Source organism: Pararhodobacter aggregans (assembly GCF_003075525.1).
GTDB lineage: Bacteria > Pseudomonadota > Alphaproteobacteria > Rhodobacterales > Rhodobacteraceae > Pararhodobacter > Pararhodobacter aggregans.
Genome location: NZ_QDDR01000009.1, coordinates 167,466 through 221,558, shown reverse-complemented (window position 1 = coordinate 221,558; position 54,093 = coordinate 167,466). Strand labels below are relative to the sequence as shown.

The following is a 54,093-nucleotide window of genomic DNA, read 5'->3' as shown; positions in this document are numbered from 1 at the left end:
TGATGTTCGAGAGTGGCGCCCGCGCGGTGGGCGCCGCCGTCCTGCCCGCGGGCACCGGCCAGACCGAATTGCAGCTGCGCGCGGCCGTGGACATCGGCACCACCGCCTATGCCGGGACGCCCGATTACCTGAAGATCATCCTCGACAAGGCCGAGGAGATGGGCGAGCGGCTGGCCATCACCAAGGCGGTGGTGGGCGGCGGCGCCCTCTTCCCGTCGCTGCGTGCCTTCTATGCCGAGCGCGGGATCACCTGCCGCCAATGCTATGCCACCGCCGATCTGGGCAACGTGGCCTACGAGACGGACGCGATGGAGGGCATGGTCATCGACGAGGGGGTGATCGTCGAAATCGTCCGCCCCGGCACCGGCGATCCCGTGCCGCATGGCGAGGTGGGCGAGGTCGTGGTGACCACGCTGAACATGGATTACCCGCTGGTGCGCTTCGCCACCGGGGACCTGTCGGCGATCATGGAGGGCGTCAGCCCCTGCGGCCGCACCAACTTGCGCATCAAGGGCTGGATGGGCCGCGCCGACCAGACGACCAAGATCAAGGGCATGTTCGTGCGCCCCGAACAGGTCGCGGCCTTCGTCGCCCGGCACGAGGAGGTGGGCCGCGCCCGCGTCATCGCCACCCGGGAGGGGGAAATGGACATGATGACGGTCCGCATCGAAACCCGGGCGTCCAATCCGGCGTTGTATGAAACCACGCTGCTCGATACGCTGAAATTGCGGGGCAAGGTTGAACTCGTGCCGCCCGGCACCCTGCCCAATGACGGCAAGGTGATCGAGGATCTGCGCAGCTACGAGTAACCTTCAGGCCTCCGCAGGAAGGGAGGCCTTGATGAAGTTCCGTCTGACCGCCGCGATGCTGCTGACCGCCGTCGCCTTGCCCGCGATGGCCGATACCGGCGCCGTGCTGATCGTCGCCAACGAGGATTACCAGTCGATCCGCGATGCCCGCGGCGCCCGGGCCATGGTGCAGGCCGAAGGGGTCCTGCAACAGGCGGGCTTCGATGTGGATATCGCCACCGATGTCTCGGCCAACGCGCTGCGCGCCGCGCTCTCGGGCCTGTCCGAGACGCTCCGGACCGGCGACGACGAGCGGGTGATCTTCGTCTATGCGGGCTATACGGTCAGCGCCGATCACGGCATCTGGCTGATGGGGACCGAGGCCCGCAGCCCCGATTTCGCCACCGTCGAAAGCTACGGCGTGCGGCTTGAAACGGTGCTGGCGCTGGCCGGTCAGCGGCAGGGCGGGGCCATCGTCGCGCTGGCCGATTTCGGCTTTCCAGAGAATGCGGCAGGCGGGTTCCGCGGCGGGTTGCCGCCGCAGATCACCGTGCCGCAGGGCGTGACGCTGGTGCGCGGCCCCGCCGCCGGGATCGCTGTCTTCCTGCGCGACATCGCCCGCCCCGGCGTCAATGTGGCGCAGGCCGTCGCCCGCCGTTCGGACCTGCGGATCGAGGGGTTCACGCCGCCCCATCTGACCTTCCTGCCCGAGGGGCACCAGCCCCCGCCCTCCGCCGACCGCAACGCCGAGGATCGCCTCGCCTGGCAGGTCGCGGCCAATGCCGACACGCTGGCGGCCTATGAATCCTACCTTGCGAACTGGCCCAACGGCATCTTCGCCGAGCAGGCCCGCAACGCCCGCCAGCGGCTGATGAACACGCCCGAGAGAATCGAGCAGGCGCTGAACCTGACCCGCGACGAGCGCCGGGCGATCCAGCGCGACCTGACCATCCTTGGCTTCGATCCGCGCGGCATCGACGGCATCTTCGGCGGCGGCACCCGCGCCGCCGTGGGCGCCTGGCAGGGAGCGAACCGGCTGACCCAGACCGGGTTCCTCAACCGCGACCAGATCTTCGAACTGGCCCAGCAGGGCGCCCGCCGCGCCGCCCAGCTGGAAGAAGAGGCCCGCGCCCGCGCCGCCGAGCAGGAGCGCGCCGACCGCCAGTTCTGGCGCGATACCGGCGCCGGGCAGGACGAGGCCGGGATGCGCGCCTATCTGCAGCGCTTCCCCGACGGGATCTTCTCGGCCGTGGCCCAGCAACGCCTCGACCAGATCGAGGCCGACCGCCGCGCCGCCGCCCAGGCCCGCGACCGCGCCGCCTGGGACCAGGCCGCCCAGACCGACACGATCGCCGCTTATGACGGCTATATCCGCGCCTTCCCGCAGGGCGCCTTCGCCGATCAGGCCCGCACCCGCATCCAGCAGCTTTCCCGCCCGCAGGAGCCCGAGGTCGATGAGGGCGCCGCCCGGGCCGAGGAAGACCTCATGCAACTTCCGCAATTCACCCGGGTCATCATCGAGCAGCGGCTGGCCATGCTGGGGCTGGAGCCGGGCACTCCGGACGGCACCTTCGACCGCGACACCCGCCGCGCCATCCGCCGGTATCAGCGCCGCGCCGACCTGCCGGTGACCGGCTACCTGACCCAACCCATCGTCGCGCGGCTTTTGACCGAGGGGGTGCTGAACCTGCTGCGCTGAGGCGGGTTCCAGGCGTGGGGCATCGGCCGGGGTGAGCGATTCCAGGGGCTTGTCAGCGCGCGTTCCCTTCTGGCTGGCGTGTCCCGGGGCGCCCGAGGCCCGGATGGGGGCTGGTCACGAACAATTTGACTCGAACCTTCAGTTTACGGGTTGAAACCTTCGGTCAGGCTTTCCGGTTGGTGAAAATGAGGGTCGCGGATGTGACGCACCCTCGTCACCACACGGGAGAAGAACGATGAAGATCACCAAACCCATGGTCGTCGCGTTGACCCTCGTCGGCGCGGGCCTCCCCCTTCCGGCTCTCAGCCAGAGCGGCGCAGGTATCTGCGACCAACCCGCCAGCAATCTGACGCCGTCCGAATTGCGACAGGTGCTCGCGGGGCATTGCCAGCAAGTGGTATCCCGCGATCAGGCCGGCACTGAACCCGGCCAACCGGGGACCGGCACCAATCCGAACCCCGGCACCAATCCCGGCGGCGGCAGCAACGGCGGCGGCGTTGCCGTGGAGATCGGCGGCGGCGGTGTCGGGATCGGCGTCGGTGACAACGCCGCCTCCGGCAACACCGGCGGCATCAACGCGGGCGTCGGAACCAGTGCCGCCTCGGGCAATGCCGGCGGCGCCAATGTCGGTCTCGGCGACACCGCCGCCTCCGGCAACGATGGCGGTCTGAATGTCGGGATCGGCGACAATGCGGCGTCGAGCAATCAGGGCGGTATCAACGTCGATATCGGCGGCGGCGGTACGGGGGCTGGCAGCAACAACGCCGGCGGCATCAACGCCGGCATCGGCGGCGAGCACGGTCTGGGTGTCTCCTTGGACGGCAACGGCCTCGGGGTTTCCCTCGGGCGCTGACAGACCGGGTGGGGCTCCGGCCCCGCCTATCCCGACGCCTCGCGTGACGAAGCCTCGCGTGACGGTGCGCGGTTCGGGTGACCACCGGGCCGCCACAGGCGAGGGGCGCCTCCGAAGACAAGGGGATCGCCGATCCCGCCGGGGCGACAGCCGAGGTGCCGGGCGCATGCCCCGGAATCGCCCCGGCGGCCTTCGCGACGGCGCGAGGCCCCGGTCGCAGACCTCGCTGCATCGTCCGCAGGCCCGCCACCCGAGGGACCAGCCCAGAGGGCTGGCGCGGGCCCACCGTCTTTCGCACGACTCCGAGGTCAGCCCCTCGGCGATCCTCGCAACCCGCCCTGCGCTCTCAGGCGTTCGGCGGGGCAGCTCCGCCCGATGGGTCGCCCCACCCCAACCCCTTCCGGTTGACGACGATCATGCCCGTCAATGCGCGCCGGCTGCGGGCCCTCGGGACGGTTTTCTCACCATGCCGCCTCAGGCCGGAACATGACCGGACGGAAGGCGGTCGCGCCGGCTCGATCAAGGGGCAACCGCAGATCCCCGCTCCCGAATCGCCCCATCTTTGTTCCCCAAATATCCACGGGGTTTCCAAAGGGGGGCGTGCCCCCCTTTGGGCAGGGGGTGCGGGGGGCGGCAGCCCCCCGCCCTGGTCGCCCGAAACGCCCGCGACAGCGGGGGCCGAGGGCGAAACCCCTCCCGCCCCGGTCACATGCGACGGGTCACATGCGAAAGGCCGCACCCGGGGGTGCGGCCTTCACTGTCCCTCGAATTCGAGGCTCAGCCCTGGCGGGCCTTGTATTTCTTTTGGGTCTTGTTGATCACATAGATCCGGCCCTTGCGGCGCACGATCTGGCAATCGCGATGGCGCTGCTTCAGCGAGCGCAGCGAATTCCTGACCTTCATCGGTCTTCTCCTCTTCGCGGCGCCGTGCGCCTTGAAACTGTTACGCCCCGTGGGCCAAAGCCCGTGGGACGCGATGATCACCTGCCTCCCGACAGAGGCAATGGTGGGCACGACAAGGTTCGAACTTGTGACCCCTACGATGTCAACGTAGTGCTCTACCACTGAGCTACGCGCCCGTACAGCCGGCCCATCCGCGAGGGGGGCCGCGTCCGTGGAGGGGTCTATAAAAGGACTCGCCGGGACGCGCAAGGGCTTTCCGCAGCCCGATTTCGGCCTTTATACTCCGCCGAAAGGAGGCCCGGGATGCCGCGTGCCGTCACCATCCATGCGCCCGACCGGATCACCTCGGCGGTGATCTTCGCCTCGCCCCATTCCGGGCGGGTCTATCCGCCCGATTTGCTGGCCCGCGCGCAGGTGTCCGAGACGGTTCTGCGCTCGTCCGAGGACGCCTATGTCGATCTCCTGCTGACCGATGCGCCGCGCTTCGGGGCGCCGGTCATCACCACCGAGGTGCCGCGCGCCTATGTCGATTTCAACCGGGCCGCCGATGAATTCGACCCGGCGCTGATCGAGGGGGCATCGCGCGGCGGGCTCAATCCGCGGGTGGCGTCCGGTCTTGGCGTGCTGGCGCGGGTGGTGGCGAACGGGCGGGCGATCTATCGCGGCAAGCTGCCGATGGCCGAGGCCGAGCGGCGAATCGGCCGTTACTGGGCGCCCTATCACCGCGCGCTGGAAGAGCTGATCGCCACGCAGCACGCCCGATTCGGCTCGGTGCTGCTGTGCGACATGCATTCCATGCCGCATGAGGCCCTGGCCGGGCATCCCGGCCGCGGCCCGACCCGGCCCGATGTGATTCTCGGGGACCGCTGGGGCGCCTCGGCGGCGCCGGGCGTGGTCGCGGCGGTCGAGAAGGCCTTCACCGACCACGGCTTCGTGGTCGCCCGCAACGCGCCCTTCGCCGGGGCCTATGTGGCGCAGCGCTACGGCCAGCCCTCGCGCGGGATCCACGCGGTGCAGGTCGAGATCGACCGCGCGCTTTACCTCGATGAGAAGAGTATCGAGCCCCTGCCGCGATTCGACGCCTTCCGGGCGTTGATGCGGTCGGTGGTGGAGCGGCTGGCGGCGATCGACCCCGGACATGCCGCCGCGGGGGGCGGCCCGCTGGATCTGGCGGCCGAGTGACCGGCTATTCTTTCGATTCCGCGACAAGTGTTTCAGGCATGAACGGAAACCCGCGCGCGGGAAGTGGTGTAGGTTTGTGCAGTCTATGCGTTTTTTCGCCCGTTTCTTGGGCGCCTTGGGCCGTGACGGCACCGGCATTGCGGCGGATCGTTCCAACCGCGCCGGGTCCGCTAGAATGAGCCAGTCTTTGCAACAGGAGCCAGATCCCGTGACCCGTCCGCTTTTCCTTGCCAGCCTTCTCGGTGCGGTGCTTGCCACCCCCGTCTTCGCGCAGACCTCGGTCCCCTTCACGCTGGACTGGCGGTTCGAGGGTCCGGCCGCGCCCTATTTCCTGGCCATCGACAATGGCCATTTCGAGGCCGAGGGCCTCTCGGTCGAAATCTCGCCCGGCCAGGGCTCGCTCGATGCCATTCCGAAAGTGGCGACCGGCGCCTTCCCGATGGGCTTTGCCGATATGGCCAGCCTGATCAAGTTCCTCGACCAGAACCCGGACGCGCCGGTGACGGCGATCATGATGATGTACGACGTCCCGGCCTTCGCCGTGGTCGGCCGCCGCTCGCTGGGGGTGGAGACGCCGCAGGATCTGCTGGGCCGCCGTCTGGGCGCCCCGCCGCCCGATGGCGCCTGGGCGCAATTCCCGGTCTTCGCCGCCGAGCAGGGCCTCGACATGAGCCAGATCACCGTGGAGCCCGTCGGCTTCCCGACCCGCGAGCCGATGCTGGCGGCGGGCGAGGTCGATGCGGTGACGGGCTTCTCCTTCACCTCGTCGCTGTCGACCATGCGGCTGGGCGTTCCGGCCGAGGATATCGTCATCATGCTGATGGCCGATTACGGTGTTGAACTCTACGGCAACGCGATCATCGTCAACACCGACTGGGCCGAGGCCAATCCCGAGCTGGTGACCGGCTTCCTGCGCGCCGTTGCCGCCGGGGTCCGCGATGCCGCCGCCGATCCGGCCGCCGGTGTCGCCGCCATCGCCGCGCGCAACCCCGCGCTCGACAGCGAGCTGGAGGTGGAGCGTCTGAACATGGCGCTGCGCGACAACATCCTGACCCCCTGGGTCATGGAGCATGGTCTGGGCGGCATCGACGCCGAGCGTTTCGCCACCTCGCTGGAGCAGATCGGCATGGGCTATACCTTCACCAACCCGGTCGATGCTTCGCGCTATTTCACCGACGCCTATCTGCCGACCGACGGCAGCCTGATGATGCAATGAGCCATCGGGCGGCATGAGACCGAAAGGCCCGGCCCCCAGCGGCCGGGCCTTTTGCTGAAAAAGAACGGGGGACAGCGGTGGACAATCTGATCGACATCAAGGGCGTGACCCACGCCTACAAGACCAAGGCGGGGCCGTTTCCGGTTCTGAGGGATCTCAACATCTCGATCCCGCAGCATTCCTTCTGCGCGGTGGTCGGCCCCTCGGGCTGCGGGAAATCGACGCTGACGCGGCTCATCGCCGGGTTGATGTTCCCGGACCAAGGCGAGGTCTGGCTGCATGGCGAGCTTGTCAAAAGCCCGCGCAAGACCGTGGGCATGGCCTTTCAGAACCCGGTGCTGCTGGAATGGCGCACCATCCTGCAGAACGTGATCCTGCCCTTGGAGATCGTCGCGCCGATGATGCCCAAGGCGCAGAAGGAAGCCCGCGCGCGGGAATTGCTGGCCATGGTCGGGCTGGAGGGGTTCGAGGGCAAGCGCCCCTCCGAACTGTCCGGCGGGATGCGCCAGCGGGCGAGCCTGTGCCGGGCGCTGGTCCACAAGCCCGACATCATCATCCTCGACGAGCCCTTCGGCGCGCTCGATGCCTTCACGCGCGAGGATCTGTGGCAGACCATGCACCAGCTGCGCGCCAACGAGCCCTTCACCGCGCTGTTGATTACCCATGACCTGCGCGAAAGCGTCTATCTGGGCGATCAGGTGGTCGTGCTGTCCGGCCGCCCCGCCACCACGCAATACGTGATGAGCGTCGATATTCCCGGGCCGCGCCCCCTGGAGATGCTCTACGAGCCCGACACGGTCGAGCGGCTGGCGGTGTTGCGCCGGGAGATCCAGATCGCGCAGGGGAGGGCCGTGGCATGATCGACTGGAAAAAGATCCTCGTCCCCGTCGCTGCGGTGGTGGTCCTGCTGCTGCTCTGGGAATTGCTGGTCTGGGCCATGGGCTGGCCGGATTACAAGATGGCCTCGCCCAGCGACCTCTGGCCCGCTTTCCTGCGCTATCAGCACCTGTTCTGGCAATACGGCTGGCAGACCCTGTGGCGCACGGTGGTGGGCCTCGGCGTGGCGGTGGTGTTCGGCACGCTGCTGGGCATGGTCATGGGCCTGTCCAAGACCATGAACGACGCGCTTTACCCGCTGCTGGTGGGCTTCAACGCCATCCCCAAGGCGACGGTGGTGCCGGTCATCGCCCTGATGTTCGTGGGCCAGCACGATTTCAACACGATCCTGATGGCCTTCATGATCTCGTTCTTCCCGATCGCCGTGTCCGTGGCCATCGGCCTGTCGACGCTGGAGCCGGAATACCGCGACATCCTGCGGTCGCTTGGCGCCAGCCGGATGACGGTGTTCTGGAAGATCGCGTTGCCCAAGACCCTTCCCGAGTTCTTCGGTGCGCTGAAAGTGGCGGTGACGCTGGCCTTCATCGGCACCAACCTCGTGGAGATCATCACCCCGCATGGCCGGGGTCTGGGGCATCTGTTCCAGAGCGCCCAGACCAACAGCGACTTCCCGCTGATGTTCGCGGTGCTGATCGCCTTGGCCGCCTTGGGGATCATGCTCTATTACGCCATCGTCGCGCTGGAGCGGATCTTTGCCGGCTGGGCGGTGCGGCCCGGGCATTGACGGATCGGGTCCCCGCCTCTCGGGGCGGGGACCTGTCGTTCAGCGCGCGTCGTAAAGGCCGCGCAGCCGCGTGTAATGGCGCCAGAGCGAGGGCGGCTCGACCCCCTCGGCCAGCGCCCGCAGGATGTCGAGATGGCTGTGCCATCCGGCCGAGACGCTGAGCCGCATCGCGTCGGTGATCCCGGTATGGGTCAGGGTCAGCAGCACGCGACCCTCACGTTCCGTCAGCTCGATCCGCACCTCGCCCGCGCCCCAGCTGAAGGCGAGCAGGTGCATCGGTTCGACAGCGGTGACCTGCGACGCCATCGAATGCTCCTCGCCGAAATCGGCAGGGCGGGGGTCATCCCTGGCGCTGAGGTCGTCGTTGCGCCAGGTGAGCGTCAGGGGCGCACCGGGGCGCAGATCCATGTCGCCCGCCGCCAGCCATTTGGCGCGTTTGTCGCTGTCGGTGAGGAAGGCCCATAGCCGGGGCAGGGGGCCGGGCAGCCAGCGCTGGATCACCAGCGTATCGCCCGCAGGGTTCAGGGCGGCGAAGTCTTCGGTCGGGGTCTGGTCGTTCATTCCGTGTCTCCGGTGTTGGGTTTGGCGTCATCCTCGCGCAGCAGGCGTTCCAGCGTGTCGAGGCGGTCGGTCCAGAAGCGTTCGTAGAAGGCGAGTTCCTGCTGCGCGGCAGCGAGGGGTGCTGCGTTCAGCCGGCAGGTATGGGTGCGCCACTGGACCTGTCGGTCGATGAGCCCCGCCTTTTCCAGCACCTTGATGTGCTTGGAGGCGGCGGCGAGGGTCATGGCATGGGGTGCTGCCAATTCACCGATGGTGCGTTCACCCCCGGCAAGATCGCGCAGCATGGCGCGGCGGGTGGCGTCGCTGAGGGCGTGGAAGATCTGGTCCATGGGGGGTGATTCTCGTTCAACCATGTGGTAAATCTATGCTTGGCGTGGCTATCATTCAACCTATTAGTTGATCGACGGCCGCGCCCCCGTCCGGCCCCTTGCCAGCAAGGCTTGACCGCTGATCCGGCAGCCCCTATACCGCGCCCGTCCGGGGGCGGAATCGCCCGCCGGGCCGTTTTCGTTTGGGCCCCGCCTGCGCCGGTGGAGTCAGGCCCGCACGGAAGGTACAGAACGACGCGCGCATCTCTGGCGGACGGCCCTGTCGGGCGGGATCCGGTGGACGACCAGAGCAATGAGCCGGCACAGACCTTCACGGAGCAACCGTGAGCATCATAGGAGAGATCAGATGAACCTGATCGCGGAACTCGAAGCCGAGCAGATCGCTGCGCTCGGCAAGGAAATCCCGGATTTCAAGGCCGGCGACACCGTTCGCATCGGCTATAAAGTGACCGAAGGCACCCGGTCGCGCGTGCAGGCCTTCGAAGGCGTCTGCATCGGCCGCTCGGGCGGCAAGGGCATCGGCGCCTCGTTCACCGTGCGCAAGATCTCGTTCGGCGAAGGCGTCGAGCGGATGTTCCCGCTCTATTCGACCAACATCGACTCGATCACCGTGGTCCGCCGCGGCAAGGTCCGTCGCGCCAAGCTGTACTACCTGCGCGATCGCCGCGGCAAGTCGGCCCGTATCGCCGAGAAAACCAACTACCGCCCGATGGGCAGCGACGCGTAAGGAACCGGACGATGAAAGCCTCGATCCACCCCGATTACCACCTGATCAACGTCAAGCTTGTCGACGGCACCATCGTGCAGATGATGTCGACCTGGGGCAAGGAAGGCGACACCATGGCGCTGGACATCGACCCCTCGGTGCACCCGGCCTGGACCGGCGGCACCTCGCGCCTGATGGACACCGGCGGCCGCGTGTCGAAGTTCAAGAACAAGTACGCGGGCCTCGGCTTCTGAGCCGACCCTCGCCAAGATCCCGGAACGCCGCTACATCCGTAGCGGCGTTTCGCATTTCGGGGGGGCGATGATCCTGAACCTCGCCATTCTGGCCACCATTGCCGTCGTCCTGGCCCTGCTGTGGCTGCCGCGCCTGCGCCGGGCCGAGGTCTGGCGGGCCATGGTGACGCCCTTGGCCTCGATCATCGGCTCGGGCTTTCTGGTGCTGGGGCCGCTCTTGAACCACGCCTATGGCGGCTGGGCGCCGCTGGCGATGGCGCTGCTGTGCCTGGTGGCCTGGGCCTTCGGCAGGGCGATCCGCGACAACATCCGCGCCATCGAGACGCAGGGCGCCGCCGGTCCCGCCTGGGCCGAAAGCACGGCCTCGGCGCTGCTGGGCTTCGCCTATATGATCTCGGTCGCCTATTACCTGAACCTCCTGGGCAGTTTCGCCGTCTCGCTCACGCCCTTCGAGTCGCCGCTGGCGGCGCGGGCGGTGACCACCGCGGTCTATGCGGTGATCCTGATTGTCGGCTGGACCCGCGGCTTTGCCGTGCTGGAGCGGATGGAATACGCGAGCGTTGCGCTGAAACTCGCCATCATCGCCGGGCTGGTGCTGGCGCTGGCCGTCTTTACCGCTGGCAAGGCGGCCGGGGGCGGCCTGATCTTCGCCCCGGCCAGCGAGACGGGGCTGGCGGCGCTGACCCTCGGCTTCGGCATGATCGTCACCGTGCAGGGGTTCGAGACCTCGCGCTATCTGGGCCGCGACTACGGGGCCGAGGTGCGGATCCGCTCCATGCGCTGGGCGCAGATCGCCTCGACCCTGATCTATCTGGTCTATATCGCCCTGGTCACCTATGCCTTCGACCCCGCCGGCATCGCGCTGAGCGAGACGGCCATCGTGGACATGATGGGCGCCGTCGCCCCGGTCCTGCCCTTCGTGCTGGTCGCCGCGGCGCTGGCGGCGCAATTCTCGGCGGCGGTGGCGGATACCGGCGGCTCGGGCGGGCTGATCGAGGAACTGAGCCGCAAGCGCATCAGCACGCGGCAGGCCTATGCCTTGACCGCGGCGGTGGGGCTGGGGCTGACCTGGGCCGCGGATGTGTTCCAGATCATCGCCTATGCCTCGCGCGCCTTTGCCGCCTATTACGCGGCGCAATCGGCCATCGCAGCGGCGCGGTTCTGGCCGGAAAACAAGGCCAAGGCGGGGCTTTACGGGGCGCTGGCGCTGCTTGGCGCCGCCATCGCCCTCTTCGGTCAGTCCATCGAATAGGCGGGTTTCCGCTTTCCCCGCGCGGAGCCTCGGCATATGGTCCGCCGACGCCGCGAAGGGCGGGAAAAAGGCAGGAAGACACCGTGGCGCATATCATCGTCACCGGCAACGAGAAGGGCGGGTCGGGCAAGTCCACGACCGCCATGCATATTGCAACGGCTCTGGCGCGGATGGGGCACCGGGTGGGGGCGCTGGACCTCGATGTCCGGCAGCGGACCTTCGGCCGCTATGTCGAGAACCGCAACGCCTTCTGCGCGCGCGAGGGGATCACCCTGCCCAGCCCGGTCTACCGCGAGCTGCCCGCCATCGACCCGGCCAGCCTGCCCGCGGGCGAGAACATCAACGACCACCGCCTGTCCGAGGCGATGGCGGGCCTCGACGAGGCCAGCGATTTCATCGTCATCGACTGCCCCGGCAGCCATACACGGCTGAGCCAGGTGGCGCATTCGCTGGCCGATACGCTCATCACGCCGATGAACGACAGTTTCGTCGATTTCGACCTGCTGGCGCGGATCGACCCGAACACCAACGCGGTGCTGGGCCCCTCGATCTATGCCGAGATGGTCTGGCAGGCGCGGCAGCTGCGCGCCAAGGCCGGGCTGAAGCCGATTGACTGGATCGTGCTGCGCAACCGTCTGGGCGCGCAGCAGATGCACAACAAGCGCAAGGTCGGCGAGGCGCTGGACGCCCTGTCCAAGCGCATCGGCTTCCGCGTGGCGCCCGGGTTTTCCGAGCGCGTGATCTTCCGCGAACTGTTCCCGCGCGGGCTAACGCTGCTCGATCTGAAGGATACCGGCGTCGAGCAGATGAACATCTCGAACGTCGCCGCACGGCAGGAATTGCGCGATCTCTTGACCGCGCTGCGCCTGCCGGGCCTTCAGGTCAGCGTCTGACCCTCAATGCTTGAAGAACCGCTTTTCCGGCAGCGTGTCCGGCAGGTGGCGGTGCAGGTCGTCGAGGCGTTCGAAGACCCGCTGCTCGTCCTCGGCAAAGAGGTTGAGCGGCAGTTTCACGGCCTGGCCGAGGAAGTCGAGGGCGGCTTGCGAGAAGGTCATGGGCGGGGTCTCCGTGCGGTTTTGCTTCGTGGTTAATTGAGCGGTGCTTTCGGGCGAGATTGCGGCCCTCCGAGGGTGGTTTGCGGTTTCTTCCGGGGCGGTGATGCGGCGGGGTTGCAGAGCGGGGCGCGCAGGGGGTAAACCATGAACATCTGCTTCGCTGTTCGGTCCCCGCATGCTGTCTCTCGTCTGGTTCCGGCGCGACCTGAGGGTCGATGACCACCCCGCGCTGACCCGGGCCGCGGCCGAGGGGCCGGTGTTGCCGGTCTATGTGGCCGAGCCCGATCTCTGGGCGGGGGCAGATGCGTCCGGCCGACATTTCGCGTTTCTGGAGGAATCGCTGCGCTCGCTGCGCGAGGATCTGGCGCGGGCCGGCCAGCCGCTGATCCTGCGGGCGGGCGAGGCGGTCGAGGTTCTGGCGCGCCTGCAGGCCAAGCATCGCTTCACCCGCATCGTGACCCATCCCGAGACCGGCAACGCCCTTGCGCGGGCGCGATTCGCCCGGGTGCGCGACTGGGCCCGGGGCCGGGGGCTGGACTGGCTGGAACTGGCCGAGGGTCAGGGCGCCGTCCTGCCCGCGCCGGTCCTGCCGCCGGTGGCCGAGGGGACCGGCGCCTTGCCCGGCATGCGGGCGCTGGGGCTGGCCGAGGATCCCTGCCGCTTCCGCCAGCCGGGCGGGCGGGCGGCGGGGCTCGCGTTGTTGCAGGGCTGGCTGGAGGCGCGGGGCGAGGGTTATGCGCCGTCGCAGGCCACCGCGCTGATGGCGGAACGGACCGGATCACGGCTGTCGCCCTATCTGGCCTTCGGCCTGGTGTCGGCGCGTGAGGTGCGGGCGGCGGTGGCGGGCTCGGCCCGGGGCCGGGCGCTGGGCCTGCAACTGGGCAGGCGGGCAGCGGCGCTGGCGGCGGTGCCGGACGAACCCGAGGGGCTGGCGGATCGTGGACCCTGGGCGCGGGGCGAGACGGGCCTGCCCTATATCGACGCGGCGATGCGGGCGCTGGCGGCGGGCGGCTGGCTCGACGGGCCGTCGCGGGGGCTGCTGGCCGCGGTCGGGCTGCACCATCTGGGGCTGGACCCGGCCGCGGTCGGCCTGCATCTGGCGCGGCTCTCCACCGATCACGACCCGGCGATCCTGTGGCGCGAGATCGCCCGCGCGGGCGAGGGGCGGGTGCCCGATCCGGTGGCGCTGGGGCGCCGGCTCGACCCGGAGGGCGCCTTCCTCCGTCGCTGGTTGCCGGAACTCCAGCGGGTGCCCGCCGCGCATCTGCACGCCCCCTGGCTCTGGCCCCCGGCGCGGCGCCTGCTGGCCGGGCGCTATCCCGAGCCGGTGGTCGATCCCGCGAATGCCACGCGCGAGGCGCGGCTGATGCGGGCGCGACTGGCGCCGCCCCGGTCGCGCCCCGGCCTCGACCCGCTGATCGAGGGGCCGCAGCGCCCCGCGCGGCGGCGGGGGGACGGGACGCAGATGGCGCTGGACCTGTAGTCAGACGCCGAGGTGGCGGGCGAGTTTGTCGAGCGTCTGCAAGCCCAGCTCATAGGCGCCGAAGCCCTTGGCCTGATCGTGCTCGTCCTGCGTGCTGAAGGTCATGCAGAGCGAAACTTTGGTCTTGCCGCCCAGATCCTGAAACAGGGCCGAGGCATCGGCGTGTTTCGGCCCATCCTCGCCCCAATGCAGGGTATAGTCGATGCGTTCCAGCGCGTCGTGGCGGCTGATCTTGTGGTGGTTGGGAAACACCGTCCCGTCCGGCCCGATCATGTCGAAGACCCACTCGCCCCCGGCCCGCAGGTCGATGCGCTGCGTCCGGCAGGAAAACCCCTCGGGGCCCCACCAGAGCGGCAGCGCCTTGGGATCGGTCCAGGCCTCCCAGACCAGCGCGGGCGGCGCGGCGATGACGCGCTCCAGCACCATCGTCCGGTGGGCGACGGCGACGAGGTTGTCGAGCCCCGCGCCGAAGCCCTGCTGATAGCCCTGCTCCATATCCTCGGCCAGCGAACTCAGCTGCACGGTCAGCTTCAGCGCCGCGCCCTCGCCCTGGGACAGCAGGTCGGCGGTGACCAGCGCCGCCGACAGCATCACCCCGTCGCAGCCGATCACCTCGGTATTGACGCTGCGCCGGTTCGGTTCCAGCGCCAGCCAGCGGATGGCGCAGGCGATGTCGGGTTGCCCCTCGACCTTGCAGAGCGACAGCTCCTCGCCGCCGATACGGGGATCGGCCGAGAGGTATTCGACCGTCACCGCCTCATTCGGCGCCGACCACAGGGCGCGGGCCGCGGGGCTGATCCAGGCGTGCCACAGCGCCGAGGGCGGGGCCGCGACATGACGCTCGAAGACGAGGGTGGCGAAGCGGCTGGTCATTTCGCGGCCAGCCCCTGCGCGTATTCCTCAAGCTGCGTGGCGACTGTGCCCCAGCCGTCATAAAAGCCCATGTCGGCGTGCTGCTTGGCACTCTCGGGATTCCGGTGGCGGGCGATGGCGGTGTAGGTGGTCCTGCCCTCGCCCGCATCCTCGAAGGTGATGATGGCGGTCATGAAGGGCTCGGGGCTGGGTTTCCAGCCTTCGGTATAGGTGTCGGTGAAGACCAGCTTCTCGCCCGGGATCACCTCCAGATAGACGCCGTTGTTGGGCATTTCGGTGCCGTCCACTTCGAAAGTGGTGTTGCACTTGCCGCCGGGCCGGACATCCAGCTCGCAGGCCGTGACCTTGTGCGGCCGCGGGACGAACCAATGCACCAGATGCTCGGGCTTGGTCCAGCAATCCCAGAGCAGGGCGCGGGGGGCGTTGAGCGTGCGGGTGAGTTTCAGGTCGGTTTCAGGATCCAGAATCATCGCGTCTCTCCTTCATCAATTGCAGGACGTAGTCTTCCAGCCGGTCCAGCCGCCCCTCCCACAGGGCGCGTTGCTCATCCAGCCAGCCACGCACCGGGGCGAAGGCCTCGGGCACGATGGCGCAGGTGCGGACGCGGCCGTCCTTTTTCGTGTCGATCAGCCCCGCGTCCTCCAGCTTGCGCAGGTGGCCCATCAGCGAGGGCAGCGCCATGTCGAAGGGCTGCGCCAGATCGCTGACGCTGGCGGGGCCGAGCGCCAGTTGCGACAGGATGGCCCGCCGCGTCGGATCGGCAAGGGCCTGGAACAGGGCGTCGAGGCGCGGCTCGGCGCTCATCCGCGCATCAGGGTCAGGTGGGTGGCGTGCTCGGTGGGCAGGGTTTCCGTGACCTGGTAGCCCAGTGCGGGGAGGTCGAGGTCCTGCCACAGCGATTCCCCCCCGCCCAGCAGGACCGGCGAGACCGCGATATGGGCGCGGTCGATCAGGCCCCGGGTGAAGCCCTCGCGCAGCGTGGCGACCCCGCCGCCGAGGCGCACGTCCTGCCCCCGCGCCGCCGCTTTCGCCCGGGTCAGCGCGGTTTCCAGCCCCCCGGTCACGAAATGGAAGGTGGTATCGGCGACGCGCAGGTCGGGCCGGGCGTGGTGGGTCAGCACGAAGACCGGGCAATGGTAGGGTGGGGTTTCCCCCCACCATCCGCGCCAGTCCGAGTCCGACCAGGGCCCGCGTTCGTGGGTGAACATGTGCCGCCCCATGACCCAGGCGCCGATAGTCTCGAACCCCCGGCGGGCGATGCGGTCATCCGCGCCCTCCGAGCCGCCCTCCTGTCCGAACATCGCCCGGAAGGTGCGGGTCTGGAAGGCCCAGCCGTGCAACCCCTGCGCGTTCACGCCCATCGGTGCCTCAAGCGACTGGTCGCGCCCGGCGCCGTAACCATCGGCCGAGACGGTGAAACTTTCCACGCGGATCAGGGACATGTCAGGCGGCCGGGAAATAGGTCAGTTCCCAAACGTGGCCGTCCGGGTCGGTGAAGGGGCGGTAATACATGAAACCGTGGTCCATCGCCTCGCCATGCGCGGCGCCGCCATGGGCCAAGGCGGCCTCGACGATGCGGTCCACGTCGTCGCGGCTGTCCAGCGACAGGGCGATCAGCGCCTCGCGGTGGGTGGCGGTGTCGGCCGGTTCGCGCCGGGCAAAGCCGCGGAACTTGTCGTGGGTCAGCAGCATGGCGAAGATCGTGTCCGACAGCACCAGGCAGGCCGCCGTCTCGTCCGTGTAGTCGAGGTTGAAATCGAAGCCCAGCGCGCGCCAGAAAGACATGGATTTCGGCAGGTCGGCGACGGGCAGGTTGACGAAGATCATGCGGGGCATCGGGCTCTCCCATGTTGGTTAGTTATTTGACTAACTATTCGCCCCGAGTCGCGCAAGCAAAAAGTTAGGTCAGAGACTAACTAATTTTTCCGAAAACTCCTGTGGGGATTTCGCTGCTGCGGGGCAGCAATCGCGTGTTGCCTATCGGAAACCTTTGTTCGTATTGTCTACAACAGCATACAATCAGGCCGTGGGGCCGGTGGGACGGGAGTGGGCGATGGTGCGGCGCATCGACAAGGCGGGTCTTCAGGTGGATGCCCGCGTGGTGGCCTTCATCGAGGGAGAGGCGCTGCCGGGCACCGGCATCGGGGCCGATGCCTTCTGGGCGGGGCTGGCGGGGCTGGTGAACGGGCTGGGTCCGAAGAACCGCGCGCTCTTGGCGAAGCGCGAGGCGATGCAGGCGCAGATCGACGCCTGGCATGTCGCGCGCAAGGGGCAGGCGTTCGATGCCGCCGCCTATCGGGCGTTCCTGGCCGAGATCGGCTATCTGGTGCCGGAAGGGCCGGATTTCCGCATCGAGACCTCGGGCATCGACCCCGAGATCGCCACCACCCCCGGCCCGCAGCTGGTCGTGCCGGTGATGAACGCGCGCTATGCGCTGAACGCGGCGAATGCGCGCTGGGGCAGCCTCTATGACGCGCTCTATGGCACCGATGCGCTGGGCGACCTGCCTTCCGGCAAGGGTTACGACCCGGCGCGCGGCGCGCGGGTGGTGGCCTGGGCCAAGGCGCATCTGGACAAGGCGGCGCCCCTGAACGGCGCAAGCTGGGCCGAGGTGACGGGGCTTGCCGTCAAGGACAATGCGCTGGTCCTGACCACGGCGAAGGGCGAGACGGGGCTGGCCGATCCCGGGCAATTCCTCGCCTGGCTGGAGAACGACCTCTGCCCGCTGCAGGTCATCCTGCGGCGCAACGGGCTGATGATCGAAATCCTGGTCGATCCCTCGACCCCGGTGGGCAGCACCGATCCCGCCGGGATCTCGGATGTCTATCTGGAGAGCGCGATCAGCGCGATCATGGATTGCGAGGATTCGGTCGCGGCGGTCGATGGCGAGGACAAGGTTCTGGCCTGGGGCAACTGGCTGGGCCTGATGAAGGGCGACCTTTCGGAAGAGGTCTCGAAGGGCGGCAAGACCTTCACCCGCCGCCTGAACCCGGATTTCGCCTATCGCACGCCCTCGGGCGCCCCGCTGACGGTCAAATGCCGGGCGCTGATGCTGGTCCGCAACGTGGGCCATCTGATGACCAACCCCGCCGTGCTCGATGCCGAGGGGCGCGAGGCGGGTGAGGGGCTTCTGGACGCGATGGTCACGGTGCTTTGTGCGATGCATGACCTGCGGAAGACCGAAGGCCCGCGCAATTCGCTGCATGGCTCGGTCTATGTGGTGAAGCCCAAGATGCATGGCCCCGAGGAAGTGGCCTTCGCCGACGAGATCTTCACCGAGGTCGAAAAGGCGCTGGGCCTGCCACGCTACACCGTCAAGCTGGGGATCATGGATGAGGAGCGCCGCACCTCGGCCAACCTCAAGGAATGCATCCGGGCGGCGAAGCACCGGGTGGCCTTCATCAACACCGGCTTCCTCGACCGGACGGGGGACGAGATCCACACCTCGATGGAAGCGGGGCCGATGGTGAAGAAGGGCGACATGAAGTCCCAGCCCTGGATCGCCAGCTATGAAGACCGCAACGTCGATATCGGGCTGGCCTGCGGGCTGAAGGGGCACGCGCAGATCGGCAAGGGGATGTGGGCGGCGCCCGATCTGATGGCCGAGATGCTGAAGCAGAAGATCGGCCATCCGAAGGCGGGCGCGACCTGCGCCTGGGTGCCCTCGCCCACCGCCGCCACGCTGCACGCCACGCATTACCATCAGGTCGACGTGATGGCCCGGCAGGACGAGATCGCGGCGGGCGGGGCGCGCGGCACGCTGGACGACCTGCTGACCATCCCGGTGGCGCAGGGCGTGAACTGGTCGGAGGACGAGATCACCGCCGAGATCGAGAACAACGCGCAGGGCATCCTGGGCTATGTCGTGCGCTGGGTGGATCAGGGCGTCGGCTGTTCCAAGGTGCCGGATATTCACGATGTCGGGCTGATGGAGGATCGGGCGACCTGCCGCATCTCCTCGCAGGCCTTGGCCAACTGGCTGCATCACGGGGTGATTTCCGAGGCGCAGGTCATGGCCGGGATGAAGAAGATGGCCGCCGTGGTCGACCGGCAGAACGCGGGAGACCCGCTCTATGTGGCCATGGCGCCGGGCTTTGACGGCATCGCCTTTCAGGCGGCCTGTGATCTGGTGTTCAAGGGGCGCGAGCAGCCGTCCGGCTATACCGAGCCGGTGCTGCATGCCCGCAGGCTGGAGCTGAAGGCCGCAAGGGCGTGAGCCACCTGCGGGGCTTTCCCGACCTGCCGCCGGTCTGGGCGCTGGGCTTTTGCCTGCTGCAGGGGTTGCTTGCGTGGCTCCTGCCGCTGCTCCGTTTCGGCGGCTGGGCCTGGCCTTTGGGCTGGGTCCTGCTGGCGGCGGGTGTCGGGCTGGCCGGCTGGGCCGCGCTCTGGTTCTGGCGCAAGCGCACGGCGATCGAGCCGCGGCGGGTGCCGAAGGCCCTGATCGTCGAGGGGCCCTACCGGCTGAACCGCAACCCGATCTATACCGGGATGGCGCTGGCGCTGCTGGGCACCGGCCTGCTGTGGGGGACGCTCAGCGCGCTGCTGCTGGTCGCAGTCTTCCCGCCGCTGATCACGCATCGTTTTATCCGGGCCGAGGAACAGGCCCTTCTCGACACTTTCGGCGCCGAGGCAGAACGCTATAGTGCCGCCACACGCCGCTGGTAGGAGACCCCCATGCTGACCCTCGATCAAGCCCGCACCATCATCGCCACCGCCCGCGCCACGGGGCGCGAGAAGGGGATGAAACCACTCTCGGTCGTGGTGCTGGACGCGGGCGGGCATGTGCTGGCCTTCGAGCGCGAGGATGGCGCGCCGGTCGGCCGGTTCGGGATCGCGCAGGGCAAGGCCTATGGCGCGGTGATGATCGGCGTGCCCAGCCGCAAGCTGGGCGAGATGTACGCCGAGCGGCCGCATTTCATCGGCGCGCTGGGTGGGGTCTATGACGGCAAGGTGGTGCCGGTGGCGGGCGGCGTGCTGCTGCGCGACAAGGCCACCGGCGCCATCGTCGGCGCGGTGGGGATCACCGGCGACACCTCGGACAACGACGCGCTGGCGGGCGTCGCCGGGGCCGAGGCCGCGGGGCTGGTGGGCGAGGGCTGAGGCCCGGTTAACCAAAGGCGGCGCCATGTTTCCGTCCATGGACCAGATCCTGCCGTCCATCGAGGCGATGGGCGCGCTTGGCTATTGGGTCGTCGGGCTGGCGGCGATGCTGGAGGCCTGGTTCGTCACCGGCGTCGTGGTGCCCGGGGCGCTGGTCGTCGACGCGGGCGGGATGCTGATCCAGCAGGGGGTTCTGGATCCGATCGACCTGGCGTGGTTCGTGGCCATCGGCTCGGTCCTGGGAACGGAACTCGGCTACTGGACCGGGCGGCTGGCGCAGCGCGGGCTGAAAGGGCGGCTCGAAGGGTCACGCACCTTCGCCCGCGCGGTGACCTTGTTCGAGCGCTACGGCGGGCTGGCGCTGGTCATCGGGCGCTTTCTGGGGCCGGTCTCGGGCCTCGTGCCCATCGCCGCGGCGCTGTCGGGGATGGCGCACCGGCGCTTCCTGCTGTGGTCCGTCGTCGCCGCGGTGCCCTATACGCTGTTCCATCTGTCGCTGGGCTATCTGCTGGGCGGGGCGCTCAGCCAGATCGGGCCGCTGGTCACCCGGGTCGGCCTGCCGGCGCTGGCGGTGCTGCTGCTCATCCTCTTGCTGATCTGGCTGGTGGCGCGGGCGCTCAGGCTCTGGCCCTTCGTGCAGCGCGTGACCGGCATGGCCGCCGGGGCCCTGGTCGCCCTGCCCTGGGTGCAGCGACTGGCGGTGCGCTACCCGCGGCTGGCGGCCTTCATCGTCCGGCGGGTCGAACAGGGGCGCTTCGGCGGCCTGCCTGCCACCATGCTGGCGCTGGTCTTCGTCTATCTGCTGGGCGTCTGGGTGGCCTCGGTCCTCGACTGGCTGACGGCGGCGCCGATCGTCGCCATTGACGAGCGCGTGGCCAATCTGATGCATGCCTTCCGCAACCCGGCGGCGCTGAGGGTCACCACCCATGTCACGGCGCTGGGCGACACGCGGGTCGTCGCCGCCATCTCGATCGCGCTGGCCTTGTGGCTGCTGGCGCGCGGGCGGCGCGATCTGGCGCTGGGTCTGGCGGTGGCGGTGATCGGCAACGCGCTGAGCGTGACGGTGCTGAAACTGATCTTCCAGCGCGACCGGCCGCCCTTTGCCTTCTTCGTCGAGGCGACGAACAGCTTCCCCTCGGGGCATGCGGCGATCTCGGCCGCGTTCTGGGGCAGCGTGTTCTATGTCGCCTGGCGGATGCGCTGGCTGCGGCTGCCGGTGGTGCTGGTGCTGGCGCCGCTGATGGCGCTGCTGGTGGGGGGCAGCCGGATCTATCTGGCGCAGCATTACCTCAGCGACGTGCTGAACGGCTGGCTGGTCGGCACGCTGTGGCTGGTCGTGGGCATCGCCATGGCCGAATGGTGGGACGACACCCGGCCCCGGCCCGCGCCGATGCCCCGGGGGCGCTGGATGGCGCTGCCGGTGGCGCTGCTGCTGGCGGGCGCGGTCTGGGTCACGGTCTTTTACGACAAGGCGCAGACCCTGCCCTGGACCGGTCCCGCCGATGTGGTCCTGCCCGAGGTCGCCGCGGTGGTCGGGGCCCGGGGCTTTGCCGGGCAGACGGAATCGCTGCTGGGCACGCCGCTGGAGCCGATCAACCTGATCCTCGCCGCCCGCGACGAGGCAGCGGTCAGCGCGGCGATGCGGGGTCTGGGCTGGGTTCTGGCCGACCCGCCCGGCCTGCAGGCCGTGACCCGCGCCGCCTGGAGCGCCTGGCGCAATCTGGAGGATCCGACCGCGCCGGTGGTCCCCTATTTCTGGGAGGGCACGCCCAATGACAGCGCCTGGGAAGAGGCCACGCCGGACCACAGCGAACGCCGCCGCCATCACCTGCGGCTCTGGCGCTCGCGCTATGTCACGGCCGAGGGGCTGAGGCTCTGGGTCGGGGCGGCCAGCTTCGATGACGGGATCGACCGCACGCTGTTGCACCACATCGCCCCCGATCCGGATGCCGAGCGGGACCGGCTGGCCGCGGCGCTGGTGGCGGCAGGCGCGGTCGAGCTGGGGCGCGTCGCCACCGGATCGGCGCTGTCCGGCACGTCGATTGCGGGCGATCCGTGGTCAAGCGATGGGCAGGCGGTGATCCTGCGCCTGCCCTGACCGCCCGCCCCCTTTTCTTCGCCCGCCGCCGGGACTAGGTTTGGTCAGCAAAGCGATCCGCAGGAACAGATGATGTCGCGAAAGCGTCCGGTTGTCGGGGTTATCGGTAACGCCGCTCTACTGAACGAAACCTATCACGTGCATGCCGGGGCCTCGATGATCTCGGCGGCGGTGGCCGATGTCTCGGGCGCCATGCCGCTGCTGATTCCGGCCGATCCGCGCTTTGTCTCGGTCGAGGAATTGATGGCGGTCTGCGACGGCTTCCTGCTGACCGGCGGGCGGCCCAACGTGCACGCCGAGGAATACGGCGAGGAACATACCGAGGCGCATGGCGCCCATGACCGGGCCCGCGATGCCATCACCCTGCCGCTGGTGCGCGCCTGCGTGGAGCGGGGGCAGCCCTTCCTGGGCGTCTGCCGCGGGTTCCAGGAGGTCAACGTGGCGCTGGGCGGCTCGCTCTATCCCGAGATCCGCGATCTGCCGGGGCGGATGAACCACCGCATGCCCCCCGATGGCACGCTGGAGGAGAAATTCGCCCTGCGCCACATGGTGACCTTCACCGAGGGCGGGCCGTTCCACCGGCTGATGGGCGCGCAGCAGGTGATGACCAACACGCTGCACGGGCAGGGGATCAAGACCCCCGGCAGGCGCATCGTCATCGACGGCCACGCGCCCGACGGCACGCCCGAGGCGATCTATGTCAAGGACGCGCCGGGCTTCACGCTGGCCGTGCAATGGCACCCCGAATACAACGCCGCCAACGATCCCGTCTCGCGCCCGCTGTTCGCAGCCTTTGGCGAGGCGGTGCGCGACTGGGCGTCGGTGAACGCCTGATTGAACCCTTTGCCGGGCGTGTCCGACTGACCTCTGAAAGGCCCGCTGGGGGCCGTAGCGGAGGCTCACATGGACAAGCTGCTCGTTCTTCTCGCTGGCATCATCGGCGCCTTCATCGCCATCGTTCCCGCCACCTCGCCCGCGCTGGGTCTCTGATCCGATGCTGCGCTCCTTCTGCCGCGCGCTGGCGCTTGTCCTCTGCCTGACCGCCCCCGCCTTCGCCGAGGTCGTCACCTTGCAATCCCTGGCCACCGGTCAGCCGGTCGGCCGCGACAGCGCGGGACTTCTGCGGCTGGGCGCCGGGGCGGCGGTGCCGATGGAGATGATCCGCCTCGATGGTCGGCGCGTGGCGTTCCGCGATCCGGCGAGCGGGCTGTTCCTGCGTGCGGGGATCGGGGCCGCGACCGAAATGGCCCTCGTCTCGCCGCATATCCGCGGCTGGGAGACGTTCGAACTGTGGGATCAGGGCGGCAGCGTGAGCCTGCGCTCGGTCCAGAGCGGGCAGTTCGTCGGCGCGGATGGCCGCGGCCAGCGGCTGAACGCCACCTGGGGCAGCGCCGGGCGGGCCCAGCAATTCCAGCTGATCCCGACGGGTGCGGCGCCCCGTCCGCTGCCGCCGCGCCCCCCGGCGGCCGTCTTCGTCGGCCAGTGGCGGGTGCAGGACCTCTATGTCAACGGCCAGTCGCAGCCGCTGTCGATGGCCACCCGGGCCGCGGTCCAGCTGGGCATCGACCGGCAGGGCGGGGCACAGGGCAACACCGGCTGCAACGCCTTCGACGGCCGCGTCACGGCCGAAGGTGGCGGGCATCGCATCGGCGGGATCATGATGACCCGGCGCGGCTGCGGCGGCGAGGCCGGGCAGGTGGAGCGTCTGTTGCTTGAGGCTTTCGGCGCCACGCGGCTGCTGGAGATCCAGGGCGGCCGGCTGATCCTGCGCGGCGAAGGAGGCCGCTTGCTGGCCCGCTTCGCCCCGCATTGAGACCGGAAGGGCCCGCGCCCCGCGCGGGCCCTCGGCCTGTCAGATGGCCGAGGAATGGCCGGTCTTGGCCATGGCATAGGCGTCGAATTGCGCGGCGATCATCCGGGTCAGCGGCCGCCCCTCGGCCGGGATCGACAGGCCCCGCGCATCATGGCGGACGAAGGCACCGAACCGCTCGGCCACCGGCGCGAAGAGCGCGTTCATCGCCGCACGCGTCACGCCGAAATCCCGCACCAATTCATCGGTCTGCACGGCGAAATCGCACATCAGCGCCTCGATGATCCGGGCCCGCAGCCGGTCCTCGCCCTGGAACTCGTGCCCCCTTGCGGTGGCGAAGGTCCCCTCGCGGACCGCCTTGGTCCAGCCCGAGGTCGCGGCGTTCATCTGCGCATAGCCCTGCGGGAACATCGAGATGGAGGAGGCGCCCAGCCCGATCAGCGCACTCGCGGTGTCGTCGGTATAGCCCTGGAAGTTGCGCCTCAGCCTGCCATTCCGCGCCGCCACCGCCAGCCCGTCCTCGGGCCGGGCGAAATGGTCGATGCCGATGTCGACATAACCGTCCCAGTTGAAGAGCTTCTGTGCGGTTTCGAACAGCGCGAGCCGTTCCTCGGGGCGGGGCAGGGTGTCCGACGGGATCATCTGCTGGCGCCGCGCCATCCACGGCACATGGGCATAGCCGTAAAGCGCCACCCGGTCGGGGGACAGCGACAGCAGTTTCTGCACCGAATCGCTGAGCCGGGCGCTGGTCTGATGCGGCAGGCCATAGAGGATGTCGGCGTTGAGGCTGGTCACGCCCCGGGCGCGGATCATCTCGACCGCGCGGCGGGTGACCTCATAGCTCTGGTCGCGGCCGATGACTTTCTGGATCTCGGGGTCGAAATCCTGCACCCCGATGGAGGCGCGGTTCATCCCCGCCGCGGCCAGCGCATCAAGGCGGGCCTCGTCAATCTCGTTCGGGTCGATCTCGACCGAGAATTCGGCGCCCTCGCCCAGCGGCACCGTGTCGGAAATCGCGCGGGCCAGCTCCGTCATCTGCGGCGCCGGGATCATGGTCGGCGTGCCACCGCCCCAATGCAGCCGCGAGAGGGTCACGCCCTCGGGCAGGATGCGCTTGAGCAGGCCCAGCTCGGTTTTCAGCGTCTCGACATAGGCGATCACCGGATCGTCGTGCGAGGTGCCCTGCGTCCGGCAGGCGCAGAACCAGCACAGGCGCCGGCAAAACGGCACGTGCAGATAGAGCGAGACCGGGCTGCCCGGCGGGATCGCCTTGACCCAGCGGGCAAAATGATCGCCACCGATCGCGGCCGAGAATTGCGGCGCTGTCGGATAGCTCGTATAGCGCGGCACGCGCGCGTCAAAGAGACCCAGTCGGGCGAGTTGCGATTCCGTATCCATTCGCCTAGTTTGGCGATACGCAGCCCGCGAGCCTTGACCTAAATCAACCCGATGCAGAAAACCTCAGCCGCCCCCGTGAAGTTCACCCATGTGCAATGTGGGGATTGTCCGATCCGGCATCGGGCGGTTTGTGCGCGCTGCGAGACCGACGAATTGGTCCGGCTGGAAGAAACCAAGTATTACCGCAGCTTCGAGGCCGGGCAGACCATTGTCTGGTCAGGCGACCGCATGGATTTCGTGGGTTCGGTCGTCACCGGCATCGCCACGCTGACCCAGACCATGGAAGACGGGCGCCGGCAGATGGTCGGTCTGCTGCTGCCCTCGGATTTCGTCGGCCGTCCGGGGCGCGAGACCGCCGCTTATGACGTGGTGGCGACGACCGATCTGGTGATGTGCTGCTTCCGCAAGAAGCCCTTCGAGGAGCTGATGGTCCAGACGCCGCATGTCGGCCAGCGCCTCTTGGAGATGACGCTGGACGAACTGGACGCGGCGCGGGAATGGATGCTGCTTCTGGGCCGCAAGACGGCGCGGGAAAAGATCGCGAGCCTCATCGCCATCATCGCCCGGCGCGATGCCTCGCTGAAGATGCAAAAGAGCGAGGGGCGGGTGATCGTTGACCTGCCGCTGACGCGCGAGGCGATGTCCGAGTATTTGGGCCTCACTTTGGAAACAGTGAGCCGCCAGATCAGCGCCCTGCGCAAGGACGGCATCATCGAGATCGAAGGCAAGCGCCACATCACCATTCCCGACTTCGACCGCCTGATCGAAGAGGCAGGCGACGACAGCGACGGCGGCTTTCTGGTCTGATCCCTGGCGGTCGCCGCGAGAATGCCCCGGGGCGGCCCCAATCTTGCCCCGGTTCGCGCAGAGATTGTTTCCTGAACGGAGACACGATCGGGACGCGGCAGATGTTCGATTGGGACAAACATTACGACGATGTGGTGGCCACGGTCGAGGTGGCGCCGGTGGCGCAGCAGCCCGAGCCGGGCTCCCGGCTGACGCGCTGGACGGGCGGGGTGAAGGCCCTCGCCAGGCGCTGGGCGATGGCGGGCGCGGTGGCGCTGTGCCTCGGCGCTGCGGGGTTCGGCGCGCTGATGGTCCCGCCCGAGGCACCGGGCCGCTGGTATTCGGCCGCGATGGGCTGGTCCGCGGCGCGGCTGGGCCTCGACGATCCGACGATGCCGGCCGAATTGCTGGCCTACGATCAGGCGCAATACGACAATTTCCGCCGGGGGATCACCCGGTTCAGTGATGCCGAATTGCTGGATTTCCTGCGCGTCACCCAGCGGGAGCTGAACGGGCGCAACGTGATGGCGGCCTATACCCAGGACGCGCTGTTCCTGACCGAGCGCGAAATCGAGCGGCGGGGGCTGACCCGGCCCGTTTCGTCTCTCGGGGATCGTACAAGACGCTCGTGATAGCGTTAACGCGCTGATCTGCCACAATCTTTCCCTTTTGACCCCGCAGCTTTGACACGCTTGCGGGGTTTCCTGTTGGCAGGATCCGGTGTCCGGCCCCTGGCCCCACCGATCAGGAGGAGGAGAGTATCATGCGTCAGACCAGCACCCATCAGGCCGAAGCAACCCGCCAGCAGCCCGCCCATCCGTGGAGCGGCGGCTATCTGTACGGTTCGGATCGCGCGGGCAGCCACGGGCCCGGCAGCTTTTCCGGCGGGGCGGCGGGCGGCGTCGTGCGCTGATCAAGGGGGCGGCAGGCTGGCCACGAAGGCCAGTGCCTGCGCCAGAAGCGCCCGGCGCGGCCCGGTCCCGGCCGCCGCATCGAGCGCGACGAAGCCCTTCATCACCCGCGCGCCCATTACCGCCGGTTCCACGCCGGGCAGCGCCAGCGCCGCGGCGATCCCCTCGGGACCGACCCGGAACAACGCCTGACCCCGGGCCGAGACGCCTGCCAGCAGGTGCCCGTCCTTCATCAGCATGAGCGCACCGAACATCCGCCGCTCGCTGATCCCGGCCTCGGCGCCCAGGTCGTCCCTCAGCGCGGCCATGAGGGCCGGATCCGCCGCCGTGTTCACTTGGGCGGCAGGGCGGCGGCATGGCGCCGGGCCATGGCCACCAGCGCCGCGCGGATGTCGTCATCGCCCAGCTCGTCGTAGTCGATCTCGACAAAGCCGGTCATCGGGCGGCCGGTGAAATCCATGGGCCGGGTGCCGGGGACGGCCAGCGCCGCCTCGACCTGCGCGGCGCCAACGCGGAACATGCCGCCGCGCCGGTGCACGCCGCAGACCATGTTGCCCGACAGCATGAAACACAGCCCGCCGAACATCTTGCGCTCGCCGATGTCCGGCGCCTCGGCCAGCGCCTCGCGCAGCAGCTGGGCCATCCCCTCGTCATAGGCCATTGCCGGAGAACCCTCCCCTCGGACGCACAATCCTTGGTTGTGCCGAACCTTCGCCCCATTCAGGCCATCATCGGCGCAGATTAACATTAACAAGAAATGTCGCACCGGAGCCAATCATGAAGTTCCCCTTCCTATCGCGCTGGATGACGGAAGATACCGGCGCCGTCACGGTGGATTGGACGGTCCTTGCCGCGGCGGTGGTCGGGCTGGGCCTTGCCAGCGCCGCGGCGATCCGTTCGGGCAGCAACGCGCTGGGGGCGGAGATCAACGCCTCGCTGGTCGGTGCCTCGGTGGTGATGCTGGGCGGGGGCGGCGCGACCGAGCGCCAGCGTCTGGAGGCCACGGACGAGATCTGGGCGGCCTGGATGGAAGAGCTGGCGGGCTATGACGAAGACCAGCTGCAGGAGATCTATGCCAACTGGTCGGCCATGGCGACGCAGCAGCTGGACCGGGGGGATGCCGCCTCGGTGGCGATGACCCTCGATGCCGTATCGGCCATCGCGACCGAGATCGAATCGCGCGGCAACACGATCCCGACCGGCACGCCCAGCAGTGCCGAACTCGACGCGCGCTATGCCACGCTGATCTGACGCTTCCGGGCAGGTGGGGCCTGGTTCGGGTGGGAAAGGAAGAAGGGGCCGCGGGTTACGCGGCCCCTTCGTCATTCCGGGCGGGCTCAGAGAGCGATGCGGTAGAGGGCGAAGCCGTTCTCGCCCGGGCCCGCGGCCTCCATCAGCACGCCGCGCGCGCGGACCTCGCCCAGGTATTGCTCGGCCGCCGGTCCCGTCTCGAACAGGACCGTGGTGCCCGGCGCGGGCGCGAAGCCCCAGTTGCCGTCCGCGGCGGGCGAGATCGTGCCGTTCTGCACGATGTAGCGCACGATGATGTCGCGGTTGGTATCGGGGGCGCGGAAGATGATGGTCGAGCCATCGGCGCCCGGGAAATGCCCGCCGCCACCGGCGCGGTAATTGTTGGTGGCAACGATGAATTCCGCGGCCTCGTCGATCGGCGCGCCGTTGAACTGCAGATCGACGATGCGGTGGGCATCGGGGGCGACCACATTGCCGTCGTTGTCATAGCGCGACGGCTGGGTCAGGTCGATCTGATAGGTCACGCCGTCGATCACGTCGAAATTGTAGGACGGGAAATCGGGGTTCAGCAGCACCTGATCGGTCTGACCGGCGGTGATCTGGTTGAACATCCCGGCCGAGCGTTCCAGCCATTCGCGGACCTGCGCGCCGGTGATCCGCACCGCCATCAGCGTGTTGGGATAGAGGTAGAGGTCGGCCACGTTCTTGATCGCCACCGGACCGGCGGGAACATCGGTGTAATATTCCGCACCGCCCCGGCCACCGGCCTTGAAGGGCGCCGCGGCCGAGAGGACCGGCAGCCCCTCGTGTTCGGTGCCGCGCAGGATGTCGGTGACGTACCATTTCTGCGCGTCGGACACGATCTGGACCGAGGGGTCATCGGCCACCAGCGCGAAATAGCTGTAAAGCGGGACTTCGGTCTGGCCGACCTCGGCCCGGACATATTCCAGGGTCGAGGCATGGGCCTCGGCGGTGGCATCGACCACCGGCGCGTAATCGCCGACCAGCGCGCTGATCGAGCGGTCCTCGTTGCGCTGCGAGATCGGGCGCACCGAGCTTTCGGCATTGGCCACGGTCCAGCCATCGCCGTCGCGGGCCAGCATCAGGTCGATGATCCCCAGATGCGACCCCCAGAACCCGGCCATGACCGCGGGCTTGCCCATCAGCGTGCCGGCGGTGGCGTCGATCCCCTCGCCCTCGTGGTTCGAACCCGGGAAGACCAGATGCTGGTGGCCGGTGACCACGGCGTCGATGCCGTCCACGCCCGCAAGGTAGAGCGAGGCGTTCTCCATCATCGGCTCATACTCCGACGCCGAGATGCCGGAATGCGACAGCGCGACGATGATGTCGGCGCCTTCCTCCTTCATGCGGGGCACCCAGGCCTCGGCCGCCTCGACGATGCCGCGAACATTGTAGGCGCCTTCCAGATGGGCGCGGTCCCATTGCAGGATCTGCGGCGGCAGGAAGCCGATGATGCCGACCCGGATCGGCATTTCGGTGCCGTCGCCGTCGCGGACCATGCGGTCGAGGATGACATAGGGCGGCAGGTGCAGGCTGTCCTCGGTCGGCGTGGCGCCCAGCGAGGCGCCGAAATTGGCGCTGACGACGGGGAAGTTGGCGCCGGCGTTCACCCGGTCCATGAACTCCACGCCATAGTTGAATTCATGGTTGCCCAAAGTGCCGCAATCATAGCCCAGCGTGTTCATGGCGGCGATGATCGGGTGGATATCGCCCTCGTTCATGCCATGTTCATAGGCCATCCAGTCGCCCATCGGGTTGCCCTGGAAATAATCGCCGTTGTCGACCAGCAGGGTATTCGTCGCCTCGGCCCGGATCTCCTCGATGATCGAGGCGGTGCGCGACAGGCCGAGCGTGTCGTTGGGGCGGTCGCCGTAGTAATCATAGGCCTGCGCGTGGCAATGCAGGTCGGTCGTGGTCAGGATGCGCAGATGCGCCTGGCCGGTCTGGGCGCGGGCAGAGAACGGGTGCAGCAGCACGAAGCCGGTGGCGGCGGTCGAGGACGCGAGGAAGGCGCGGCGCGTCAGGCGGCGGGTCATGGAAGGATCTCCCTGGGTGAGTCGCTCTGGTGGCGAATGGGTCATGGTGAACCCGGGGCGGGAAGGCGGCAAGGAATTTGACCATGGGGTCCAATTGTGACCGGCTGCTTCCCGCCCCGGTGCCGCGCGATTCATCGTCGGCGGAGGTGACAGGCGCATGACAAGGCGCCGACCGGGGCGGATGAGGGGACACGGACAGGGGAGGCATGCATGCCGACATTGATCGCACTGGCCGGTTTGCCGGGGGTGGGAAAGACCAGCATCGCCCGGGCGCTGGCCTTGCGGACCGGCGCGGTCTTCCTGCGCATCGACGCCATCGAGGCGGCGATGCAGCGCAGCCGCCCCGGCGCCGAGATCAGCGGCGAAAGCTATGCCATCGCCTGCGCGCTGGCGGTGACCAATCTGGCGGTGGGCAGCGACGTGATCTGCGATTGCGTCAACCCCTGGGCGCTGACCCGGGCGTTGTTCCGCGCCGCCGCCGACGAGGCGGGCGCGCGGTTCCTGGGGGTCGAGGTGCTCTGCGCCGACCGGGCCCTGCACCGCCAGCGGCTGGAGGCGCGCCACGACGACCTGCCGGGCTTCGTGGCGGCCGATTGGGCGGCGGTCGAGGCGCGGGATTACCACCCCTGGCCGGAGGCGGAGCTCAGGCTCGACACCGCCGCCCTCTCGGCCGAGCAGGCGGCGGTGCGGATCGCCGCCCGGCTCGCGCCCGGCCTCAGCGGCTGAGGCGGGCGATGAGCGCGCGGGCCTCGGGCGGGGGCCGGCGTTCGACCCGCTGGTAATCGCGCCCGTCGTCGCCGCGTCTGAGCAGGTCCAGCCCCACCATGTCCCGCCGGATCAGGGCACGGTCGCCGAAGGCATGGAGCGCATCGAGCAACCGGTTGATCTGCGGCTCGTCAAGGCGCGGCCCCGCAGGCAGCCGCGCCCAGAGCGCCCAGAGGCAGAGGATCTGCAACTGGCGCCGGGCGGGCCACCGGATCAGCACGCCCCCTGCGTCAAAACAGCCCAGAGCCCGCTCGACCTGCCGGAAATCGACGGCTTCGGGGGCGGGCAGGGGGCTGTCCAGCCGGGCGCGGGCGGCCTCGGCGGCGCGCAGGTGCTGGTGATTGCGGAAGCCCGCGGCACGGGCCAGCATGTTCAGGAGTTCCAGATGCGAGGGCGGGGCCTCGCGCCCGGTCAGCTGCTTGGACAGCGAGCGGGCGAAGCCGGAGACATCCGGCGTGGTCAGGGGGATCAGGTCGCGCGACATGGATTCCTCGGGGCTGCGCCGCGGGCGGGGTCGGGGTCGCTGACTTACGACATGCGGCGCCGAGGGGCCTGTCGTGGAAGGGTGTGAGGCAGGTTTAGCTTCCCGTGCGGGACAGCGACGCCTTGGGAACTGCCGACCGGGTCCGAGGATAGACCGGCCCTTCAGGCGCGGCAAGCGGTAGGATGGGCAATATTGCCCATCCTACGGGGAGATCCTGTGGCGACGCCCGGGCCGTCAATGGGCGAGGAACACCGCCCGGCGGGCATTTTCCAGCACGTTGCGCGTGGCGCCGCCCAGGATCGCCTCGCGCAGCCGCGAGTGACCATAGGCGCCCATCACCAGCACCGAGGCGTCGATATCCTCCATGTGCCGCATCAGCACGTCCGAGACCCGCGGCAGGGTCTTGGCCAGCACCGAGACCTCGGCCCGCACCCCGTGGCGCGCCAGCATCTGCGTCAGCATGCCGCCGGGGTCCGAGCGTTCGGGGCTGTGCACCGGCGGATCGACCACCACCACCTGCACCGACTCGGCCGCCTGCAGCAGCGGCAGCGCCCGGCGCACGGCCGAAAGCGCCTCGTTCGACTGGTTCCAGGCGATCATCACCGAGCGGCCGAAATCCTTGACCAGCTTGCCCTGCGGCAGCACCAGCACCGGCGCCTGCCCCTCGAAGAGCGCGGCCTCGATCACCGCCTCCTGCGTGGCGCCGGCGCCCTCGGCATAGGGGCCGGTCTGCACCACCAGATCGCAGAACCGCGCCCTGAGGCCGACCAGCGAGGGCAGGCCGCCGAATTGCGCCACGGCCGAATCGACGCCCCAGCGCAGCACATTCCCGTCCAGAATCCGCCGCGCCTGCCCCTCCAGCGCCTCGGCGTCCTGCTGGGCGCGTTCCAGCGTCTCCTGCAGCATGATCGGCGAGGCGCCCATGTAGAAACCGCCCGCCGGGGTCATGTCGACGCCCATCAGCGTGGCGGTGAGATGCGCATCGTTCTTCGCGGCGATTTCCATCGCCGCGGGCAGCGTGGCGGAAAGCTCGGACTCGCTTGCGACAAAGGTAAGAATTGACTTGTAGGCCATAGAGAGATCTCCTTAGGCGTGTGTGTCTTGGGACATATGCCTGACACAGCGATAGTGAGCCGAGGACGTAGTCATTACCTTGATATGCGTCAATTTACCCCGGGGGCCAGGACTTGACCTGAATCAAGGTTTCGCAGCCCTAGGCGCTGGATAAGGACGGTGGCGAAACAGGCCCCGAGTCCCCCCGGACCCTCGGGGGAAACGCCAACGACAAAACGAAGGGACGCAAACAAATGTGGGATTACGTCAAGCTGATCTTGCTTGCCGCCGTCGCGGTTCTCGCCGCGTACGCCGCAAGTCAGGCGCGTGACCTCGCCTACCTGGTCCACATGATGATTTTCATGGGGGCCGCGGCGATCGCCTTCCTCTGGCAGATTCGCCATATGGGGGAAGCGGTTCACAATCAAAACGAATATTTCGATGGCGTGGTGCGCTACGGCGTGATCGCCACCGCTTTCTGGGGCGTCGTCGGCTTTCTGGTCGGCGTGGTCATTGCCTTTCAGCTGGCCTTTCCGACGCTGAACTTCGAGTTCCTGCAAGGCTATGGCAACTTCGGCCGCCTGCGCCCGCTGCACACCTCGGCGGTGATCTTCGCCTTTGGCGGCAACGCGCTGATCGCCTCGGCCTTCTACGTCGTGCAGCGCACGACGGCGGCGCGGCTCTTTGGCGGCGGCCTCGGCTGGTTCGTCTTCTGGGGCTATCAGGTGTTCATCCTGCTGGCCGCGACGGGCTATGTGCTGGGCTCGACCCAGAGCCAGGAATACGCCGAACCCGAATGGCTGGCCGACCTGTGGCTGACCATCGTCTGGGTCGTCTTCCTGCTGATCTACATGGGCACGCTCATCAAGCGCCGGGAGCCCCATATCTATGTGGCGAACTGGTTCTACCTGTCCTTCATCGTCACCATCGCCATGCTGCACGTCGTCAACAACCTCGCCGTGCCGGTGTCGCTGTTCGGATCGACCTCGATCCCGGTCTGGGCGGGCGTGCAATCGGCCATGGTGCAATGGTGGTACGGCCATAACGCCGTGGGCTTCTTCCTGACCGCTGGCTTCCTGGGCATGATGTATTACTTCATCCCGAAACAGGCCGAACGTCCGGTCTACAGCTACAAGCTGTCGATCATCCACTTCTGGGCGCTGATCTTCCTCTATATCTGGGCTGGTCCGCACCACCTGCACTACACCGCGCTGCCCGACTGGGCGCAGACGCTGGGCATGACCTTCTCGATCATGCTGTGGATGCCCAGCTGGGGCGGGATGATCAACGGTCTGATGACGCTCTCGGGCGCCTGGGACAAGCTGCGCACCGACCCGGTGATCCGGATGATGGTCGTCGCCGTGGGCTTTTACGGCATGGCCACCTTCGAGGGGCCGATGATGTCGATCCGCGCCGTCAACTCGCTCTCGCACTACACGGACTGGACCATCGGTCACGTCCATTCGGGCGCGCTGGGCTGGAACGGGATGATCACCTTCGGGATGCTCTATTACCTGGTCCCGCGGCTGTGGAAGCGTGAGCGCCTCTATTCGCTGTCGCTGGTCAGCTGGCACTTCTGGCTCGCCACGATCGGCATCGTGCTCTACGCCGCCTCGATGTGGGTGACGGGGATCATGGAGGGTCTGATGTGGCGTCAGGTCGACGCGCAGGGCTTCCTGGTGAACTCGTTCGCCGACACCGTTGCCGCCAAGTTCCCGATGTACGTGGTGCGCGGCGTGGGGGGCCTCATGTTCCTCGTCGGTGCCCTGATCATGTGCTACAACCTGTGGATGACCGTGCGGAAGGTGGGCGAAGCGAAGCCTGCCGCCTCCGCCGCGGTCGCCGCTGAATAAGCGGAGGGTGTGACGATGGGTATTCTCGATCACCACAAGAAAATCGAAACGCATGCCACCCTGCTGCTGGTCCTCAGCTTCCTGGTGGTGACCATTGGCGGCCTCGTGCAGATCGTGCCCCTGTTCTATCTGGAGAACACGATCGAGGAAGTGGAGGGCATGCGCCCCTACTCGCCGCTGGAGCTGACCGGGCGCGAGATCTACATCCGCGAGGGCTGCTACGTCTGCCACAGCCAGATGGTCCGCCCGATGCGCGACGAGATCGAACGCTACGGCCATTACTCGCTGGCGGCGGAGTCGATGTACGACCACCCGTTCCAGTGGGGCTCGAAGCGCACGGGGCCTGACCTCGCGCGGCTGGGCGGCCGCTATTCGGACGAATGGCACGTGGCGCACCTGGTGAACCCGCGTGACGTGGTGCCGGAATCGGTGATGCCGCCCTACGCCTTCCTGCTGGATCGGCCGATCACGCCCGAACACGTGCAGGATCTGATGCGGGCCTACCGTCTGGTCGGCGTGCCCTATACCGACGAGATGATCGAAACCGCGCCGGAAGATTTCCGCGCCCAGGTCGATCCTTTCGGCGATAGCGGGGCGCTGCTGGAGCGGTATCACTCGGCCCAGGTCCGCAACTTCGACGGCCAGGAACAGCTGACCGAAATGGACGCGCTGATCGCCTATATGCAGATGATCGGCACGCTCGTGGACTTCAGCACCTTCACCGCCGAAACCAGCCGCTGAGGGAGGGGAAAACATGGAAACCTATTCCCTTCTCCGCAGCTTCGCGGACAGCTGGTATCTGTTGTTCATGACGCTCTTCTTCGTCGGCATCATCGCCTGGGCCTGGCGCCCGGGCAGCCGCGGGGTGCAGCAGGACGCTGCCACCAGCATCTTCCGCAACGACGACAGACCGGCAGCGGGCGGGGCCTATGATGACGCCCCCCGCAGCCAGAGCCAGGGGGCACGCTGATGGCCACGCCGAACAAGAAGAACCATGATCGCCCGACCACCGGGCATTCCTGGGACGGGATCGAGGAATTCGACAACCCGATGCCGCGCTGGTGGCTGTGGACCTTCTACGCCACGATCATCTGGGCGGTGGTCTACTGGATCCTGTTCCCGGCCTGGCCGCTGGTCCGGGGCGCCACCGCGGGCGTGCTGGGCTATTCCTCGCGCGCCGATGTCGCGGCCGAGATCGCCGCGGCCGACCAGGCCAACCAGGTCTGGTACGACCAGCTGATGGCCACCGATCTGAACGCGATCACCGCCAACCCCGAGCTGGAGCGCTTCGCGGTCAACGCCGGGGCCGCGGTGTTCCGCGCCCAGTGTTCGCAATGCCACGGCGCCGGTGCCAACGGCCTGCGTCCGGGGTCGGGCTTCCCGAATCTGCTGGACGACGAATGGATGTGGGGCGGCACCATGGAGGACATCGTGCAGACGGTGACCTACGGGATCCGCAACACCGATTTCCCCGATGCCCGCTATTCGGAAATGCCCTCGTTCGGGCGTGACGGGTTGCTGACCCCGGAAGAGATCGACCAGGTCGTGAACCATGTCCTCGCCATCTCGGGGCAGGCGCATGACAACGCGCTGGCCGCGGCGGGCGAGCAGGTGTTCCTCGACAATTGCGCCTCGTGCCACATGGATGACGGCTCGGGCGATGCCTTCGTCGGCGCGCCTGCGCTGAACAATGCGATCTGGCTCTATGGCGGCAGCGCCGACGAGATCCGCGCCTCGGTCAACAATGCCCGTTTCGGCATCATGCCGGGCTTCACCGGCCGTCTGCCCGATGCGCAGATCCGCGCCGTCGCCGCCTATGTCCACCAATTGGGCGGTGGGCAGTAACATCTTGATAACCCGGGCCCTTCGTGGGCCCGGTGGCTGCACCGGACCGGTCCTGTTCGCGCGTTTCCCGGGGCCGGTGCAGCCTTTTCCATGGTCAAGGCGCGCCCGGCTGTCCCTCCGGTGCGCGCCTTTGCCACATTTAACCCGTCTCAGGAATTCGGGTTTTTGATGCAGGTCAAGGTTACCTCAGCGACGCCGTGCGATTGACCATCGCAAGCAAGCAAAGGAAGCGATTCCGTGAGTTCCTCAGAAAACTACGAACCGCAGCTCTACGCCAAGCGTGAGCCGGTGTTCCCCCGCCGCGTGAAAGGGAGCTTCCGCACCCTGAAATGGTGGCTGATGGCGCTGATGCTGGGTATCTACTACATCACCCCCTGGATCCGCTGGGATCGCGGGCCGGACCTGTCCGATCAGGCGGTGCTGGTCGATCTGGCGAACCGCCGCTTCTTCTTCTTCATGGTCGAGATCTGGCCGCACGAATTCTACTTCGTCGCGGGCCTTCTCATCATGGCCGGGATCGGGCTGTTCCTGTTCACCTCGGCTTTGGGCCGGGTCTGGTGCGGCTATGCCTGCCCGCAGACGGTCTGGACCGACCTCTATATCCTGGTGGAACGCTGGGTCGAGGGCGACCGCAACGCCCGCCTGCGGCTCTACCGCCAGCCCTGGGGGGCCGAGAAGATCCGCAAATACGGCACCAAATGGCTGCTGTGGCTGCTGATCGGTCTCGCCACCGGCGGCGCCTGGGTGTTCTATTTCACCGATGCGCCGACGCTGTTGCGCGACCTCGTGACCTTCAACGCGCATCCCGTGGCCTATGGCACCATCGCCTTCCTGACCGCGACCACCTTCCTGTTCGGCGGCTTCTTCCGCGAGCAGGTCTGCATCTACGGCTGTCCCTGGCCGCGGATCCAGGCGGCGATGATGGACGAGGACACGATCACCATCAGCTACCGCGAATGGCGGGGCGAGCCGCGCGGCAAGCAGCGCAAGGGCGAGGCCGAGGACGCGCACGGCGATTGCATCGACTGCATGGCCTGCGTCAACGTCTGCCCGATGGGCATCGACATCCGCGACGGCCAGCAACTGGCCTGCATCACCTGCGGGTTGTGCATCGACGCCTGCAACGACGTGATGGACAGGATCGGCAAGCCGCGCGAGCTGATCGGCTACATGGCGCTGACCGACGAGACCCGCGAACGCGCCGGGAACCCGCCGAAATCCATCTGGAAACACGTCTTCCGCCCGCGGACCATCGTTTACACGACGCTCTGGGCCGGGATCGGTCTGGGCCTTCTGGTGGCGCTGTTCCTGCGCACCGATATCGACATGTCGATCTCGCCGATCCGCAACCCGACCTTTGTCACGCTGTCCAACGGCTCGATCCGCAACGCCTATGACATCCGGTTGCGGAACATGAACGAGAACGCGCGGCAGTTCTACGTGACGGTTGCCGACAACCCTTCGATCACCTTGACGATGGAGGGGGTGCAGGGCCAACTGGTCACCGTGGGCCCGGACGAGCAGCTGATCCAGCGCGTCTATCTCACGGCCTCGGCCGGAACGCCTGCGGCGGCGGCCGCGACGACCCCGGTGCGCCTGTGGGTCTCGGTCAGTGGCGAGACCGACCGCATCTATGGCGAAACCGTCTTCAACGGGAGTGGACAGCGATGAGCGAAACCCAGGGACGCCCCCTTACCGGCCGCATGGTCCTGGCGATCACGGTGTCGGCCTTCAGCGTCATCATCGCCGTCAATCTGGTGATGGCCTGGTTCGCGATCGACACGTTCCCGGGGCTGGAGGTGCGCAATTCCTATGTCGCGAGCCAGGGCTTCAACGACCGGCTGCGTGAACAGCGGGCGCTGGGCTGGACGACCGAGGCGGACATGACCGGCGGGCGGCTGACGGTGCGGATCCTCGACGCCGACGGGCGCCCGGCCCCGGTCGCCGATATCTCGGCGATCCTCGGCCGGCCGACCACCGAGCGCGAGGATACCGTGCCCGAGTTCCGCTTCGAGGGCGGGGCCTTCGTCGCCGATGTCGATGCCGATTACGGCAATTGGGACCTGAGGATCGACGCGCATGCCGCCGACGGGTCCGAATTCGCCTATCGCGTCGGCCTGATCCATCACCGCTGAGACCGCCGCCATGACCGACACCCTGACCAACGCCCCGCCCGAGCCCGAATACCCGTCGCTCGCGGCCTGCCCGGCCTGCATCGCCACGCCCGCGGCGGTGGATCGTGCCCGGGCGGCGGCGGCGGAAAAGGCGGCGCGGATCATGCTGTCGGTGCCGGACGCCCATTGCGCGCTCTGCATCCAGACGGTGGAGAGCGATCTTGAGAAGATGCCGGGCGTGAAAAGCGCCCGGCTGAACCTGACCCTGCGCCGCGTCTCGGTCGAGGCCGAGCCGGGCGTCAGCGCCGAGACCATCGCCCGGCGGCTGGAGAAGATCGGCTATCCGGCCTACGAACTCGACCCCGGGCAGCTGTCGATGACCGAGACCGACAAGCAGGGCCGCGATCTGCTGATGCGGCTGGGCGTCGCCGGGTTCAGCATGATGAACATCATGCTGCTGTCGGTCGCGGTCTGGTCGGGCGCCACCGATGCCACGCGCGACCTGTTCCACATGATTTCGGCGATGATCGCCGTGCCGACCGTCGCCTTCTCGGGCCAGCCCTTCTTCCGCAAGGCCTGGGCCGGGGTGCGCAACGGGCGGCTCGACATGGATTTCCCGATCTCGCTGGCCATCGTGCTGGCGACCGGCATGTCGCTTTACGAGACGTTCAACAGCGGCCATCACGCCTATTTCGACGCCGCGGTGATGCTGACCTTCTTCCTGCTGGCCGGGCGCTATCTCGATTTCCGCACCCGGGCCGTGGCGCGCTCTGCCGCGCAGGAGCTGGCAGCGCTGGAAGTGCCCCGGGCCATCCGCCTGACCGGCGAGGCCGAGGAACAGGTGCCCGTGGCCGATCTGCGCCCGGGCGAGCTGGTGCTGGTGCGGCCGGGCGGCCGGATCCCGGTTGACGGGATCGTGGTCTCGGGCCAGTCGGAACTGGACCGCTCGCTGCTGACGGGTGAGACGTTGCCGGTCTTTGCCGGGCCCGATCTGGTGGTGACGGCGGGGGCGGTGAACCTGACCGGGCCGCTGACCCTCCGCGTCACGGCGGCGGGCAAGGACAGCTCGCTGCACCGGATGGCCGATCTGGTCGCCGTGGCCGAGAATGCGCGCAACAAATACACCACGCTCGCCGAAAAGGCGGCGCGGATGTATTCGCCCTCGGTCCACCTGCTGTCCTTCGCCGCCTTCGCGGTCTGGATGTGGCTCACCGGCGGCGATGTGCGGTTCGCGCTGAACATTTCGGCCGCGACGCTCATCATCACCTGCCCCTGCGCCCTGGGTCTGGCGGTTCCGGCCGTGGTCACCGCGGCATCGGGGCGGCTGTTCCGGGCGGGGCTTCTCATCAAGGACGGCTCGGCGCTGGAGCGTCTGGCCGAGGTCGATACGGTCGTTTTCGACAAGACCGGCACGCTGACCCGCGGCACGCCCGAGCCGGTGACGCTGGACGGCCTCTCGCCCGAGGCACTGGCCATCGCCGCGGCGCTGGGCGGGGCCTCGTCGCACCCGCTGGCGCAATCGCTGGCGCAGGCGGCCCGCGCGGCGGGTGCGATCCCGGCGGTGCTGACCGAGGTGGCCGAGGTCCCGGGCTACGGCGTGCAGGCGCTCTGGCAGGGGCAAAGGGTCCGGCTGGGCCGCGCGCATTGGGTCGGCGCCGAGGCGCTGGACGTGACCGCCGCCTATCTGGGGATCGAGGGGCAGGCGCCGCATTCCGTGGCCTTCGCCGACCGGCTGCGCGACGGCGCCGAGGAAGCCGTCGCCGCCTTCAAGGCGCAGGGCAAGCGGGTGATCCTGATTTCCGGCGACGTGCCGGGCGCGGTCGGTGACCTGGCCGCGCGGCTGGGCATCGAAGATTGGCGGGCCGAGGCGCTGCCCGAGGACAAATCGGCGGCCATCAACGCGCTGCAGGCGCAGGGACACAGGGTGCTGATGGTCGGCGACGGGCTGAACGACACCGTGGCGCTGAGTGCCGCGCATGTCTCGATCTCGCCCGCCTCGGCCCTCGATGCGGCGCGGGTGGCCTCCGATATCGTGCTGCTCGGCGCCTCGCTGGCGCCGCTGCCCGAGGCGCAGCGCGTCTCGGTCCGGGCGGTGAAGCGGATCCGCGAGAATTTCGCCATCTCGTTCGGCTACAACATCATCGCCGTGCCGATCGCGCTGGTGGGTCTGGCCTCGCCGCTGATCGCAGCACTGGCCATGTCGGTCTCCTCGATCACTGTGGCGCTGAACGCGCTTCGGCTGAAATAATCCTTAATACCGGGGGTCCCGATGGACATTCTTGCCGTGTTGATACCGGTGTCGCTGTTTCTGGGGCTGGCGGGGCTGGTGGGCTTCTGGTGGACGCTGAAACGCGGCCAGTACGACGACCCCGAGGGCGACAGCCAGCGCATCCTGCGCGGCGATTATGACGACCATCCGAAGCCTTAAGGCGGCCGCGCGGCCTTGACCTTTGGCGGTGGCGAGCCCTTATTACCCCCGACAGACCGCCAATCAATGAGGTAACCCGATGGCCTTCACCCTTCCCGATCTTCCCTATGCCCATGACGCTCTTGCCGATCTGGGCATGTCGAAGGAAACGCTGGAATACCACCACGACCTGCACCACAAGGCCTATGTCGACAACGGCAACAAGCTGATCGCCGGGACCGAATGGGAAGGCAAGTCGCTGGAAGAGATCATCAAGGGCACCTACCAGAAGGGCGCCGTGGCCCAGAACGGCATCTTCAACAACGCCTCGCAGCACTGGAACCACAACCAGTTCTGGGAAATGATGGGCCCCTCGGGCAAGAAAATGCCGTCGGAACTGGAAGCCGCGATCAAGGACAGCTTCGGCTCGGTCGACAAGTTCAAGGAAGATTTCGCCGCCGCGGGCGCCGGGCAGTTCGGCTCGGGCTGGTGCTGGCTGGTGAAGGACACCGACGGCGGCCTGAAGGTGACCAAGACCGAGAACGGCGTGAACCCGCTCTGCTTCGGCCAGACCGCGCTGCTGGGCTGCGACGTGTGGGAACATTCGTACTACATCGACTTCCGCAACAAGCGCCCGGCCTATCTGTCGAACTTCCTCGACAAGCTGGTGAACTGGGACAACGTGGCCTCGCGCCTCTGAGCCCTGTCTGACGCGGCCCCTTCCGGGGCCTGACGCACCCCGCGCCCGACCCGGCGCGGGGTGTTTTTCGTTGCGCGGGGCACCGCCGGGACGAAGGGGCGGGGCGGAACCCTGGCCGCCGCGGGACGTTTCCTTTCCAGCAAGAGAAAGGAGGCCACGATGGCTGAACGAGTGCGCTCGCGCGACGGATCGCGCGACACCGACGCCATTCTCGAGGGCGATGCCGGGACCGGGCCGACCGGCCAGCAAGGCAGCGCCGGCGGCAATCTGCAACGCAAGGTCGGCACGCGCGACGAGAAGAAGCGCGTCGACGAGACCTCGGACGGGATCACCCGCGCCTTGGCCGGAGATCGCAACGAGAGCGGCGACAAGGAGAAGATGTGATGGGCGGATTGACCAAAGGGACCTGGGTGCTGGTCGCGGACGGGCAGAAGGCCCTGTTCCTGCGCAATGACATGGATGCGCAGGACCCGCATCTGGTGGTGATCCGGATCGAGGAGCAGGACAACCCCGCCGACCGCGGCCAGGCCACCGACCGGCCGGGGCGGATGTATGACGGCGGGCCGGGGCAGCGCTCGGCGCTGGCCGAGACGGATTTCCACCAGCTGGCCAAGGAGCGGTTCGCCGACGATCTGGCCGAGATCCTCTACAAGCAGGCGCATCGCGGCGCGTTCGACAGGCTGGTGATCGTGGCGCCGCCCCCGGTTCTGGGCGATCTGCGCGGCAAGCTGCACAAGGAGGTGGCGAGCCGGGTGGTGGCGGAACTGGACAAGACGCTGACCAACCATCCGCTCGACAAGATCGAGGCGATGCTCAAGGACGAGCTGGAAAAGGCGTAAGGACGGTCCCGTTGAGGGGGCACGCGGCGGCGGGGGCATCGAGCCCCCGCCGCCGCGGCGCGCAGTTCCGCGCGCCGTTGCGCCCGGGGGCTGGTGTCAGTCCGGCATCAGGAGGTCGGCCCAGAGGATGGCGTGGGTCGCCTCGGGTCCGGGCCAGACGAGGCCCGATTGCAGCACGGTCAGGCGGCGGTCAGGCAGCAGGTAATCGACCCGCAACGCGCCGGGCCCGTCCGGCCAATGGGCGGTCGCGGTCGGGGGCGTGTCGGTGCCGGGCGGCGTTGCTTGCGGGGCGAGGTCCTGCAGCAGCGGGTGGGCCAGCAGGGCGGCGATTTCGGCGCGGTTGCCTGCGCCTGCACCGGGGTCGAGGTTTGCATCACCGATCAGCACGAAGGGCGTCTCTGGCGGTGCGGTGTCGAGGCGCCAGCGCCAGAAGGCGGTTTCGGCGGCGTTCCTCAGGGCGTTGCGGTCATGCGGGCCGCCGAAAAGAGGCGGTCCCGCGTGCCAGGCCAGCAGGGTCAGCGGGCCTTGCGGGGTGTTGAGCCTGACCTGCCAATGGCCGGTGCTGGAGAGGCGTTGCCGCGCGAGGATCCCGGGTGAGGGAAAGAGTTGGCCGTCACGCATCGGCAGCTGCGTGCCGGGCAGATCCTGCCAGAGGAAGTCAGTGAAATCATGGTCTTCGCGGATCGGCCAGCGCGAGAGCAGGGCCATGCCCCCCGCCCCGGCGAAGCGGCCCCAGCCCTGGGCATCATCCGCCTCGCCCCGCCGCCCGTTGCCGTCGAGGTCAAGCCCGGTGGCGAGGCCGCTGTTGGGACGGGGGGCATAGGTATGGGGCAGGGCGAGCCCGGCCTCGGCCAGGAGCGCGGCGAAGGCGGAGAGCGCGAGGGCGTCGCGGTCATGGTCGATGTCAAGGAGCAGCACGGCATCCGGGGCGAGCCCGAGCAGCGCATCGCGGGCGGCCAGCACATCCGCCGCGCCGCGGCGGATGTCGCGCAGGAGGAGGCCGGGGCCGTCACGGCCGAGCCCGGTGTGCCAGAGCGCCAGCCGCAGGGGCTCGGCGGCGCAGGGCAGGGCGGTGGCAAGGAGGAGCAGGCAGAGGAGGAGGCCGGGGCGCCGGATGGGGCGCGCGGAAAGGCGCCTTGGTGGAACCGGGCGGTGCGCTCGGGCTGAGAGGAAGGGGGCGGTGGCGAGCCGGAGCAGGCAGAGGAGGAGGCTGGTGGGCTGAGCGGGCCGGGAAGACGGGTGCGTTCCCGCTGGACCCGGGCGGAACGCTCGGGCTGGAGAGAGCGGGTCGGTGGCGGGGCGTGGCAGGCGGGGCAAGGGGCCCGTGAGCCGGGGCTTGAGCCGGGGAGGGCGCGAGGTGGGGCGGCTCGGCGGTTGGTTTGCCTGAGGTGGGCTTGGCTGAGGCGCACGGGCCCGGGCGAGCGGGGCGGTGAGGACGGCCAGCAGGTGGCGCAAGGGCCCGGCGGGGACGGCAGGCCGTGGGCTGGAGCCGCCGTCAGGCGAGCGAAGGGGTGGCGAGGCGGCGTGCGCTGTTGAAAGGCAGGCGCGCGCTGGTTGCCGGGCCGGGGCACAAGGTTGCGAATGCGCCAGGCGGGACCATGCGGCCCGTGCGCCCTCGGCAAAGCCCCGCAGCAGGCGGCTGCGGAACGCGCTCAGGCCGTGGCGAAGGCGTTGCCCTCGGAATCGGCGAAGCGGCGGCGGCTGGCACGGATCATCCGCGCCACGCGGGCCATGGCCACCCCGCGCATCACCAGACTGGCCGGGACATAGGCCCACAGCACGATCCCCCAGACGAAGCCCATCGGCGACAGCAGCGTCAGCGGCTTCACCAGAACCTCGGACACGATCACCGCGCCCGGCAGCAAGAATGGCAGGATAAGCCCTAACGCAATGTTAATGCGGGCATGGCGTTGCAGGCGCAGGACCACGTCATTGCCGGCCGTGGGGTCGAAGGTCGGCAGGTTGATCCAGACGTTGAACGGGCCGTTGCCCATTGGCCAGGCGTTGAGGCGGATGGCGGTGACGAAGCCCGCGACGGTGGTCGCCGCCAGCACCAGCGCCAGCGCGGCGCCGTCGCGGACCAGGGCCAGATGCTCGGCCGGGACGCTGGCGGGCAGGGCGTTGACCAGCAGCCGCACCGGGCTGAGGCCGAAATCGAGGATCTGGCCGCAGAGTGCCCCGGCCGCGGTGGCAAAGCCGCCGAGGATCCCGGGTTCGACCAGGTTGCGCTGCATCAGCGCCAGCAGCACGGTCATCAAGGCGATCAGCGCGAAGCGGGTGCGGTTGAAGGGCGCGGCGAAGCGGAATTCGATCAGGCCGGGATATTCCGAGGCGTATTCGGCAAAGACGATGCCGCCGGCGAAGACGGCCAGCAGGATCATGCTTTGAGCGGTGTCAGGCGCGGTCGAGGGCACGACCAGCGCCGGGAACAGCGCCAGGACAACGACGAGCAGGGCGCGTGCGGCGGCGCCCGGGACGTGCGACTTCGATTTCGCGTCACCCATGCTCGATCCCCTGGCCGGCCGGTGAAAGCCGGTGGAGTGTTTGCGGCGACCGGCGAATGCCAGTGCCTGCCTCAATTTTGCCACAATTGTGCCCATTTTCCCGCGACCCCGCAAGAGACCTGCCAAGGGTGGCGCATCAAGATGGGGATTCCGAGGCAGAAATGCCGCAGCTTTGCATCAAACTGGAGGCAAAAAAGAGGCGCCCCCTGGGGGACGCCCTAACATTTTGCAATCGCTGGGAAATCAGAGCCAGGGGAATTGCGTTTTCTGCCGGTCTTCATAGGCGTCGATTGACGACACTTTTTCCAAACTCAGGCCGATGTCATCGAGGCCGTTCAGCAGGCAATGCTTCTTGAACGGGTCAATGTCGAAGGCAAAGCTCTTGCCGTCCGAGGCGGTGACAGACTGGTTTTCCAGATCCACCGTGATCCGCGCATTGGCGCCGTTGGCCGCATCGTCCATCAGGTAATTGACGGCCTCGGGCGGCAGCACGACCGGCAGGATGCCGTTCTTGAAGCAGTTGTTGTAGAAGATGTCGGCGAAGCTGGTCGAGATGACGCAGCGGATGCCGAAATCGAGAAGCGCCCAGGGGGCGTGTTCGCGCGAGGAACCGCAGCCGAAATTGTCACCGGCGATGATGATCTCGGCCTGGCGGTACTGCGGCTTGTTCAGGACGAAATCGGCGATTTCGTTGCCCTGGCGGTCGTAGCGCATCTCGTCGAACAGGTTCTTGCCGAGACCCGAGCGCTGGATCGTCTTCAGGAACAGCTTCGGGATGATCATGTCGGTGTCGATATTGACCAGCGGCATGGGGGCCGCGATGCCGGTCAGGGTGTTGAATTTGTCCATTTCAATCTCCGAAAGGGTCAGGACCGGCGGGCGATGAGGCCCAGCGCGATCAGGCCGATACCATCGGCCAGCAGCTGGATGCCCAGCAGCAGGCCCAGAAGCGAGGTGGCGGCGGCGCCGATATCCGTGACGACCAGAAAGCCGATCAGGACCGAGGCCGCGCCGCTGAGGAGCAGGAACCAGAAGAGCGGCGTCTCGCGCAGGCGCCAGGCCATGCCCAGCCGCACCGCCCCGGTGAGGAGGAAGACGATCCCCACCAGCAGCGTGAGCGAGACGACCCCGGCCAGCGGGTTCGCGATCAGCGAGATCCCGGCCAGCAGGCCGAGAAGCCCGACGAATCCGGTCCAGATCCGGTGTGGGACCCCGGCCCCGGTGATGGCGACCCAGCTTTGCAGGACGCCCGCGACGATCAGCACCATGCCCACCAGCGTGGTCACCGCCAGCGAGGCGGCGAAGGGGTTGGCCAGCGCCAGCACCCCGCCGATGACCAGCAGGACGCCGACGATCAGCAGCACCGAGGCCGGGCGCATCACACCGTCTCCGTGGTCAGCTCACGCACATCGGTCAGATGCCCGGTTACCGCCGCCGCCGCCGCCATGGCGGGCGACATCAGATGCGTGCGGCCCTTGTAGCCCTGCCGCCCCTCGAAATTGCGGTTCGAGGTCGAGGCGCAGCGCTCTTCGGGCGCCAGCTGGTCGGGGTTCATGGCCAGGCACATGGAGCAGCCGGCCATGCGCCATTCGGCGCCGGCATCGAGGAAGATCTGGGCCAGGCCCTCTTCCTCGGCCTGGGCCCGGACGAGGCCCGAGCCCGGCACGACCATGCAGCGCACGCCGTCGGCGATCTTGCGGCCCTTGAGCACCGCGGCGGCGGCGCGCAGATCCTCGATCCGGCCGTTGGTGCAGGAGCCGATGAACACCGCGTCGATCTTGATGTCGGTCAGCTTCATGCCCGGGGTCAGGCCCATGTAATCGAGCGAGCGCTGGGCCGCGCCGACCTTGCCGCCGGTGAAATCCCCGGCCGCGGGAACCGTGGCCGAGATCGGCAGCACGTCCTCGGGCGAGGTGCCCCAGGTGACGACCGGCTCGATATCCTCGCCGCGGATGGTGACGACCTTGTCGAAATGCGCGCCCTCATCGGTGTAGAGGGTCTTCCACCAGGCCATCGCGGCCTCCCAGGCGGCGCCTTTGGGCGCGTGGGGGCGGCCTTTGACATAGGCGAAGGTGGTCTCGTCCGGGGCGATCAGACCGGCGCGGGCGCCGCCCTCGATCGCCATGTTGCAGACGGTCATCCGGCCTTCCATGCTGAGGGCCCGGATCGCCTCGCCGCAATACTCGATGACATGGCCGGTGCCGCCGGCGGTGCCGGTCTTGCCGATGACCGCGAGGGTGATGTCCTTGGCGGTGACGCCGGGCTTCAGCCTGCCGGTGATCTCGACCTTCATGTTCTTCGATTTGGTCTGGATCAGCGTCTGGGTGGCCAGCACATGCTCGACCTCCGAGGTGCCGATGCCATGCGCGAGCGCCCCGAAGGCGCCATGCGTCGCGGTGTGGCTGTCGCCGCAGACCACGGTCATGCCCGGCAGGGTCCAGCCCTGTTCCGGGCCGACGATATGGACGATGCCCTGACGGATGTCCGAGACCGGGTAATAGACGATGCCGAAATCCTTGGCGTTCTTGTCGAGCGCGTCGACCTGGATGCGGGATTCCTCGTTCTCGATCCCGTTCACGCGGTCGGCGGTGGTGGGGACGTTGTGGTCCGGCACGGCGATGGTGCGGCCGGGGGCGCGGACCGGGCGGTTGGCCATGCGCAGGCCTTCGAAGGCCTGCGGGCTGGTCACTTCATGGACCAGATGGCGGTCGATGTAGAGCAGGCAGGTGCCGTCGTCGGAACGGTCGACGACATGCGCGTCCCAGATCTTGTCATAGAGGGTTTTCGGAGCGGTCATGGCTCATCTCTCACGGATTTGGCTTGGATAGGCGGGGTGCCCGCGGGCAGGCACCGGCGGCGGACGCAGGGGTCAGCCGCGAAGTCGCGCGAGGACAGACCGGTTTTCCCGGGCGAAACGCTGCGGCAGGCGCGCGTGATCGGTCATGTCGAAGAAGCGGATCATGCGCGGTTCATACGCCCGAATCCGGGTTCAGGCAACAGGATTGGGCAGGCGCGGGATCTGGGGCGCTGGTCTGGTAGGATGGGCGATATCGCCCATCCTACGGGCGGGCCGCGACTGGCCGCCCGCCGGCGCCCGTCTCAATGATGGACATCTGCGTCCGGTGGCCTAGACTCGGCCCATGGACGGTGAACTCGCCACCTGGCTCGTCGACCTGCGCGACAGTGTTGCCGCGTTCCTCGCGGCGCTGAGCGCCTTCGGCCAGACCATGCTGCTGCCCTCGCGCCTGCAGCAGATCGGGGTCGCCCTGGGCCTCGCGGCCCTGGCCTGGCTGCTGGGACGGGCCCTGGGGCCGAGGCTCGAGGCCTGGATGCGCGGGCTGCAGGGGCGGCCGAAATGGCAGTTGCGCCTGCTGATCGTCCTGCGCCGGGCCCTGCCGCTGCTGCTGTTCGTGCTGCTGATCTGGCTGGCGGTCGCGGTCTTCGCCGGGATCTATACCTTCCCCTCGCGCCGCTATGTGCTGGTGCTGGTCGCGGCCATCGCCAGCGCCTGGCTGGCCATCAGCCTGGCCGCGCAGCTGATCCGTAACCGGCTGGTCCGGTCGCTGGCGGTCTGGGGCCTGTCGATCTGGGCCACGCTCTATTACCTGGGCCTGCTGGACGAGACGAGCGAGGCTCTGGACGGCATCGCCGTGCGATTCGGCAATTTCGAGCTCTCGGCGCTGGCGGTAATCAAGGCGGTGGTCCTGACCGCCGCGCTTTTCACCGCCGCCCGGGCCGTGACCATCGGTTCCTCGCGCCGGATCCGTGGCCTGGCCGATATCTCGCCCTCGATGCAGGAGCTGCTGGTCAAGCTTCTGCGCATCGGCCTTTACGGCGCGGCCTTTTTCATCGGGCTGAAGGCGGTGGGCTTCGACCTGACCGGGCTCGCAGTCCTCTCGGGCGCCATCGGCGTCGGGCTCGGGTTCGGGCTGCAGAAGGTGGTCTCGAACCTCGTCTCGGGCGTCATCATCCTGCTCGACAAATCGGTCAAGCCCGGGGATGTCATCTCGATCGGCGACACCTTCGGCTGGATCGAGGAACTGGGCGCGCGCTATGTCTCGGTCGTGACCCGCGACGGCAAGGAATATCTGATTCCGAATGAGGATCTGATCACCGGCCAGGTGGTCAACTGGTCGCATACCAACGAATTTGTCCGCCTCGACATCTTTTTCGGCACGTCCTACGCCGACGATCCGCATGCGGTGCGCCGCATCGCCATCGAGGCCGCGCTGACCTGTTCGCGGGTCCTGCAACACCGCGCGCCGGTCTGCCACATCACCGGTTTCGGCGAGTCCTCGGTCGATTACATCCTGCGCTTCTGGATCACCGATCCGACCGGCGGGCTGACCAATATCCGCGGCAATGTCTATCTGGCGCTGTGGGATGCGTTCAAGGAACACGGCATCTCCATCCCCTTCCCGCAGCGCGAGGTCAGGCTCCTGGGCGAGGCCCCGGCCGGGCCCGCGCCCGCCGCCCCGGAACCGCCGCCGAGGGGGGCGCCGGGGGCCTCGGCAAAGTGACGCCTGAGATCGCGCGGCGCGCTACCGGCCTCCATTGAGATTTCACCCTGCGCGCGTTACATTGAGGGGTAATCGCCCCTGCAGGAGGACAGTTCTCTGTCTTACATCGACCCGGCCGCCGTCGCGGCCCCCGCCGCCAACCCTTCGGCCCCCGACTTCTCGGCCGCCGACGTTCTGGCATTGGTCCTGCAATCTCTTGACGACGACAAGGCCGAGGAGATCGTGACGATCGACCTGCGCGGCCGGTCGTCCGTGGCCGATTACATGGTGATCTGCTCGGGCCGTTCGTCCCGCCAGGTCGCCGCCATCGCCGAGAAGCTGCTGGAGCGGCTCAAGGCGGCCTACCGCATCACCGCCCGGTCCGAGGGCAAGGAAACCGGCGACTGGGTGCTGCTCGATACCGGCGACGTGGTGGTGCATGTCTTCCGCCCGGAAGTGCGCGAGTTCTACCAGCTCGAACGCATGTGGCAGGTGCCTGCCGGCAAGGCCTGATGCGGCTGCACATCGTCGCGGTGGGACGGCTGCGCGCCGGCCCCGAGCGGGCGCTGATCGACGATTACGTGAAACGCCTCGACCGCACCGGCCGCCCGCTGGGGCTGGGCCCCTGCGCGGAACACGAGGTCGAGGACCGCAAAGGCGGCGGGATGGAGGCGGAAGCCGCCCTCCTGGCGCGCACCTGCCCGGCGGGCGCGGTGCGGGTGATGCTGGACGAGCGCGGGACGGTGATGCCCTCGCCCGATTTCGCGCAACGGCTGGCGAAATGGCGCGACGAGGGACGGCAGGACGTTGCTTTCTTCATCGGTGGCGCCGATGGCCTGGCACCGTCCCTCAGGGCCGAGGCGGATGCCGCGCTCAGCTTCGGGGCGATGGTCTGGCCGCATGCGCTGGTCCGGGTGATGCTGGCCGAACAGCTCTACCGCGCGGCGACGATTCTGGCGGGATCGCCCTATCACCGGGAATAGCGGGCGTTCCGCCCGCGGCGAGGCGGGGGGCCAGCCCCCCGCACCCCCCGCCAAAGGGGACCCTCGGGCCCCCTTTGGAAACCCCCGAGGATATTTGTAGAACAAAGATGAAGGTTAAGAGGTCGCTAACCTGCAATCTTTGTTCTCCAAATATCCTCGGGGGGTGAATTGGCCGCAGGCCAAGAGGGGGGCAGAAGGCCCCCCTTCTTCGGCGCCGCGGAACGCGGCGCCGCCGGTCGCCCGAGGCGCCCGTGCCGAAGGCGCGGGCAACGAGGGCGAAACCCCTCCCCCGGCCGGACCTCGCGCAGCCGGGGAGCAAGGGCATTGCCCCCGCCGACCCTCGCGCTTAGACAGGCACCACGAAGACCGGAGCGCCAGTCATGACCCATCCCAAACCCGTCGTCCTGTGCATTCTCGATGGCTGGGGCATCAATCCCCGGACCGAGGGCAATGCCGTGGCGCTGGCCCGGAAGCCCCATTTCGACCGGTTGATGGCGACCTGTCCGCATGCGACGCTGGTCACCTTCGGCCGCGATGTCGGCCTGCCTGGCGGGCAGATGGGCAATTCCGAGGTCGGCCATACCAACATCGGCGCCGGCCGGGTCGTCGCCATGGACCTCGGCCAGATCGACCTCGCGGTCGAGGATGGTTCCTTCGCCGCCAATGCCGCGCTGCAGGCCTTCATCGCCCGGCTCAAGGCCACCGGCGGCACGGCGCATCTGATGGGCGTCGTCTCGGACGGGGGCGTGCATGGTCATCTCACCCATCTGAAGGCCGCGGTCGCCGCCATCGCCGGCGAGGGGATCCCGGTCGCCATCCATGCCATCACCGATGGCCGCGACGTGGCGCCGAAATCCGCCGACCGTTTCGTCGCCGATCTGGCCGCCAGCCTGCCCGAGAATGCCTGCATCGCCACCGTGATCGGCCGCTACTGGGCCATGGACCGCGATTCGCGCTGGGAGCGGGTCGAGCGCGCCTATGACGCCATGGTCCGGGCCGAGGGCCGCGCCGCGCCCGATGCGGTCACTGCCGTGGCCCAGGCCTATGCCGAGGGTGTCACTGACGAATTCGTCGACCCGACCGTGATCGACGCCTACAAGGGCGCGCGCAACGGCGACGGGTTCTTCTGCCTCAATTTCCGCGCCGACCGCGCGCGCGAGATCCTGGCGGCGCTGGGCGCTCCGGCCTTTCGCGGTTTCGAGGCCAAGGGCCGTGTCGAATGGGCCAGCATGCTGGGCATGGTCGATTATTCCGAGGCGCATAACGCCTTCATGCACACCGCCTTCCCCAAGCGGGTGATCCGCAACACCCTGGGCGAATGGGTGGCGAAGCAGGGTCTGCGGCAGTTCCGGCTGGCCGAGACCGAGAAATATCCCCATGTCACCTTCTTCCTGAACGGCGGCAAGGAAACGCCCGAGGAAGGCGAGGACCGCTTCATGCCCTCCTCGCCCAAGGTCGCGACCTATGATCTGGCGCCCGAGATGTCCTCGGGCGATGTGACCGACCGTTTCGTCGCCGCCATCGAGGCGGGTTATGACCTGATCGTCACCAATTACGCCAATCCCGACATGGTGGGCCATACCGGCATCGTCGAGGCCGGCGTGAAGGCGGTCGAGGCGGTGGACCGGGGCCTCGGCCGGGTGCTGGCGGCGCTGGAGAAGGCCGGGGGCGCGATGATCGTGACCGCCGACCACGGCAATTGCGAGCAGATGATCGATTACGCCACCGGCGGGCCGCATACCGCGCATACCACCAATCTGGTGCCGGTCATTCTGGTCGGCGGCCCGGCGGGGGTGACGCTGGCCGACGGGCGGCTGGCGGATCTGGCGCCGACCCTTCTTGAGCTGATGGATCTGCCGCAGCCCGAGGAGATGACCGGCCAGTCGCTGATCCGGCGGGGCTGAGGGATGCGGATCGCCCGGATCCTGGCGCTGCTGGCCTGCCTTGCCGCCCCCGCTCCGGCGGTGGCGGATACGGCCGGGAACGCGCAGGCGGCGGCGATCGCGCTGCTCAATGCCATCGACTCGCTGGCCGAGGCGCGGCGCGCGCCCGATCAGGTGGCGGCGCTGACCCAGGCCATTCAGGCGCATGAGGCCGGGCTTTCGGCGCTGCGCGAGGGGCTGCGCGAGGCGGCGCTGCGCGAGGCCTCGATCAACCGGGTGCTGGAGCAGCAGCAGGCGCAGGTCAGCCGCATCCTGGGCGCGATGATGGCGGTCGAGCGGATCGAGGGGCCGGTGATGCTGGTCCATCCGCAGGGGCCGCTGGCCACGGCGCGGGCGGGCATGATGATCGCCGATGTCGCGGCCGGCATGCAGGCCGAGGCCGACCGGATCGGCGCTCTGGCGCGCGAACTCGCCGCGCTCAGGGAATTGCGCGAGACGGCGGTGGACACGCTGGCGGCGGGGCTGGCCAGCCTGCAGGGCGCGCGGGCGGAACTGAGCCAGGCGATGGCCGACCGCCGCGATCTGCCGCCCCGGGTCGGCGATGACGAGACGCGGATGCTGGCCTTGCTGGAATCGGTGCGGACCCTGCAGGATCTGGCGACGGGGCTGGCGACGCGGCCCTCGGGCGCCTCGGCCGAGCTGCCGATCTTCGATACCGCCCGGGGCCGTCTGCCGATGCCGGTGATCGGCACCCAGCTGCGCGCCTTCGGCGAGGCCGATGCGGCGGGGATCACCCGGCCGGGACTGGTGGTAGCCACCGAGCCCGGCGCTCTGGTCACCGCACCCTGGTACGGGACCGTGCGCTACCGCGGGCCCTTGCTCGATTACGGCAATGTCGTGCTTCTGGAACCGGGCGAGGGCTGGCTGATCGTGCTGGCCGGGCTTGACCTCGTCTATCCGCGGCAGGGCGAGGTGGTGGCGCAGGGCGACGCGCTGGGGCTGATGCCGGGCGGGGCAACCGGCGCTGACGAATTCGTGCAGGCGGATCAGGTGGCGGGACGCAGCGAAACGCTGTATCTGGAACTCAGGCAGGACGGGCAAGCCATTGACCCGGCCGACTGGTTCGACTTGAGTGGTGAACAACGGCCGTAGAACGGCCGGCGCGGGAGGGGCCTGCGGAAGAGCCGCAGTCACACCCAAACCGAACGACGGGATGGAAGCATGAACAGATATCTGGTGGCGGCGGCGGCGGGCATCCTGGGGGGTGTCGTGCTGTCGACGCAGGTGGCGGCGCCCCTGCTGGCGCAGGAGCAGGACGCCAACCAGTCGGTCTATGAGCAGCTGGACCTCTTCGGCGACGTGTTCGAGCGGATCCGCTCGCAATACGTGACCGAGGTCGAGCCGCGCCAGCTGATCGAGGCGGCCATCAACGGCATGCTCAACTCGCTCGACCCGCATTCCAGCTATCTGCCGCCCGACGATTACGAGGACATGCGCGTGCAGACGCGCGGCGCCTTCGGCGGTCTGGGGATCGAGATCACCCAGCAGGACGGCTATGTCCGGGTCATCACGCCCATCGACGACACGCCCGCCGCCGCCGCCGGCGTGCAGCCGGGCGATGTGCTGACCCATGTCGACGGGGTGTCGCTTTTGGGCCTGACGCTGCCCGAGGCGGTCGACCTGATGCGCGGTCCGGTCGGCTCCGAGATCGTGGTGACGATCCTGCGCGAGGGCGTGGCCGAGCCCTTCGACCTGTCGATCATCCGCGACACGATCCGCATCCAGGCGGTGCGCGGCCGGGTCGAGGGCAATATCGTGGTGCTGCGCGTCTCGACCTTCAACGAACAGACCTACGACAACCTCGAAAGCGAATTGCGCGAGGGGATCGACCAGATCGGCGGCATCGACAACCTGCAGGGCGTGGTGCTGGATCTGCGCAACAACCCGGGCGGGCTGCTGGTGCAGGCGATCCGCGTCT

The 54,093-nt window shown here is 68.4% G+C and carries 61 protein-coding genes and 1 tRNA gene (2 of these 62 running past the window's edge); 41 read left to right on the top strand and 21 right to left on the bottom strand.

The window, feature by feature from the left end:
* The 3 genes from DDE23_RS17330 to DDE23_RS17320 all read left to right on the top strand — a co-directional run.
* Positions 1 to 809, top strand: the 3' portion of a protein-coding gene (locus DDE23_RS17330; RefSeq protein ID WP_107753405.1) for a phenylacetate--CoA ligase family protein. It extends 412 nt beyond the left edge of the window; the window shows 809 of its 1,221 coding nt (coding positions 413-1,221); its start codon lies beyond the left edge, outside the window; it ends in the stop codon at positions 807 to 809.
* Between the two features lie 31 nt (positions 810 to 840).
* Complete coding sequence (locus DDE23_RS17325) at positions 841 to 2,487, top strand: peptidoglycan-binding protein (protein ID WP_107753403.1); 1,647 nt, start codon at positions 841 to 843, stop codon at positions 2,485 to 2,487.
* Between the two features lie 235 nt (positions 2,488 to 2,722).
* Entirely contained in the window at positions 2,723 to 3,340 is a 618-nt protein-coding gene (locus DDE23_RS17320; protein WP_107753401.1) for a hypothetical protein, read from the top strand.
* Positions 3,341 to 4,117: 777 nt separating this feature from the next.
* Here DDE23_RS17320 and ykgO read toward each other — a convergent pair.
* A complete protein-coding gene (ykgO, locus tag DDE23_RS17315) occupies positions 4,118 to 4,243 on the bottom strand; it encodes a type B 50S ribosomal protein L36 (protein ID WP_107753399.1) in 126 nt (41 codons plus the stop codon).
* A 101-nt stretch (positions 4,244 to 4,344) separates the two neighbouring features.
* Positions 4,345 to 4,419 (bottom strand) — tRNA-Val (locus tag DDE23_RS17310).
* 127 nt (positions 4,420 to 4,546) lie between these two features.
* Here DDE23_RS17310 and DDE23_RS17305 point away from each other — a divergent pair.
* From DDE23_RS17305 to DDE23_RS17290, 4 genes are all read left to right on the top strand, one after another.
* On the top strand, positions 4,547 to 5,425 hold the full coding sequence (locus DDE23_RS17305) for an N-formylglutamate amidohydrolase (protein ID WP_107753397.1): 879 nt from the start codon (positions 4,547 to 4,549) through the stop codon (positions 5,423 to 5,425).
* Between the two features lie 208 nt (positions 5,426 to 5,633).
* Positions 5,634 to 6,641 carry an ABC transporter substrate-binding protein gene (locus tag DDE23_RS17300; RefSeq protein WP_238150035.1) on the top strand — a complete coding sequence of 336 codons (1,008 nt, stop codon included), beginning with the start codon at positions 5,634 to 5,636 and terminating at the stop codon, positions 6,639 to 6,641.
* A gap of 77 nt (positions 6,642 to 6,718) precedes the next feature.
* On the top strand, positions 6,719 to 7,501 hold the full coding sequence (locus DDE23_RS17295; RefSeq protein ID WP_107753393.1) for an ABC transporter ATP-binding protein: 783 nt from the start codon (positions 6,719 to 6,721) through the stop codon (positions 7,499 to 7,501).
* Positions 7,498 to 8,262 carry an ABC transporter permease gene (locus DDE23_RS17290; RefSeq protein ID WP_107753391.1) on the top strand — a complete coding sequence of 255 codons (765 nt, stop codon included), beginning with the start codon at positions 7,498 to 7,500 and terminating at the stop codon, positions 8,260 to 8,262. Before DDE23_RS17295 ends, DDE23_RS17290 begins: the two co-directional genes overlap by 4 nt.
* A gap of 39 nt (positions 8,263 to 8,301) precedes the next feature.
* On the opposite strand, the gene DDE23_RS17285 is transcribed toward DDE23_RS17290, so the two are convergent.
* Positions 8,302 to 8,823 (bottom strand): SRPBCC family protein, encoded by a 522-nt coding sequence (locus DDE23_RS17285; protein WP_107753389.1) that lies wholly within the window; start codon positions 8,821 to 8,823, stop codon positions 8,302 to 8,304.
* Positions 8,820 to 9,152 carry an ArsR/SmtB family transcription factor gene (locus tag DDE23_RS17280; RefSeq protein WP_202863279.1) on the bottom strand — a complete coding sequence of 111 codons (333 nt, stop codon included), beginning with the start codon at positions 9,150 to 9,152 and terminating at the stop codon, positions 8,820 to 8,822. Before DDE23_RS17280 ends, DDE23_RS17285 begins: the two co-directional genes overlap by 4 nt.
* A 346-nt stretch (positions 9,153 to 9,498) precedes the next feature.
* On the opposite strand from DDE23_RS17280, the gene rplS reads away from it, so the two are divergent.
* The 4 genes from rplS to DDE23_RS17260 all read left to right on the top strand — a co-directional run bounded on the left by rplS (position 9,499) and on the right by DDE23_RS17260 (position 12,257).
* Positions 9,499 to 9,879: a 50S ribosomal protein L19 gene (gene rplS, locus DDE23_RS17275; protein WP_107753385.1), complete on the top strand. Its 381-nt coding sequence runs from the start codon at positions 9,499 to 9,501 to the stop codon at positions 9,877 to 9,879.
* An 11-nt stretch (positions 9,880 to 9,890) separates the two neighbouring features.
* On the top strand, positions 9,891 to 10,112 hold the full coding sequence (rpmE, locus tag DDE23_RS17270) for a 50S ribosomal protein L31 (RefSeq protein WP_107753384.1): 222 nt from the start codon (positions 9,891 to 9,893) through the stop codon (positions 10,110 to 10,112).
* Between the two features lie 67 nt (positions 10,113 to 10,179).
* The gene (locus DDE23_RS17265; RefSeq protein WP_107753382.1) at positions 10,180 to 11,364 is read left to right on the top strand and encodes an APC family permease; all 1,185 of its coding nucleotides are present in this window, start codon (positions 10,180 to 10,182) and stop codon (positions 11,362 to 11,364) included.
* A gap of 83 nt (positions 11,365 to 11,447) precedes the next feature.
* Positions 11,448 to 12,257 carry a division plane positioning ATPase MipZ gene (locus DDE23_RS17260; protein WP_107753380.1) on the top strand — a complete coding sequence of 270 codons (810 nt, stop codon included), beginning with the start codon at positions 11,448 to 11,450 and terminating at the stop codon, positions 12,255 to 12,257.
* A gap of 3 nt (positions 12,258 to 12,260) precedes the next feature.
* Here the strand turns inward: DDE23_RS17260 and DDE23_RS25195 are convergent, their stop codons facing one another.
* Positions 12,261 to 12,419 carry a hypothetical protein gene (locus DDE23_RS25195; protein ID WP_157958060.1) on the bottom strand — a complete coding sequence of 53 codons (159 nt, stop codon included), beginning with the start codon at positions 12,417 to 12,419 and terminating at the stop codon, positions 12,261 to 12,263.
* Between the two features lie 175 nt (positions 12,420 to 12,594).
* Between DDE23_RS25195 and DDE23_RS17255 the strand changes: the two genes are divergently transcribed.
* Positions 12,595 to 13,902, top strand: a complete 1,308-nt coding sequence (locus DDE23_RS17255) for an FAD-binding domain-containing protein (RefSeq protein WP_107753378.1) — start codon at positions 12,595 to 12,597, stop codon at positions 13,900 to 13,902.
* Here DDE23_RS17255 and DDE23_RS17250 read toward each other — a convergent pair whose 3' ends face one another.
* From DDE23_RS17250 to DDE23_RS17230, 5 genes are read right to left on the bottom strand one after another with little or no spacing between them, the layout of a single operon-like run.
* Complete coding sequence (locus DDE23_RS17250; protein ID WP_107753376.1) at positions 13,903 to 14,775, bottom strand: SRPBCC domain-containing protein; 873 nt, start codon at positions 14,773 to 14,775, stop codon at positions 13,903 to 13,905.
* Positions 14,772 to 15,245, bottom strand: a complete 474-nt coding sequence (locus DDE23_RS17245; protein WP_107753374.1) for an SRPBCC family protein — start codon at positions 15,243 to 15,245, stop codon at positions 14,772 to 14,774. The genes DDE23_RS17250 and DDE23_RS17245 overlap by 4 nt, the downstream gene beginning before the upstream one ends.
* Entirely contained in the window at positions 15,229 to 15,579 is a 351-nt protein-coding gene (locus tag DDE23_RS17240) for an ArsR/SmtB family transcription factor (protein WP_107753372.1), read from the bottom strand. Before DDE23_RS17240 ends, DDE23_RS17245 begins: the two co-directional genes overlap by 17 nt.
* Complete coding sequence (locus DDE23_RS17235) at positions 15,576 to 16,217, bottom strand: dihydrofolate reductase family protein (RefSeq protein ID WP_107753370.1); 642 nt, start codon at positions 16,215 to 16,217, stop codon at positions 15,576 to 15,578. The genes DDE23_RS17240 and DDE23_RS17235 overlap by 4 nt, the downstream gene beginning before the upstream one ends.
* A gap of 1 nt (position 16,218) precedes the next feature.
* Positions 16,219 to 16,611: a VOC family protein gene (locus DDE23_RS17230; RefSeq protein ID WP_107753369.1), complete on the bottom strand. Its 393-nt coding sequence runs from the start codon at positions 16,609 to 16,611 to the stop codon at positions 16,219 to 16,221.
* A 217-nt stretch (positions 16,612 to 16,828) separates the two neighbouring features.
* Between DDE23_RS17230 and DDE23_RS17225 the strand changes: the two genes are divergently transcribed.
* From DDE23_RS17225 to DDE23_RS17200, 6 genes are all read left to right on the top strand, one after another.
* Positions 16,829 to 18,991 carry a malate synthase G gene (locus tag DDE23_RS17225; protein WP_107753367.1) on the top strand — a complete coding sequence of 721 codons (2,163 nt, stop codon included), beginning with the start codon at positions 16,829 to 16,831 and terminating at the stop codon, positions 18,989 to 18,991.
* On the top strand, positions 18,988 to 19,440 hold the full coding sequence (locus DDE23_RS17220) for a methyltransferase family protein (RefSeq protein WP_107753365.1): 453 nt from the start codon (positions 18,988 to 18,990) through the stop codon (positions 19,438 to 19,440). The genes DDE23_RS17225 and DDE23_RS17220 overlap by 4 nt, the downstream gene beginning before the upstream one ends.
* A 9-nt stretch (positions 19,441 to 19,449) precedes the next feature.
* Entirely contained in the window at positions 19,450 to 19,875 is a 426-nt protein-coding gene (locus tag DDE23_RS17215; RefSeq protein WP_107753363.1) for a GlcG/HbpS family heme-binding protein, read from the top strand.
* 25 nt (positions 19,876 to 19,900) lie between these two features.
* Complete coding sequence (locus DDE23_RS17210; RefSeq protein WP_107753361.1) at positions 19,901 to 21,973, top strand: bifunctional DedA family/phosphatase PAP2 family protein; 2,073 nt, start codon at positions 19,901 to 19,903, stop codon at positions 21,971 to 21,973.
* 72 nt (positions 21,974 to 22,045) lie between these two features.
* The gene (locus DDE23_RS17205; RefSeq protein ID WP_420330169.1) at positions 22,046 to 22,807 is read left to right on the top strand and encodes a gamma-glutamyl-gamma-aminobutyrate hydrolase family protein; all 762 of its coding nucleotides are present in this window, start codon (positions 22,046 to 22,048) and stop codon (positions 22,805 to 22,807) included.
* A 160-nt stretch (positions 22,808 to 22,967) separates the two neighbouring features.
* A complete protein-coding gene (locus tag DDE23_RS17200; RefSeq protein WP_107753357.1) occupies positions 22,968 to 23,786 on the top strand; it encodes an META domain-containing protein in 819 nt (272 codons plus the stop codon).
* Between the two features lie 39 nt (positions 23,787 to 23,825).
* Here the strand turns inward: DDE23_RS17200 and hemN are convergent, their stop codons facing one another.
* Positions 23,826 to 25,181 (bottom strand): oxygen-independent coproporphyrinogen III oxidase, encoded by a 1,356-nt coding sequence (hemN, locus tag DDE23_RS17195; RefSeq protein ID WP_107753356.1) that lies wholly within the window; start codon positions 25,179 to 25,181, stop codon positions 23,826 to 23,828.
* Between the two features lie 51 nt (positions 25,182 to 25,232).
* Here hemN and fnrL point away from each other — a divergent pair, with 51 nt between their 5' ends.
* The 3 genes from fnrL (at position 25,233) to DDE23_RS25190 (ending at position 26,880) form a co-directional block, all read left to right on the top strand.
* A complete protein-coding gene (fnrL, locus tag DDE23_RS17190) occupies positions 25,233 to 25,988 on the top strand; it encodes a transcriptional regulator FnrL (protein ID WP_107753354.1) in 756 nt (251 codons plus the stop codon).
* Between the two features lie 101 nt (positions 25,989 to 26,089).
* A complete protein-coding gene (locus DDE23_RS17185; RefSeq protein ID WP_107753352.1) occupies positions 26,090 to 26,599 on the top strand; it encodes a hypothetical protein in 510 nt (169 codons plus the stop codon).
* A gap of 131 nt (positions 26,600 to 26,730) precedes the next feature.
* A complete protein-coding gene (locus DDE23_RS25190) occupies positions 26,731 to 26,880 on the top strand; it encodes a hypothetical protein (protein ID WP_157958058.1) in 150 nt (49 codons plus the stop codon).
* Here DDE23_RS25190 and DDE23_RS17180 read toward each other — a convergent pair whose 3' ends face one another.
* Together DDE23_RS17180 and DDE23_RS17175 are read right to left on the bottom strand one after the other, a co-directional pair.
* A complete protein-coding gene (locus tag DDE23_RS17180; protein WP_107753350.1) occupies positions 26,881 to 27,186 on the bottom strand; it encodes a TfoX/Sxy family protein in 306 nt (101 codons plus the stop codon). It lies immediately after the preceding gene.
* Between the two features lie 23 nt (positions 27,187 to 27,209).
* On the bottom strand, positions 27,210 to 27,539 hold the full coding sequence (locus tag DDE23_RS17175) for a TfoX/Sxy family protein (RefSeq protein WP_107753348.1): 330 nt from the start codon (positions 27,537 to 27,539) through the stop codon (positions 27,210 to 27,212).
* Positions 27,540 to 27,655: 116 nt separating this feature from the next.
* Here DDE23_RS17175 and DDE23_RS17170 point away from each other — a divergent pair, with 116 nt between their 5' ends.
* On the top strand, positions 27,656 to 28,129 hold the full coding sequence (locus tag DDE23_RS17170) for a hypothetical protein (protein WP_107753346.1): 474 nt from the start codon (positions 27,656 to 27,658) through the stop codon (positions 28,127 to 28,129).
* 86 nt (positions 28,130 to 28,215) lie between these two features.
* Here DDE23_RS17170 and DDE23_RS17165 read toward each other — a convergent pair whose 3' ends face one another.
* Entirely contained in the window at positions 28,216 to 30,186 is a 1,971-nt protein-coding gene (locus DDE23_RS17165; protein WP_107753344.1) for a bifunctional 2',3'-cyclic-nucleotide 2'-phosphodiesterase/3'-nucleotidase, read from the bottom strand.
* Positions 30,187 to 30,396: 210 nt separating this feature from the next.
* Here DDE23_RS17165 and DDE23_RS17160 point away from each other — a divergent pair, with 210 nt between their 5' ends.
* Positions 30,397 to 30,912 (top strand): P-loop nucleotide/nucleoside kinase family protein, encoded by a 516-nt coding sequence (locus DDE23_RS17160; protein WP_107753342.1) that lies wholly within the window; start codon positions 30,397 to 30,399, stop codon positions 30,910 to 30,912.
* Here the strand turns inward: DDE23_RS17160 and DDE23_RS17155 are convergent.
* A complete protein-coding gene (locus DDE23_RS17155; protein WP_107753340.1) occupies positions 30,902 to 31,435 on the bottom strand; it encodes a DUF2087 domain-containing protein in 534 nt (177 codons plus the stop codon). The genes DDE23_RS17160 and DDE23_RS17155 overlap by 11 nt on opposite strands.
* A 234-nt stretch (positions 31,436 to 31,669) precedes the next feature.
* Positions 31,670 to 32,509, bottom strand: coding sequence for a universal stress protein (locus DDE23_RS17150; protein ID WP_107753338.1), 840 nt, complete (start codon positions 32,507 to 32,509; stop codon positions 31,670 to 31,672).
* Positions 32,510 to 32,742: 233 nt separating this feature from the next.
* Between DDE23_RS17150 and ccoN the strand changes: the two genes are divergently transcribed.
* The 11 genes from ccoN (at position 32,743) to DDE23_RS17095 (ending at position 42,246) form a co-directional block, all read left to right on the top strand.
* Positions 32,743 to 34,341: a cytochrome-c oxidase, cbb3-type subunit I gene (gene ccoN, locus DDE23_RS17145; protein WP_107753336.1), complete on the top strand. Its 1,599-nt coding sequence runs from the start codon at positions 32,743 to 32,745 to the stop codon at positions 34,339 to 34,341.
* 15 nt (positions 34,342 to 34,356) lie between these two features.
* On the top strand, positions 34,357 to 35,082 hold the full coding sequence (gene ccoO, locus DDE23_RS17140; protein WP_107753334.1) for a cytochrome-c oxidase, cbb3-type subunit II: 726 nt from the start codon (positions 34,357 to 34,359) through the stop codon (positions 35,080 to 35,082).
* A 13-nt stretch (positions 35,083 to 35,095) separates the two neighbouring features.
* The gene (locus DDE23_RS17135; RefSeq protein WP_107753332.1) at positions 35,096 to 35,311 is read left to right on the top strand and encodes a cbb3-type cytochrome oxidase subunit 3; all 216 of its coding nucleotides are present in this window, start codon (positions 35,096 to 35,098) and stop codon (positions 35,309 to 35,311) included.
* Complete coding sequence (gene ccoP / locus DDE23_RS17130; protein WP_107753330.1) at positions 35,311 to 36,186, top strand: cytochrome-c oxidase, cbb3-type subunit III; 876 nt, start codon at positions 35,311 to 35,313, stop codon at positions 36,184 to 36,186. The genes DDE23_RS17135 and ccoP overlap by 1 nt, the downstream gene beginning before the upstream one ends.
* A 237-nt stretch (positions 36,187 to 36,423) precedes the next feature.
* Positions 36,424 to 37,857, top strand: a complete 1,434-nt coding sequence (gene ccoG / locus DDE23_RS17125) for a cytochrome c oxidase accessory protein CcoG (RefSeq protein ID WP_107753328.1) — start codon at positions 36,424 to 36,426, stop codon at positions 37,855 to 37,857.
* Positions 37,854 to 38,321 (top strand): FixH family protein, encoded by a 468-nt coding sequence (locus tag DDE23_RS17120; protein ID WP_107753326.1) that lies wholly within the window; start codon positions 37,854 to 37,856, stop codon positions 38,319 to 38,321. Before ccoG ends, DDE23_RS17120 begins: the two co-directional genes overlap by 4 nt.
* 10 nt (positions 38,322 to 38,331) lie before the next feature.
* Positions 38,332 to 40,548, top strand: a complete 2,217-nt coding sequence (locus tag DDE23_RS17115; RefSeq protein WP_107753324.1) for a heavy metal translocating P-type ATPase — start codon at positions 38,332 to 38,334, stop codon at positions 40,546 to 40,548.
* Positions 40,549 to 40,569: 21 nt separating this feature from the next.
* Entirely contained in the window at positions 40,570 to 40,728 is a 159-nt protein-coding gene (gene ccoS, locus DDE23_RS17110) for a cbb3-type cytochrome oxidase assembly protein CcoS (RefSeq protein WP_107753322.1), read from the top strand.
* 79 nt (positions 40,729 to 40,807) lie between these two features.
* Positions 40,808 to 41,407, top strand: coding sequence for a superoxide dismutase (locus DDE23_RS17105; RefSeq protein WP_107753320.1), 600 nt, complete (start codon positions 40,808 to 40,810; stop codon positions 41,405 to 41,407).
* 159 nt (positions 41,408 to 41,566) lie between these two features.
* Entirely contained in the window at positions 41,567 to 41,791 is a 225-nt protein-coding gene (locus tag DDE23_RS17100) for a hypothetical protein (RefSeq protein WP_107753318.1), read from the top strand.
* The gene (locus DDE23_RS17095; protein ID WP_107753316.1) at positions 41,791 to 42,246 is read left to right on the top strand and encodes a host attachment family protein; all 456 of its coding nucleotides are present in this window, start codon (positions 41,791 to 41,793) and stop codon (positions 42,244 to 42,246) included. Before DDE23_RS17100 ends, DDE23_RS17095 begins: the two co-directional genes overlap by 1 nt.
* A gap of 96 nt (positions 42,247 to 42,342) precedes the next feature.
* On the opposite strand, the gene DDE23_RS17090 is transcribed toward DDE23_RS17095, so the two are convergent.
* A complete protein-coding gene (locus DDE23_RS17090; RefSeq protein WP_238150034.1) occupies positions 42,343 to 43,164 on the bottom strand; it encodes an endonuclease/exonuclease/phosphatase family protein in 822 nt (273 codons plus the stop codon).
* On the opposite strand from DDE23_RS17090, the gene DDE23_RS25590 reads away from it, so the two are divergent.
* A complete protein-coding gene (locus DDE23_RS25590; protein WP_238150033.1) occupies positions 43,141 to 43,413 on the top strand; it encodes a hypothetical protein in 273 nt (90 codons plus the stop codon). The genes DDE23_RS17090 and DDE23_RS25590 overlap by 24 nt on opposite strands.
* Before the next feature lie 485 nt (positions 43,414 to 43,898).
* On the opposite strand, the gene DDE23_RS17085 is transcribed toward DDE23_RS25590, so the two are convergent.
* From DDE23_RS17085 to leuC, 4 genes are all read right to left on the bottom strand, one after another.
* Complete coding sequence (locus DDE23_RS17085) at positions 43,899 to 44,750, bottom strand: hypothetical protein (protein ID WP_107753314.1); 852 nt, start codon at positions 44,748 to 44,750, stop codon at positions 43,899 to 43,901.
* 243 nt (positions 44,751 to 44,993) lie between these two features.
* Positions 44,994 to 45,599 carry a 3-isopropylmalate dehydratase small subunit gene (gene leuD, locus DDE23_RS17080; protein WP_107753312.1) on the bottom strand — a complete coding sequence of 202 codons (606 nt, stop codon included), beginning with the start codon at positions 45,597 to 45,599 and terminating at the stop codon, positions 44,994 to 44,996.
* A 17-nt stretch (positions 45,600 to 45,616) separates the two neighbouring features.
* Entirely contained in the window at positions 45,617 to 46,129 is a 513-nt protein-coding gene (locus DDE23_RS17075) for an HdeD family acid-resistance protein (protein ID WP_107753310.1), read from the bottom strand.
* Positions 46,129 to 47,547 carry a 3-isopropylmalate dehydratase large subunit gene (gene leuC, locus DDE23_RS17070; RefSeq protein WP_107753308.1) on the bottom strand — a complete coding sequence of 473 codons (1,419 nt, stop codon included), beginning with the start codon at positions 47,545 to 47,547 and terminating at the stop codon, positions 46,129 to 46,131. The genes DDE23_RS17075 and leuC overlap by 1 nt, the downstream gene beginning before the upstream one ends.
* 343 nt (positions 47,548 to 47,890) lie before the next feature.
* On the opposite strand from leuC, the gene DDE23_RS17065 reads away from it, so the two are divergent.
* From DDE23_RS17065 to DDE23_RS17040, 6 genes are all read left to right on the top strand, one after another.
* On the top strand, positions 47,891 to 49,270 hold the full coding sequence (locus DDE23_RS17065) for a mechanosensitive ion channel family protein (protein ID WP_107753306.1): 1,380 nt from the start codon (positions 47,891 to 47,893) through the stop codon (positions 49,268 to 49,270).
* A 174-nt stretch (positions 49,271 to 49,444) separates the two neighbouring features.
* Positions 49,445 to 49,762, top strand: a complete 318-nt coding sequence (gene rsfS, locus DDE23_RS17060; protein WP_238150040.1) for a ribosome silencing factor — start codon at positions 49,445 to 49,447, stop codon at positions 49,760 to 49,762.
* Positions 49,762 to 50,232 carry a 23S rRNA (pseudouridine(1915)-N(3))-methyltransferase RlmH gene (rlmH, locus tag DDE23_RS17055; protein WP_107753302.1) on the top strand — a complete coding sequence of 157 codons (471 nt, stop codon included), beginning with the start codon at positions 49,762 to 49,764 and terminating at the stop codon, positions 50,230 to 50,232. Before rsfS ends, rlmH begins: the two co-directional genes overlap by 1 nt.
* 380 nt (positions 50,233 to 50,612) lie before the next feature.
* On the top strand, positions 50,613 to 52,136 hold the full coding sequence (gene gpmI / locus DDE23_RS17050) for a 2,3-bisphosphoglycerate-independent phosphoglycerate mutase (protein ID WP_107753300.1): 1,524 nt from the start codon (positions 50,613 to 50,615) through the stop codon (positions 52,134 to 52,136).
* Positions 52,137 to 52,139: 3 nt separating this feature from the next.
* Entirely contained in the window at positions 52,140 to 53,267 is a 1,128-nt protein-coding gene (locus tag DDE23_RS17045; RefSeq protein ID WP_107753298.1) for a murein hydrolase activator EnvC family protein, read from the top strand.
* 69 nt (positions 53,268 to 53,336) lie between these two features.
* Positions 53,337 to 54,093: the 5' portion of a S41 family peptidase gene (locus DDE23_RS17040; RefSeq protein ID WP_107753295.1), read on the top strand. 581 nt of this gene lie beyond the right edge of the window; the window shows 757 of its 1,338 coding nt (coding positions 1-757); the start codon lies at positions 53,337 to 53,339; its stop codon lies beyond the right edge, outside the window.

Coding starts and splice junctions, on each gene's coding strand:
- gpmI (WP_107753300.1), top strand. CDS start 50,613: ATGACCCATCCCAAACCCGTCGTCCTGTGCATTCTCGATGGCTGGGGC.
- DDE23_RS17160 (WP_107753342.1), top strand. CDS start 30,397: ATGCCGACATTGATCGCACTGGCCGGTTTGCCGGGGGTGGGAAAGACC.
- hemN (WP_107753356.1), bottom strand. CDS start 25,181: ATGGATACGGAATCGCAACTCGCCCGACTGGGTCTCTTTGACGCGCGC.
- DDE23_RS25190 (WP_157958058.1), top strand. CDS start 26,731: ATGCGTCAGACCAGCACCCATCAGGCCGAAGCAACCCGCCAGCAGCCC.
- DDE23_RS17165 (WP_107753344.1), bottom strand. CDS start 30,186: ATGACCCGCCGCCTGACGCGCCGCGCCTTCCTCGCGTCCTCGACCGCC.
- DDE23_RS17200 (WP_107753357.1), top strand. CDS start 22,968: ATGCTGCGCTCCTTCTGCCGCGCGCTGGCGCTTGTCCTCTGCCTGACC.
- DDE23_RS17280 (WP_202863279.1), bottom strand. CDS start 9,152: ATGGACCAGATCTTCCACGCCCTCAGCGACGCCACCCGCCGCGCCATG.
- DDE23_RS17325 (WP_107753403.1), top strand. CDS start 841: ATGAAGTTCCGTCTGACCGCCGCGATGCTGCTGACCGCCGTCGCCTTG.
- DDE23_RS17100 (WP_107753318.1), top strand. CDS start 41,567: ATGGCTGAACGAGTGCGCTCGCGCGACGGATCGCGCGACACCGACGCC.
- DDE23_RS17135 (WP_107753332.1), top strand. CDS start 35,096: ATGGAAACCTATTCCCTTCTCCGCAGCTTCGCGGACAGCTGGTATCTG.
- DDE23_RS17095 (WP_107753316.1), top strand. CDS start 41,791: ATGGGCGGATTGACCAAAGGGACCTGGGTGCTGGTCGCGGACGGGCAG.
- DDE23_RS17045 (WP_107753298.1), top strand. CDS start 52,140: ATGCGGATCGCCCGGATCCTGGCGCTGCTGGCCTGCCTTGCCGCCCCC.
- DDE23_RS17215 (WP_107753363.1), top strand. CDS start 19,450: ATGCTGACCCTCGATCAAGCCCGCACCATCATCGCCACCGCCCGCGCC.
- DDE23_RS17115 (WP_107753324.1), top strand. CDS start 38,332: ATGACCGACACCCTGACCAACGCCCCGCCCGAGCCCGAATACCCGTCG.
- DDE23_RS17075 (WP_107753310.1), bottom strand. CDS start 46,129: ATGCGCCCGGCCTCGGTGCTGCTGATCGTCGGCGTCCTGCTGGTCATC.
- rpmE (WP_107753384.1), top strand. CDS start 9,891: ATGAAAGCCTCGATCCACCCCGATTACCACCTGATCAACGTCAAGCTT.
- rplS (WP_107753385.1), top strand. CDS start 9,499: ATGAACCTGATCGCGGAACTCGAAGCCGAGCAGATCGCTGCGCTCGGC.
- DDE23_RS17285 (WP_107753389.1), bottom strand. CDS start 8,823: ATGAACGACCAGACCCCGACCGAAGACTTCGCCGCCCTGAACCCTGCG.
- DDE23_RS17240 (WP_107753372.1), bottom strand. CDS start 15,579: ATGAGCGCCGAGCCGCGCCTCGACGCCCTGTTCCAGGCCCTTGCCGAT.
- DDE23_RS17245 (WP_107753374.1), bottom strand. CDS start 15,245: ATGATTCTGGATCCTGAAACCGACCTGAAACTCACCCGCACGCTCAAC.
- DDE23_RS17255 (WP_107753378.1), top strand. CDS start 12,595: ATGCTGTCTCTCGTCTGGTTCCGGCGCGACCTGAGGGTCGATGACCAC.
- leuD (WP_107753312.1), bottom strand. CDS start 45,599: ATGGACAAATTCAACACCCTGACCGGCATCGCGGCCCCCATGCCGCTG.
- ccoO (WP_107753334.1), top strand. CDS start 34,357: ATGGGTATTCTCGATCACCACAAGAAAATCGAAACGCATGCCACCCTG.
- rlmH (WP_107753302.1), top strand. CDS start 49,762: ATGCGGCTGCACATCGTCGCGGTGGGACGGCTGCGCGCCGGCCCCGAG.
- DDE23_RS17150 (WP_107753338.1), bottom strand. CDS start 32,509: ATGGCCTACAAGTCAATTCTTACCTTTGTCGCAAGCGAGTCCGAGCTT.
- leuC (WP_107753308.1), bottom strand. CDS start 47,547: ATGACCGCTCCGAAAACCCTCTATGACAAGATCTGGGACGCGCATGTC.
- DDE23_RS17230 (WP_107753369.1), bottom strand. CDS start 16,611: ATGCCCCGCATGATCTTCGTCAACCTGCCCGTCGCCGACCTGCCGAAA.
- DDE23_RS17175 (WP_107753348.1), bottom strand. CDS start 27,539: ATGGCCTATGACGAGGGGATGGCCCAGCTGCTGCGCGAGGCGCTGGCC.
- fnrL (WP_107753354.1), top strand. CDS start 25,233: ATGCAGAAAACCTCAGCCGCCCCCGTGAAGTTCACCCATGTGCAATGT.
- ccoS (WP_107753322.1), top strand. CDS start 40,570: ATGGACATTCTTGCCGTGTTGATACCGGTGTCGCTGTTTCTGGGGCTG.
- ykgO (WP_107753399.1), bottom strand. CDS start 4,243: ATGAAGGTCAGGAATTCGCTGCGCTCGCTGAAGCAGCGCCATCGCGAT.
- DDE23_RS17290 (WP_107753391.1), top strand. CDS start 7,498: ATGATCGACTGGAAAAAGATCCTCGTCCCCGTCGCTGCGGTGGTGGTC.
- DDE23_RS17320 (WP_107753401.1), top strand. CDS start 2,723: ATGAAGATCACCAAACCCATGGTCGTCGCGTTGACCCTCGTCGGCGCG.
- DDE23_RS17120 (WP_107753326.1), top strand. CDS start 37,854: ATGAGCGAAACCCAGGGACGCCCCCTTACCGGCCGCATGGTCCTGGCG.
- DDE23_RS17205 (WP_420330169.1), top strand. CDS start 22,046: ATGTCGCGAAAGCGTCCGGTTGTCGGGGTTATCGGTAACGCCGCTCTA.
- DDE23_RS25195 (WP_157958060.1), bottom strand. CDS start 12,419: ATGACCTTCTCGCAAGCCGCCCTCGACTTCCTCGGCCAGGCCGTGAAA.
- DDE23_RS17250 (WP_107753376.1), bottom strand. CDS start 14,775: ATGACCAGCCGCTTCGCCACCCTCGTCTTCGAGCGTCATGTCGCGGCC.
- DDE23_RS17210 (WP_107753361.1), top strand. CDS start 19,901: ATGTTTCCGTCCATGGACCAGATCCTGCCGTCCATCGAGGCGATGGGC.
- DDE23_RS17085 (WP_107753314.1), bottom strand. CDS start 44,750: ATGGGTGACGCGAAATCGAAGTCGCACGTCCCGGGCGCCGCCGCACGC.
- DDE23_RS25590 (WP_238150033.1), top strand. CDS start 43,141: ATGGTCGATGTCAAGGAGCAGCACGGCATCCGGGGCGAGCCCGAGCAG.
- DDE23_RS17180 (WP_107753350.1), bottom strand. CDS start 27,186: ATGGCCGCGCTGAGGGACGACCTGGGCGCCGAGGCCGGGATCAGCGAG.
- DDE23_RS17305 (WP_107753397.1), top strand. CDS start 4,547: ATGCCGCGTGCCGTCACCATCCATGCGCCCGACCGGATCACCTCGGCG.
- DDE23_RS17185 (WP_107753352.1), top strand. CDS start 26,090: ATGTTCGATTGGGACAAACATTACGACGATGTGGTGGCCACGGTCGAG.
- DDE23_RS17105 (WP_107753320.1), top strand. CDS start 40,808: ATGGCCTTCACCCTTCCCGATCTTCCCTATGCCCATGACGCTCTTGCC.
- DDE23_RS17170 (WP_107753346.1), top strand. CDS start 27,656: ATGAAGTTCCCCTTCCTATCGCGCTGGATGACGGAAGATACCGGCGCC.
- ccoN (WP_107753336.1), top strand. CDS start 32,743: ATGTGGGATTACGTCAAGCTGATCTTGCTTGCCGCCGTCGCGGTTCTC.
- DDE23_RS17235 (WP_107753370.1), bottom strand. CDS start 16,217: ATGTCCCTGATCCGCGTGGAAAGTTTCACCGTCTCGGCCGATGGTTAC.
- DDE23_RS17065 (WP_107753306.1), top strand. CDS start 47,891: ATGGACGGTGAACTCGCCACCTGGCTCGTCGACCTGCGCGACAGTGTT.
- DDE23_RS17155 (WP_107753340.1), bottom strand. CDS start 31,435: ATGTCGCGCGACCTGATCCCCCTGACCACGCCGGATGTCTCCGGCTTC.
- ccoP (WP_107753330.1), top strand. CDS start 35,311: ATGGCCACGCCGAACAAGAAGAACCATGATCGCCCGACCACCGGGCAT.
- DDE23_RS17265 (WP_107753382.1), top strand. CDS start 10,180: ATGATCCTGAACCTCGCCATTCTGGCCACCATTGCCGTCGTCCTGGCC.
- DDE23_RS17225 (WP_107753367.1), top strand. CDS start 16,829: ATGGTGCGGCGCATCGACAAGGCGGGTCTTCAGGTGGATGCCCGCGTG.